Below are 55,759 nucleotides of genomic sequence, written 5' to 3' on the forward strand. Positions count from 1 at the left end.
CCCGGGCGATATGGAGTCCTTCAGAAATGGAGACGCCGAGAGAGCCGGCGTCCATCTGATGGAGCTGCTCGTCAATGGACTTTTGAAGCGCGGCGCGCGGCGTGAAAGATTGGAAGGCAAGCTCTTCGGAGGCGCTCGAATGATGGAGGGATTGTCCGACATCGGCGCGAAGAACGCGGCTTTTGCAAAAAGGTTTTTGATAAACGAGGGGATCAAGATCGTTGCAGAAGCGCTGGGCGGCACGCGTGGCCGGCGCATCGAATATTTTCCGGTTACCGGACAGGCTCGGCAAATCTTCCTTTCGGGAGGCGACGACGCGAGGATTTTGAGCGAACGAGTCGTCAAGCCGTCTTCGGCGGGCTCTGTCGAGCTGTTTTGAAGAGAGGGCGATGTAGCCATCGATCATGGCGAACGGTGCAGCAACGAGAGTGGACTTTTTTGCGTATCAGAAAGGGGATGATAATGCCTAGCCGCACGCCGCAACCAATTACTGAAATTCTGTCGCGGATATCGGCTGAGCTGACAGACCTTGCTCAATCCGTCGATCGATTGCATTCACTTGCTCAGAGCGTAGACGACTCCGGAAAAAAAGAAAAAGAGGCGTTTCTGCAAGAGGCCCAGTCCATCGATCTTATCGAACAGCGGCTTTCGAGCTTGTCGCATTTTCTGGTGGAGTTGGTAGAGATCGTCCCGCCAGAGTGGGAGGTGATCGGAAGGTCTGCGGCGCAGAAGCTGAAATTATCGGCGCTTGCACACCGTTTGTCGGCGCCCGAAGGCCATGCTCACCCAAGCCATGCAAGTGGGGAGCTGGAGATCTTCTAGTGTTCGTAGTGAGCGTTTGTCATGGTGGATTTTGCGCATATCCTTGGAGAAGTGGAGCGTCGGTCCAACGAGGCCGGAAATTTTGCAAGCCACGAGGATGTTCGTCTGGCGCCTCTATTGGAAGTCACTCAATTCGATAATTCTGTATCGCCTGAGCTAACCGGAGCCCGTTCGCGATTGGCTAATAAGTTTTACGCCTCGTCGGAGCCGATGGACTCGGGTCGATGTCACACGAAGGCCGTAGGACAGAAAAAGTTCAAACTCACTGCATCGGAGCTGCATCAACTGATGGTGCGGTTGAATGATCGAGCTTTGTCGTTAGAGGATTTGCGTGCGTTACGACGAGAGCTCGCTTGGCGCTTTCATCCCGACCGCCTCGCTCTTGAAGATAGCGGGGAAGCTTGCGGCGTGATGGCGCAGCTTAACGCGCGGATCGACGGCCTGATCGAAGGTAAGAAATCGAGCCGGCTCGCGAAAAAACCATAAGGTGAAAAGAGGGGTGTTTATATTCGCTCCCCTTCATGCGGCCGCTATAGTGTTCTCCGGCAGGTGGCGGCTGATCGCTGTAAGTTCCACACAAGCGAGATGCTTCAATTTCCACCTTGCGAGGACGCGGGCGTTGGCGCTGGCCAAGCTTGGCTCGAGTTCTCCCCCAAGCTTGGCAGTATGTATTCGCTGCAGGTGATCACAGAATACGCGCGCTGGTAAAAGGCACAGCCGCTAGGCTTGCGCGCGACATTCTATTTCGCTGGAGGAAATATGCGGCGTTTTCAGGGTTTTGTGATGGCTTCTGCGGCGCTGTGCTTGGCAAGTTGCTCACCTCCAGTATCTGCAATTGGGCCAATTTTTGTTTATCCGCCGCCAGAATTCGGGCGGACGTGTGAAGAACTTGCGATAGCCCGCACTCGCTTGACCCAGCGGCTAATCTTCGTTAATCTTTACCAAGATACACTTTATCGGGCCGATCAAACAACCACTCTCGGCATACCAACTCCTTTGGGCACTCCTTTTGAGGAGAGTCGGGAATTTGAACTAGGCGTTCTGAAAGGCGAGCTTGTTCAAATCGACGGAAGACTCCGCGAGAGCCGTTGCGCGGTTTCCAAGTAATCGGGTTTCGTAGGCAGAACATTTTGTACGTCCAGATAGGAAGTTTTTATCGCGCCATCAGCCGCGGTGGGAGCCCTCAATGAAAAAATCCGCTTTGCAGATCGCCGAACCACGACAAGACGTAAGCTCAGAGTTGGTTTTGCCTTCTCTTTCTGAATGCAGGCAACTGAGCCGCGATCTGAGGGATCAGCTTGAAATCGTCGAGCAGAAAGTTCAGATGGCCCATGATCGACTCATCGCGGACGCTCATCGCGACGGCGTAAACGAAAGTCTGGTTCACGGCGCCTCGGCGACGGTGGTATTGTCGATCGCCGCTTCCATGATGGAGTTTTCGTCCTACCGGATGGGTCGGCCTCTGGATGAAACGGCTTTTATTGCCGCGGCCCGCGTTGCGGCGCAGATCAGCCGCGAGCGTTCCGGCGCAAAGTGCGAGCCGCTTGTGTCGAGCACGGTCGATTCCGTTCTGGCAGCCGCCAAGCGGGATTCGTAAGGAAGATCGCTTCCTTCACATAAGGTGCATAAAAATATTGGTTTTTTAACGAAACCGGTTCAGATCTTCATAAGCAGTTCCCGTCTATGATCCGATCACCGCAGATTGGATCAAGGATCCAAGGCATGAGGCCGGTCTGCCGGTCCCGGTTGTAATCCGGATGTCCCAATAGCTATGTAGATGGGACAATCGTCATGACCTCTCAGATTTGACAGCCCTGCAAACGCACCGCCGCTTCGGCAGCGCTCTTATGCGCGCCGACGCAGGTCTAAGTGTCCATGCTAGCCCATCGATTGGCGCTCGTAGCTTGGATTGGATGTGTTTCAGAGGCGCGCGAATGAGTATAATCGAGAAAGCCGGCGTCAATGACCGTCAATCCAGATGGCTGACGATGGCGGCGACCTTCCTTGCAGGAGGCGTGGCCTTCGGCCTATGGCAGAAACACGCCGCCGAACAGAAATATTCCACCTTCGTAAGGGCCTGTCCTAATCTCTCCACCAGCAATCCGGTCGCGTTGCGCACGCCCGAGGGGCGGGTTGTGATCGTCAGTCTGGTCGACATTCCGGAGCAATATATGTCTGCCTTCTGCCCCGACGCCGGCGAGATTGGCCAGGCCCTAGGGCTTGCGCCGGAGAACCCCACGGGCAAGTGAGCGCTCCAGCTGTAGGCTGTCAGTTCCGGGCAAGCCAAAATTCCTAGTGTGCGCGCTTGGAAGCACACATGAAGGGCGCTGCGCAATGAGCTTTTTGCTCGGTCTCGTTGTGACGATGGGTTGCATGTTAGGCGGCTTTGCAGCCCTCGGCGGACACCTGATCGTCCTGTGGCAGCCCTGGGAATTTGTGATCATTCTCGGTTCGGCGCTCGGGACTTTCATCGTCGCCAATCCAACCAAGGTCATTCTGGACACGGGCAAGTCGATTGCCCAGGCTGTGCTGGACAAGGTTCCAAAGCGGCGCGACTACCTCGACGTCCTCGGACTGCTGCACGCTTTATTGCGTGAAATCCGCAGCAAGGCGCGCAATGAGGTCGAGCTTCACATCGACTCTCCATCGGAGTCCGCGATCTTCAACGCCTTTCCGGGAGTCTTGAAGAATGCGGAGATGACCGCTTTCATCTGCGATTATTGCCGACTTTATATCATCGGCAATGTTCGCACGTTCGAAATCGAAAATCTGATGGACGAGGAGATTTCGGCAATCAAATATGACCGCCTGAAGCCTTATCATGCGCTGACGGCGGTGGGCGACGGCCTTCCGGCGCTCGGCATCGTCGCGGCCGTTCTTGGCGTGATCAAAGCGATGGGCGCGCTCGATCAGTCGCCGGAGCTGCTCGGCGGCCTCATCGGCGCGGCCATGGTTGGAACATTCGCGGGCATTTTCGTCTCTTACGGGATCGTCACGCCCCTCGCCTTCAAGGTGAAAGTGGCGCGGACAAAAGAATGTCATGTCTATCTGATCGTAAAGCAGACGCTGCTTGCCTTCATGAATGGGGCGCTTCCGCAAGTGGCGATCGAGCATGGCCGCAAATCCATTCCCTCTCATGACCGCCCCTCGATCGACGAGGTGGAGAGCGAGGCGATGAACGGCGCAGCCAAGGGGGCCGCTTAATGTCGGTCGATCTTTCGAGGCCGCCTGCGGGCCGCGCGCCGCTGGTCGCAAATGGCGTCGCGACGGTCGGTCGTCTCCCGGTCCTTCGCGCCATCTTCGACGAAGCCGCCACACGTTTCGAAAAAGCGATCTCCGAGACGACCGGCGCCGACGTCGATTTTCAAGTCAAAGACGTGCTCGCCGTTCGGGTCGGCGACGCCAAAGACGCCGGCCCCGCCGTCGCGAGTGTATTCCAGGCGCCTGAGCTTCGGTGCAAGGTGGCGGTCGGCATCAATGTCGATCTCGCGCTGATGCTCGTAGATTTGCTCTTTGGATCAAGCGTTTCCATTCCTTTCAATCGTCGAGATCATGGGCTCACGAAGGTCGAGTCGCGGGCCGTCGAATATGCGATAACCTCCTTGATAGACTCGTTTCAGGCGCCCTTCTCGAATATCGTCAACGTGTCGTACAAATTGGAGTCCACGGAGCCGGAGCTCGATTGGTTTGCGCTTGCCGGCAAAGGCGCGGCGATCGTTGTCTGCAAATTCGTTCTCCAGACGCAGGGCCGTCAGGGCGAAGCCTTTTTGGCAATCCCCCGCATCGCACTGGACCCGTATAACGACGTTCTGTCACGCACTCCTAACGCCAATGGCAACGTCGAAGACGCGGCCTGGGCGCAAAATCTTCGAGACCAGGTCGTCCGGGCGAGCGTGAAAGTCTCAGCTGTAATGGAAAAGCGCGGGCTGACCTTGGGAGATGTCGCGCGTTTCCACGTTGGCCAGCTTATTGCTCTTCCCTTCTCTCCGACGAGCTTGATCCCGCTGAGGAACGGTTCACGTCCGCTCTTCAATTGCGAGCTCGGACAGAAGGAAGGATTCTACACGGTTCGCATCGAGGAAAAGATCGATGGCGAGCAGGAGTTCATCAACAGGATCATCGATCAATCGTGACGCCTGGCAAAGCGGCGCCGTCCCATGGAGAGGCGCGGTCTGGAAAAGTGAGAAACCGATAATGGATCCGCAGAGCATCGAACAATTCGAGCAGTTGGGCATGGAGGACATGGCCGAGCCGGCGCCTGCGGCCGCCAAAGCCCACGAAACGGACATGCGCCCGGGCGCTCCGAAGATCGACACTATCTTGCAGATCCCCGTTGTGCTGCAAGTCGTCGTGGGCTCGACGACCCTTCCTGTGGCCGATCTTCTCAATCTCGGGCGCGGGGCGGTCATACCGCTCGACAGCCGGGTCGGGGATCCCGTCGAAATCATGATCAACGGCCGGGAAATCGCCCGCGGTGAGGTGGTCGTTATCGAGGATGATAACACGAGATTTGGCGTCTCCCTGACGGAAATCCGCGATCCCAATCTTAGTGCTCTGCAACAATAGAACCGGTGAAACGATTTCATGGATAGCTCTCTCGCGAGGCTTCCCTCGAGACCGCTGGCGGGCGCGGAAAAAGTCGCGGCGATTTTGCTCGCGCTCGATCGCGACGTTGCGCAGCGGCTGCTCAAGCATTTCGACCAAGTCGAGCTGAGGCGAATCGCCAAAGTCGCTGCGAGTCTCGGCACCGTGCCCGCGGCGGTAATGGAGCAGCTTATCGAGGATTTGATTGGGCAGCTTTCCATGGATGGGGCGGATCTGATGGGCACGCTGGGGCAGGCCGAGGCCTTGCTGATGGGCGTCGTGCCGGAGGAGCAGGTGGCCGAGATCATGTCGGAGGTGCTCGGCAAGTCGAACGAGCACTTCTGGCGGCGGCTCTCCACAATCCCGGAGACGACTCTCGCAGAGTATTTTTCCAAGGAGCATCCGCAGACCATCGCGGCCGTCGCGTCAAAGGTCGATCCGGCGGTCGCCGCAAAGTTCTTGGCGCTTTTGCCGAGCTCGGTTCGCAACGACGTGATGCGCCGAATGCTCACGTCGGGACCGATCTCCGATTCCGCTCTGCGTTTGCTGGAGGCGGCGCTGCAAGACGATCTGATGGGCGCCGGCGCCTCGAGCTCCTCGACTGGGGCGAGCAGAAAGGTCGCCGCCATCGTCAACCAGATGGACAGCAATCAGATCGAGGAGATATTGCAGGCGGTCGCGGAAACCGAGCCGGCGATCGCCGAAGATCTGAAGGGGATGCTGTTCACCTTCGAGGATATTCCGTCGCTGAGCCCTCGTGCGCGCGCCATTTTGCTGGATCAAGTTCCGACGGATCGTCTGATTATCGCACTACGCGGGGCGAACGAAAGCTTGCGCAGCGCCATACTTCCATCCTTGTCCGCACGCATGCGGCGCATGGTCGAGGCCGAGCTTACAGCCGGCGATCCGCCGCCGCGGCGAGAGATTATCAAGGCGCAGCGCGCCATTGCGGAAACGGTGCTGAAACTGTCCGAGTCTGGGGTCGTCGACTTGCGCGAAAGCGCCGCGTAAAGCGGAAGGCAGTCGGCGATGTCCGAGAGCGAAGACGCAGACTCCAAAACCGAAGAGCCGACAGAGAAGAAAATTGGCGACGCCCTCGAGCGGGGCCAAACGGCGGTTTCAAAGGAGGTTTCAACCTTCGCGGGTTTCCTTGGCCTGTTTCTTTGCCTCGCTTTCATCTACCGAACCTCTACGGGGCATCTCACGCGGTCGCTCGCTCTTTTGTTGGAAAACGCGGGCACTGTCCGAATTTCGACCGGGGAGGACCTCGCAAAGTTTTTCGCCTATGTGGGCGGCGAGGCGCTCAGCTTCCTCGGTCCCTTTCTCGGGCTTATTGCGGGTTTGGGGATCGCAGCTTCCTTCATCCAGGGCGGGCCGCGTGTCGTCTTCGACAGGATTGCGCCTGACCTAGACCGCATTTCGCCTATTCGAGGCTGGAAACGTCTTTTCGGCGTGGGCGGGCTGGTCGAGCTTCTCAAATCGACCGCCAAGATAGTGATTCTTTCCGGCAGCCTCGGCTTTTCTTTGATGGTCGACCGTGTGACGCTCGTGAATGCGATGCGCACCGACCCGAGATTGGCGCCGGAGCTGATACTGACCATCCTGTTGCACCTCACAAGCGTGGTTTGCATCGTCGGCGGATTGCTCGCGGGCGCCGATTGGGCGTGGACGCGCTTCAAATGGCGTCGCGATCTGCGCATGAGCCGTCATGAGCTCAAGGAGGAAATCAAACAGGCGGAAGGCGGCGGGCTCGTGAAGGCGCGCATGCGCTCGCTTGCGCAAAGCCGCGCGAGAAAACGGATGATGAACGCCGTGCCGCGCGCCACCCTCGTGATCGCCAACCCCACGCATTTTGCGATCGCATTACGATATGTCAGGGAAGAGGGCGGCGCGCCGCTTGTCCTGGCGAAAGGCAAGGATCTTATCGCCCTGAAGATCCGTCAGGTGGCGGAGGAGAATCAGATCCCGGTGTTTGAAAAGAAAGAGCTGGTTCGAGCGATGTACGACTTTGTCGAGGTCGATCGGATGATCCCCCCGGAATTCTTCCGTCCGATCGCCGAGCTCATCCACTTCCTATCGACCCGCGGCGGTGCGCAGGGGCGGAGCGGCGATTTGCGCATGAGATGAGCGCAGCAAGTCGATGAACGTCTGACCTGCGAAGCGCTCGAGCAAGATCAAAGACAACCGCGTCCGGCGAGCTTCAGCCCGCCGGCGCCAGCCAAGCAGGGCTTGGCGCCGAGGGGCGTCTGCTAACCCTCTCCCGCGACACTATAGCGAAGCCGACGCGTCTTAGCCCATCCAATCGCATCTTGCGCCCCTAGGACAAAACACTGCTCGGTGTTCTGGGCGTCGTCGCAGTCCGTCGCTCTTTGGAAGATGCGCGCCGCGATGGAAAGGAGGACAGTGACAGAGGCGTTCATAAACAGGATATCGTCCTTGCCATTCGCCTCTATATCGCTCAGACCGCGCGCAACGGCGTTCCGAATATCGTAATCAAGTAATTCCAGCTGGCCACGAAGTGGATCGCGCAGCCGCTGACACTCTTCAATCGTCGGCATAGCAGGAGTATTTGGCGCTGTGCCGACCTGATTCGCTCTACCCATCGTTGGACTGGCCTCATTACCCTCGGATGTATTGATTATGTCTGACTTTAGTGAAGAATAACTTAAACAGTTCGATTTTTACATTGTAAAACAAGCGGTAGTGTTATGTCGAGTCGCGGGTGACCGTTCCCGAAGCTGTGCGTCGAGCTTACACTCGGCGCGTTGCCGGATGCAATCTGTCGCACCGTCGTAATACTCGACGTATCTGGCATCAAGCTGTGCATGCCTAAAACCCCGCGCTTGCGGGTAGCTCGGTGGAGATCGCGCCATTCGCGGCGGGGGCATTTGGAAAGCGAGGCCGCGTTCAGTGATCCCAAGGAAGGGGCGTCTGGCATCGGCCTCAGAGCGACGCCGACCATCGGGGGCGTAAATATGCGCCGCGGCGTGGTGCGTGCTGTTCATGACCCGCTGATTTCGGGCGAATTTCCCGATTGCATTGGAAGAGCTAGGGAATAACCGCCTTTTCTTCGCGGGGGAGAAAGGCTCCTAAAATCCTGTTTCTTCGCCGAGAAGTGGTGCTGCAAGAGAGGATTGAACTCTCGACCTCTCCCTTACCAAGGGAGTGCTCTACCACTGAGCTACTGCAGCGCTGGGTTCCGCAATCCGCCTTCGGCGACCGGAACGAGGGCCTTTTGCCACAGTGCGGCGCGAGTCGCAAGAGTGGGGAGAATGCTACTTAGGGACCCGAGCCGGGTTAACGGACGTCAGCCGAACACGGTAGCGAAATGGCCGAGGTTTCGTCTGTCGGCACTCACTCCCAGCTTGACGGTTTCCCTGTCTCAGCAGCGTGCATGAGCTTGAAAGTGGTGGACGACCGCAATTTTCTTGAGTTCCGCGGAAATGCGTAGGCGCGACGGGTCGTCCTTGGAGACGACGTCTCCAGCGCGAAATTCAGCCGGTTTTTTATCCCCAACGCCCACGCACCGCCTCGGCCGCCCGCTGGGCCCAAGGAACCTCCGAGGAGATGGAGTAGCGCGTCTCGCCCGCAGCGTAGGCTGGTTCGCTTGCGGCCTTCGCATTGGCTTTGATCGTTGATGGAGATCAAAGCGCCTTTCAGGTTCGCCTTCGAACTCGACGGGCGGACGCGATGTTTCACCGTCTATCACCCAAACACAAGGCGTTCTGGTCAGGTCTCGCGCACCCAGGAAGTTAAGACGACCGAAAACAAGGCTGGGTCGATTCTGTTCATGCGTAGGTGCGGCGCTGTTTCCTGATTGCTGTGGTCTTGATTTAGATTTCGAATCCTTTAAGAGGGCGTTGGATTTATAGTTTGAGAGGTGCCGAATGCGCGTGCTCATTACCGGCGGCGCCGGTTTTATTGGATCGGCGGTGGCCCGAGGATTTATTTCACAAACCTCCGATGAAATCCTTGTTTTTGACAAATTGACCTATGCCGGCAACCTCGATTCTCTTGCGCTGATCGCTCAGAATCCGAGATATTCTTTCCGACGCGCTGATATTTGTGACCGTGCACAAGTTATGCGCGCCCTCACCGAATTCGAGCCCGACGTCGTGATGCATCTTGCCGCCGAGAGCCACGTCGATCGTTCGATCGACGGACCGGCCGCTTTCATCGAGACCAATCTCGTCGGCACCTTCACAATGCTCGACGCGGCGCTCGAATATTGGCGCGGGCTGCCTAAAGGGAAGGCCGAGGCTTTCCGCTTCATGCATATTTCGACGGACGAGGTCTTCGGCACATTGGGCGACGAAGGCTTTTTCCGGGAGGATACGCCCTACGCGCCCAATTCCCCCTATTCCGCTTCAAAAGCGGGCTCGGACCATCTCGTGCGCGCCTGGCGCGAGACCTACGGCCTTCCCACCATCGTCACCAACTGTTCGAATAACTACGGGCCTTATCATTTCCCCGAAAAGCTCATCCCTTTGATGATCCTGAACGCGCTCGAGGGGAAGCCGCTTCCCGTCTATGGGCGGGGCGAAAATATCCGCGATTGGCTCTTTGTGGAGGACCACGCCGCAGCGTTGATGCTCGTCGCGCGCCGAGGCATTGTCGGGCAGTCGTATAATGTCGGCGGCCGCAACGAGAAAAAGAACATCGATGTCGTGAACACGATCTGCGACATTCTCGACGAGCTGCGCCCAAAGGAGAGCGGCTCCTATCGCAATCTCATCACATTTGTCACAGATCGTCCCGGCCACGATCTACGCTATGCGATCGATTGCTCCAAAATCGAGCGCGAACTCGGCTGGCGGCCAAAGGAGACATTCGAGACTGGCTTGCGCAGGACTGTGCAGTGGTATCTCGACAATCCGGCTTGGTGGCAGGCCATTCGTTCGGGCAATTATCGCGGCGAGCGCCTCGGACAAATTGCCTGATCTTTTTCTTTTGACCCTTGATTCGAGGCCCTTATGCAGTTCGAAGACACCGAGATCCCTGCGGTCAAGATTGTCAAGCCGAAGAAGCACGGTGACGCGCGCGGCTTCTTCTCCGAGGTCTACAAGGAATCCGACTGGAAGAACGCAGGGCTCGACTACACCTTCGTCCAGGACAATCATTCCTTTTCGTCGCCGGTCGGCACGCTGCGCGGCCTGCATTTCCAGACCGCCCCCTTCGCGCAGGACAAGCTCATTCGCGTGATTCGGGGGCGAATCCTCGATGTCGCCGTGGATATCCGTCGCTCGTCTCCGACCTTCGGCAAGCATGTCGCCGTCGAACTCTCGGCCGAAAATTGGCGTCAGCTTCTCGTGCCGATCGGCTTTGCGCATGGCTTCGTAACGCTGGAGTCCGATACGGAGGTGCTCTACAAGGTCACGGCGCTTTATTCCGCGCCGAATGATCGCGGGTTGGCCTTCGACGATCCAGATTTGGGCATCGATTGGCCCCTGCCGCCGGGCGGGGCCATTCTCTCCGAGAAAGACAAGCATTGGCCGCGCCTGCGCGATCTCGCGGATGCCTTCGCGTGAGCCTTACGCTCCCGCGCCTCTCTGATTGATTGCCTGTAGTCTCGAGGAAATATTATGCGTGGCATCGTTCTGGCCGGCGGCTCCGGCACCAGGCTTCATCCCATGACGCTGGCGGCCTCGAAGCAGTTGCTGCCGGTCTACGACAAGCCGATGGTCTATTATCCGCTGTCGGCGCTGATGCTCGCGGGCGCCCGAGAAATCCTGATCATCTCGACGCCTGAAGATCTCCCCGCCTTCAAGCGCCTGCTCGGCTCAGGCGCGCAATGGGGCGTTTCTCTGACTTATGCCGAACAGCCCCGCCCGGAAGGTCTCGCCCAAGCCTATACGATCGGCGCGCCCTTCGTTGAAGGGCACAATTCCGCGCTCGTTCTCGGCGACAATATCTTCTATGGCCACGGCCTGACGACGGCCCTGAACGCCGCCTCGGCGCGATCGGAAGGCGCGACGGTCTTCGCCTATCATGTCAAGGATCCCGAGCGTTATGGCGTCGTCGAGTTCGGTCCGGACGGAAGGGCTCTATCGCTCGAAGAAAAGCCCGCTGCGCCGAAATCCAATTGGGCGGTGACCGGGCTCTATTTTTACGATTCGAGGGCGCCGGAATATGCCGCCTCGCTGAAGCCCTCGCCACGCGGCGAGCTGGAAATTACCGATCTCAACCGAATCTACCTCGAATCCGGCGCGCTGAACGTCGAACGTCTCGGCCGCGGTTTCGCCTGGCTGGATACCGGCACGCCGGCGTCCCTGCTGGAAGCGGCGCAATACGTGCAAGCGATCGAACAGCGGCAGGGCCAACGCGTCGCCTGCCTTGAAGAGATTGCCTTCATGCAGGGTTGGATCGACGCGCAGGCAATGCGCGAGGCTGCCGCGCGCTTGGCGAAAAGCGGATACGGCGGCTATCTGCTCCAAGTCTTGAAGGAAGCCGAGGACTCCCGTCGACCCAGTTAAACCGGCTTCTCTTGAAAGAGGCGTGTGGCCAACGGCTGCGAGGACGTTTGCGCATTCCTGTAAATTGAACCCTCTTGGCGGCTTTTCGCAGCGGCGCCTTGAGGCTTTCTCGTTTCGGTTGCTATAGGGCGACCGTTTAGATCGCCTCCCCTGGGCGGCTCAGATCGCCCTGCGCACGCCCGCGCCCGAGATTGTCCATCACCACAATGCCATTCGGCGCGAGCGGCAGGACGAGAACCTCTCTGACGTGGTCGTTGCGAGACGATCACTCGCGAGGTTTGCCGTCGATCTGCCAAGCGCGCACCCTTACGGTGAAGAGTAAAGGGCCGGCCTGCCCTCGATATGCGGCCTGCGTTCTCAGAGAGAGGCCGTGCGAGCAGGGTCTTTTTGGGCCACGCGCAAATGCTAGTTGATCACAAATACAACCTAGAGTAGTATTCAGGCAGTTGCAATTGTGCCGGCGCCGTTTGGGCTCCGCGTACACCGGATAGCTTGGAGCCTTTTCGGCAGGCTTCGGACCAGACAGGTCCTTATTTTTATGATGCGATAGGAGGCTGGGGTGGCTGAAAGAGTATTATCAAACGAGGCTTGGGAGGCTGTCGCCAGTGTTTTACCTGGAAAAGAGGGCGATCCAGGGTGCCATGGGCGCGACAACCGTCTCTTTCTGGAGGCTGTTTTTTGGATTGCCCGCACCGGGGCTCCGTGGCGCGACCTGCCGCCTGAATTTGGCAAGTGGTATACGACTTATACGCGATATCACCGCTGGGCAAAGAAGCGCGTGTGGCCACGCGTTTTCGAAGCGCTGCAGAAGGCCGGCGCGGTTGATTTGCTCCTTTACGCCGACAGGCTTAGCTGGGCCGAGCAGGCGCCGCCGCCGGCTGCGGAGAACGCGCCGCCACAGCAATTTGCCGCCTAGCGCGCCGCCGCTACTGCGACTGCGACTGGGTCTGTGTCAGCGTGGCCCGGAGCCTGACCTCCGTCATTTCCCCAACGCTTCCTGCGTGAGCGGCGCGGATTGGGGCGGCGCTCAGAAAGTCCAGCGCGATCGCCAAGCGAATGTGTCTTTCGCTGGGCGAGACGCGATAGACTGGATCAAATCCTACCCACCCGAGATTTTCGACATAGGCCTCCGCCCAGGCGTGGCCGACAATCTCCTGATCGCCGTCGTCGCGGAGATAATAACCGCTGACGTAGCGCGCGGGTGCGCCAATCGCGCGGGCGCCGGCGATGAAAAGATGCGCGAAGTCCTGATGCACACCCTTCCGGCGGTCGAAGGCGTCCGCGGCGGTCGTCGCGACGCTGGCCGCATCCAAATCGACTGCCATTCGCTCGTGGATGGCTGAAAGCAACGCGTGGAGAGAACCCAGCCTCTCGCCTTTTTTGGCCGCTGCTGTGCGGGCGAAGTCGATGACCGCAGGATTGGGGGCGGTGAGTGGCGTCTGGCGCAGATAGAGCGTGGGCGGAAAGCGCTCTGGGGCGCCTGAGGCGACGCCGGCTGTGTCGAAGGTCGTAACATCGCCCTCGACCATGACCGTGATCGACTCAAAGGGGCCGTCGGCCGTGAAGCGATGCACGACATTGCCAAAGGCGTCCTCCGACGCGATCAGGCGGCAATCGCGGTCGACGTCGATGCGCCAGCTTTTGATATGCTGGCCGTCGTAATTGCGAGGCGTCAGCCGCAAATGCTGGATCGCGGCTTTCACGGGCTCGAGGTAGCGGTAAGTCGTTTCGTGGCGGATGCGGATACGCATAGGAGGCTCGTCGAAAAGGCGCGGCTCGGCGTGTCACATCGACCCGTCGCGTCGGTTTCATCTCGTCATCTAGCCAGCAAAGCGGCGAAACTAGAAGAGATATTGCTCCGAGATCAGCGTTCCGAGGCGGTTGTTTTCGCTGATGAAGCTTTGAATGAACTCGTGCAGCCCGCCCTGGAAGGCCTGCTCCATGGTCAGTGTTTCGAGCTTGCCGTACATATTGCGCGCCTGACGCTGCGCTGCGCCCTGCCGGCCGTGAGCGCGCGCGAGATTGTCGAGATTGCGCACGATGCTCTCATAGCAGGAGATGAGCGAGCGCGGCATCTCCGGGCGCAAGATGAGCAGGTCGGCGACCAGCCAGGGCTGCATGCTCGTGCGATAAACCCAGTGATAGGCGGTGTGCGCCGAGACGGCGCGCAGGATTGCCGCCCATTGGAAGTAATCGAGCGATCCGCCGATCACCTCCTTATCGGGCAGCAAAACGTGATATTTCACGTCCAGAAGCCGAGCCGTGTTGTCGGCGCGCTCGATAAATAGTCCGACGCGCGAGAACCAATAGGCGTCGTTGCGCAGCATGGTGCGATAGGCGCCGCCGTCATAGATGAGCGAAGTTTGCTTGACGAATTCGAGGAAGCGCCCGAGCTCGTCAGCCGAATAGGCGCCGCGGCGGGCCTCCATCGCCTTTAGTTCGAGATAGGCGCCGTTGATCGCCTCCCACATCTCCACCGTTAAAGCCGTGCGCACAGCGCGGGCGTTGGTGCGGGCGGATTCGATGCAGTTTCGGATCGAGCCCGGATTGTCGCGCGAGAAGGTCAGGAACTCGATTACATTGCTTTCGGTGATCGGCTTGCCTGTCTGCTCGAAGGCCTGCGCGGCTCCAGAGGAGAGAAGCACGCTTTCCCATTCGGTCTCCGCGCCGCCATAGGCTTTCGGCAATGTCGCAAGGCGCCGGGACGCCTCGATGGCGCGAGCGAGGAAATCGGCGCGCTCCATATAGCGCGCGAGCCAATAAAGATTGTCGGCGGTGCTTGAAAGCATAGGGCGTTCCGTTTGCGCGCGCTCGCGGCTGATGTCCCGTCTAATGGTCTCGAGTGGGGCAGGGAGATGGGAGGCGGCCTCGCCGATTTCGTGGCTGCGCCGCTCGAATTCATCGAAGGAGGGGCGGGCGTCCAACATCATGCTTGCCCCAAAATCGCGTCGTCGATCACCCAGGTGTCTTTGGTGCCGCCACCCTGACTGGAATTCACGACGAGCGATCCTTCCGTCATCGCGACGCGGGTGAGGCCTCCCGGCACGACGCGGACGCCATTCGCTCCCTGCAGCACGAAGGGTCGCAGATCGACATGGCGCGGCGCGATGCCCTCGGCGACAGAGATCGGGCAAGTCGAAAGCGCAAGTGTCGGCTGCGCGATGAAATTATCGGGTTGCGCTTGCAGCTTCGCCCGGAATTCTTCGATCTGCGCCTTAGAGGCATGCGGACCAACGAGCATGCCGTAGCCGCCGGAGCCATTGACCTCTTTGACCACAAGCTCGTCGAGATGGTCGAGCACATAGGAAAGCGCCTCCGGCTCTCGGCAGCGCCAAGTGGGGACGTTCTGCAGCAGCGGCTCCTGCTCGAGATAGAAGCGGATAATGTCCGGCATGTAAGTATACATCGCCTTGTCATCAGCGACGCCGGTGCCAACTGCATTCGCGAGCGTCACATTGCCTGCGTGATAGGCGCCGATCAGCCCGGGGACGCCCAGAGCCGAATCCGGGCGGAAGGTAAGCGGATCGAGGAAATCGTCGTCGATTCGGCGGTAAATGACGTCGACGCGACGTGGCCCCTCGGTCGTGCGCATATAGACGACGTCGTCCTTGACGAAGAGATCACGCCCTTCGACGAGCTCCACGCCGAGCTTGTCGGCCAGGAAGGAGTGCTCGTAATAAGCGGAATTATATTGTCCCGGCGTCATCAGCGCGATGGTCGGCTCGTGTGACGCGCGGGGCGGCGCGACGGAGCGCAGCGTCGCGAGCAGCTCATCGGGATAATCCTCGATCGGCGCGACGCGATGCATGCCGAAGAGATCGGGGAAAAGCCGCATCATCACTTCGCGGTTTTCGAGCATATAGGAGACGCCGGACGGCGTGCGGGCGTTATCTTCCAGCACATAGAACCCATGGTCGTCGGTGCGCACGATGTCGACGCCGGCGATTTGCACATAGACGTCATGCGGGACGCGACGGCCCGCCATCTCGGGGCAATAGCCGGGATTACGATAGACGAGCTCAACCGGGATTTTGCCGGCTTTGAGGATTTCGCCTTTGCCGTAAATATCCTTGAGGAAAAGGTTGAGCGCCGTGACGCGCTGCACGAGCCCCTTTTCCAGCGCCGCCCATTCGCTTCGGGCGATGATCCGCGGAAGAATGTCGAAGGGAATGAGGCGCTCCGTGGCCTCTTGCGCGCCGTAGACGGCGAAAGTGATGCCGATGCGCCGGAAAAGGAACTCGGCTTGTTCGCGGCGGGAGGCGAGGAGTTCTGGTGGCGTGCCGGCGAGCCATTGGGAGAGTTTTTGATAAGGAGCGCGGGTAAGGCCGTCGTTGCCACCCATCTCATCGAATTGCGTCACGCGTTGATCCACTTGTCGACGCTCCTCTCTCTACCGCGCGCCCTTTTTTCCAGGCGGTTCGGTCTCTTGCTGCTAGGCTGAGAGACAAGAAGCATGCCAGCCGGGCGGCTTCCGCCGGTCAGAGGATCCATATGGGCGCGGAAAGCAGGGCAATCTTCGCTCTCGGGTAGTCGCTTTTCGCGCTAAGCCGAGTTCATGAATACTTCGCGACGCGCGGGTCACAACCGTACGCCCGGCGAACGGTCGCATCCCCGTTTGCGTTGAGCAATTGAGCAACGCGTCTCTGGAAAGGCAGGTTCGTCTCTCTTCGTTCTCGGCGCTCGCTCAAGCCAGCGATTTGGGAATGCAGAAGATCGACGCTTTTTGGGTTCCTGATCGCGCCTTCGGCCAGTCGGGGAAGATAACTCCCAGCCCGAGCCGCGCAGGCCGGTCCTAGCCGGACAGAAGATAGGCGTGGATTTCTTTTTCGAACTCCGGAAAATAGCGCGAGATCACGCTCACGTCGAAGCGCGAGAGTATCGCCTCCTTGGGCTCTCGGTCGAGGAGGAAACGGAAGGCCGCTTCGATAAATTCCTCGGCCGTCACGCCAGCGCCGAGCCGCTCGAAATCACCCTGCGACAGAGTCACGCGATGGCGCGTTTCGCGCTTGGCGTCGCTTACCGAGACGTCGAAGGCAAAGCGTTCGTCCGCGCGCGTGACTGTGATCGTCGCGCTCACAGCGTCGCCTCGATCTCCCTTTCGAGCGATTGGGGCGTATCGGTCGGCGCGTAGCGCCTGACGACCTTTCCGGTTTTATCGACGAGAAACTTGGTGAAGTTCCACTTGATCGCCTCGGAGCCGAGAATCCCCGGCGCCTCGCGCTTCAGGAATCTATAAAGCGGATGCGCATTCTCCCCGTTCACCTCGATCTTTGCGAACATGGGAAAGCTCACGCCGTAGGTCGTCGAGCAGAAGGACTCGATGTCGCTCTCCGAGGCCGGCTCCTGCGCGCCGAACTGATTGCAGGGAAAGCCGAGCACCACGAGACCCTTGTCGGCGTATTTCTTGTAAAGCGCTTCCAGCCCCGCATATTGGGGCGTAAATCCGCACTTGCTCGCCACATTGACGATGAGAAGCGTCTTGCCCTCAAAATCACGCAAGGACTTCGTGGCGCCATCGATCGTTTTCGCCTCGATATCGTAAAGCGTCATGCGCGCCTCCTTTGAAAAAGAGGCTCGCATAAAATCGCCCCTCACGCCACCAGGCTGTCGGCGGGGGCTTCCGCTCCCTCTTCTTCGAGGCCGTATTCCTTCATCTTACGATAGAGCGTCGAGCGTCCAATCCCGAGTCGTCGGGCAATCTCCGACATTTGCCCGCGATAATGGGTGAGCGCGAAGCGGATCGTCTCTTTCTCCAAATCATTGAGTTTGCGCATCTCGCCATTGGGCGCGAGAAGCGGCAGCACATTCGGGTCGCGGATTTCGACGCGCACGATCTCGCGCTCGCGTGGCGCATCGACAGGCGGCGCAAATACGGGTGCTGGCGGAACGCGCACGTCGTAGCCTTCGACATGCGCCGCAATCTGCGGAAACTCGGCGACGGTCAGCTCGTCGCCTTCGGAAAGCACGACGGCGCGGAAGACCGTATTCTCGAGCTGCCGCACATTGCCGGGCCACTCATAGCTTGTGAGCAGCGACAGGGCCTCCGCGGTCATGCCGCGGATGTTGCGTCCTTCCTCCGCCGCAAAGCGCGCCGCGAAGCGTCGCGCCAGATCGGCGATGTCCTCGCGCCGCGAGCGCAGCGGCGGAATGCCGATCGGAAAGACATTCAGGCGGTAGAAAAGGTCTTCGCGGAACTCCCCGCGTTTGACCTGTTCGATGAGATTACGATTCGTTGCCGAGATCAGGCGGATATCGACGCGCAGAGGACGTTTGGCGCCGATGGGGTCGATCTCCCCTTCCTGCAGCGCGCGCAGCAGCTTGACCTGAATGTCGAGGGGCAATTCGCCGATTTCATCGAGGAAAAGCGTCCCGCCGTTCGCCTCCAGGAACTTGCCGGCGTGCTTTTCCGTTGCGCCGGTGAAGGCGCCCTTCTCGTGCCCAAAGAGGATCGATTCGACGAGATTAGCCGGCAAGGCGCCGCAGTTGACGGTGACGAAGGGCTTGCCCTTGCGGTCCGAGCCGCCCTGGATGGCGCGCGCGACCAGCTCCTTGCCGACTCCCGATTCGCCCTCGATCAGCACCGGAATATTGGAATGCGCGGCGCGCTCGCCGAGCCGGATCACGCGCTGCATCTCCGCGCTGCGCGACACCAGATCCTTGAACGTCAAAGCCCCTTGCGCGCGGCGGCTGATGTGGCGGACCTCGCCTGCGAGCGCGTCGGCCGAAAGCGCGTTCTTGATCGAGATTTGAAGCCGCTCCGCGCCGACCGGCTTCACCACGAAATCATGCGCGCCGGCGCGCATGGCGGAAATCACCGCCTCGATTGATCCATGGGCTGTCTGCACGATCACTGGCGTCGTGATCTTGGCGTCGCGCATGCGCGTCAACACGCCCATGCCGTCGAGATCGGGCATGACGAGGTCAAGAATCAAGAGCGCAATAGGGTCGGCTCCGGCCCGCGTGAGCCGCGCCAGCGCCTCCTCGCCGCCGTCGACCGCCTCGGCTGCGTAGCCAAACCGCTTGACCATGGCCTCGAGCAGGCGGCGCTGCACCGGATCGTCGTCGGCGATGAGAATTATGGAGGTCATTATTATTCCTGGCGCCCGGCTTTCGCCGCCGCGGCGATTTGTGGCCCGGGGCGCATCGTTGCGAAACAGGGTAAAGTTCTGGTTAATCCAAGCCTTGGATTGCGTCATCATGGGACGCGAAAGGGGTGACAGTGCCCGTTTCTTGGAGCGTTCGCCCCTGGCGACCGCGCTTGCCCTTAGTCATTGCTTTTGGTATCGCCCTGGCGACGACAGCTAAGCTTCGCCGTCAATTTCTAGTGCAAAATTCGAGGTTCTATCTAATGCGCAGTCGGCCCCTTCTCGGCTTTGCTTTTGCTCTCTGGTCTTCTGGCTGCGCTACCGAATATAGCCGCGATGGCATAGGGCTGGCCGGTGGGGCCGAGGCCCAAATGATCACCAACGACACTGCAAGAATATCTGCACGCGGAAACGGTTTTACCGACAAGGCGAGAGTCCAGGATTTTATCCTGCTGAAAGCTGCGGAGACCGCCTCGGCGCGAGGGTTTACGCACTTCGCTGTTGTTAGCTCAGAAGACGCCTCGACCGAATCCTCATACACGACGCCAAGCACAGTGCAGACAAGGGTTTCTGGCAACACTGCCTACACCACCTATAGGCCAGGGACGCGCAACACCGTGGTTGAGCCGGGCGAGGATGCGATGGTCAAGTTCTGTAAGCAGGGCAAGGCTGACGCCTGTTCGGGCATGCTGCCCGCGAATGAAATCATTCAGAACCTCGGGTCGAAATACTTCGCTAAGAATTAGACCTGACGCCCAGCTCTGCGTTTTGTCGCCGCGGCGATTTTTGCCTGGGGCGCAGCGTTGCGAAATAGGGTAAAGTTCGGGTCAGTCAGAGCCTTGCGCTGCGTCATGCTGGGACGCAAAGCACCGATTGCCTCAGTCCCGCGCGCCGGAATCCCGTGATTTTGCAGGCATGAGCGCAAATGCGGGCGCATTCCTTTTCACGTGCAAAGTTTGAAACCCCGGCGGTTCGAGGGCGTTAAGTGCCTTCGAGCGCGGGAGAGCAATCATGAGCTTCACGAAATCGATCCAAAAAGACTTGGCCAAGTCTGGCGCCGCCGTCGGAACCGGCGTGTCGCAGTGGCTCGACGGACGCGGACCTGTCGAAAAAGCTGCAACGCGCGCCGGGTCCGCGCTCACCAAGGCAGCCAGACCGGGCCGAAGCGTTTCGGCTATCGTCGGTTCGGCAGCGGTTGGGCTCGCGGCTGCGATGGGAGCGCTCGCCTATTACAACATCCGCAAGACGCGCCAGGACGAAAGCAAGCATCCCCCGATTGGTCGGTTCATCGACGTCGACGGCGTACGCCTGCACTACATCGACAAGGGGAAGGGCGAGGTCGTGACGCTCATACACGGCAACCTCACGCTTGCCGAGGATTTCCTTTTGAGCGGCATCGTCGACAAGCTCGCGGAGCGCTACAGGGTTATTGTCTTCGATCGCCCCGGCTTCGGATATAGCGACAGACCCCATCGCGTATGGACGCCTGGCGCCTACGCCGAATTGTTGCAGAAGGCATTTTCGCAGCTCGGCGTCGAGCGCGTGACAATCGTCTCCCACTCCTTCGCTTCGCTGGTCGCCTTGGACCTCGCGCTCCAACACCCAGCGCTGGTCGAAGGGCTGGTGCTGATCGCAGGCTATTTCTATCCGACAGCGCGAGCGGACGTGTTTTTCATGTCCTTCACAGCAATCCCCGGCTTCGGCGATGTTATGCGCTACACGATCTCGCCGCCTCTCACGCGGCTTTTCCTGCCTGGCGTTCTGCGGTGGCTATTCTCGCCTGCCCCGGTCACGGAGAGATTCGAGAAAGGGTTCCCGAATTCCTTTGCGGCGCGGCCCGTCCAAATCGGCGCGGAAGCGGATGATAGCGTGCTGATGGTGGCCTCGGCGATGCAGCTGCAAGCGCGCTATGCCGAGCTAAAGCTCCCGATCGTCCTACTAGCGGGCGACGGCGACAAAATGGTTGACTTGGATCGCCAGTCGAGGCGCTTCCACGAGGAGACGCCGCAAAGCGAACTCATCGTGATCCCAGGCGCTGGCCACATGGCGCACCACACTGCGCCAGACCAAATCGTGGCGGCGGTTGATCGTGTGGCGAGCCCGGAGACGAAGCCGGTTCAGAGCAAGAAGATGCAGGAGCCAGTTACTTCCTGGTCCAACAGGAGCTAAAGCGGCGGTCGTTGAGACTGCCGCCCTAAGCAAGACTTACTGGTCGTCGCGCGGCAGCAGGGGCTCGCCGCGCGGCCGTGGGCCGATCGCCTGCGGCGCCGCGGCTTGCGTCACCGGAGTCTGCGAATAATCCGGCGCGTCGGCGACCCGCGCGTTCAGCCCGTCGCGCTGATAGATGTCCTCGCGGAACTGGGTGATCCCATCCGGCGTGCCCCAGGCGGTGATATACACCCAATAGACCGGCACGGCGGGGTTGATCTTCACGTCGATGCGCTCGCCCGAGGCAATGGCGCGGTCGATGGCGTCGCGGTCCCAGCCCGGCGTTTCGCGCAGCAGGAAGGCGACGTAATCGCGCACATTCTGCAGGCGGATGCAGCCCGAGGAGACGAAGCGATAGTCGTCGCCGAACACGCCCTTGGCCGGCGTGTCATGCATATAGACGCCGTAAGGGTTGGCGATGTCGATGCGCACCACGCCGAGCGAGTTGAAGTCGCCGCCAATGTCCTGGCGGAACTTGTAATTGAGCGCGTCGAGCGAGCGCCAGTTGATCTGCTCGGGCTGCAGCTCCTGGCCTTCCTTGTTGTAGACGCGGATATGGTTGTCGTGCAGGTAGTTGGGGTCCGCCTGCATCTTGGGGATCAAATCCTTGCGTATGACCGAGGCGGGCACCGTCCAGAACGGGTTGAAATTGACCTGATAGGCCTTGGTCTGCATCACCGGCGACTGGCGGTCGATCTTGCCCACGCCCGCGATATGATGCGAGACGACCTGACCCGCCTCCACCGTCTCGACCTGCGCCGCCGGAATATTGGCGGTGACGTAGCGATTGCCGAGATCATGCGAGAAGCTGCGCAGGCGCACGAGATTGGTCTCGAGCTGGCGCAGACGCGTCTCGGCGGGGACATTCAGCGCAGTGAGCGTCTGCTGGTTGACGACGCCGGTTTCGATAATGCCGTGGCGGGCCTGGAAGCGGCGCACTGCGGCCTCGACATAGGAATCGAAAACCGGGCTCGTGCCGGTTTCGGCGCCGATGTCGCCCGAGACGATGAGGCGGCGGCGCAGCGCCGACACCGCCGGGCCGTTGGAGCCGAGCCGCAATTGCTGGTTCGGCACCGCCGCCCAGCCACCATTGGCGACGATTTCACGGTAACGTTCGATCGCGGCTTCGGTCGCGGCGACAGTCGCTTCGGAAAGGATCGGGGTGGTCGAGCGCGACACGGTCAGACGCGCGTCGGCGTCGTAGCGCTGAGCCCATTCGGCCTGCCCGGTCTCCGCGCGCGCGGAGAAGGCCGCGCCGAGCGCGAGGCAGAGGGAAAGGGGAAGTATCGCCGATTTATGCACTGTTCGCTCCAGTCGCAGTCGGTTCCGCGGCCGCGGAGGGAAAAGGAAATGCGGCGCCGCCCAAGGCTGCGCGGGCTGAGGTCCATATGATCTGCAGCTTCGGAGTTAACAAGGCCCGAATAGGCGGCGATTTTGTGGCCCCGCCCCGGCGGCGCCGTGCGTCGCTCAGGCCGGCGTTTCCTCCGCCAGGACGTTGTCAACGGCGATATCGTAGAAGGCGCGCGGCGTTAGGCGCAGGCGCCCGGCAAACAGGCATTCAGGAAAGCGCGTCAGAGCGTGGTTGTAATCAGCGGTCGCCGTCGCGAGCCGCCGGCGCGCGGCGGCGAGACGGCGTTCGGTTTCTTCGAGCGCGGCCTGCAACTCATGGAAATCGCCGAGCCTTTGAAGTTGCGGGGTCGCCTGCGCCCGGGCGATGAGATTATGGACGCCGTCGCCGAGCCGGGCCTCGGCCAGGAGCCGCGCCTGAGGAGACGGCGCGCGCCGCCCCGAGGCGTGAAGCCGCGCGACCATATCGACGGCCAAGCGCTCCTGCGGCGCGAAGGCGCGCATCACGCCGGCAAGCGCCGGAAGCATCGCGTGCCAATTGGCGAGCTCGGCGTCGACTTCCTCGGCGGCGGCCTTGCATTGCGCGTCCAGAGACCGGAGGCGCAGATAGCTGCCCGCCAACACGGCCGTAGCGATGCAAAGGCAAATAAAAGCGATCAGAAACGGCGCCATAGCGAGCCCTCCGCGCGCAGCTTCATCCGCCGGGCTTTGAGGGACCGTTACCGTGTGTGTACCTTTGGGAATATGCTTATTCTGGCGTAAATGCGGCAGGCGAGATGTCGAACGCCTTCAAATAAGGCGGGGGGGGTCAATCCACCCGCACCCAGCCGTCCGTCCCCAGTCTCTCCTGCGGGAGGAAGCGCGCCTTATAGGCCATCTTGCGCGAGCCCTCGACCCAATAGCCGAGGTAAAGATTTTTCAGACCCGCCACGCGGGCGCGCCTCATATGGTCGAGGATCATGAAGGTGCCGAGCGAACGGTCCTCGAGCTGCGGTTCGTAGAAAGAATAGACCATCGACAGGCCGTCGGCGAGCCGATCGGTGAGGCAGCAGGCGATGAGGCGGTCGGCGTTGCCGTCCTGTGCGTCCGGCAAGACGCGATACTCGATCAGCCGCGTGTCGACATGGCTATCCTCGATCATCATTTGGTAATCGACCATGCTCATGTCGGCCATGCCGCCGTCCGAGTGGCGGGTCGCGACGTAACGACGGAAAAGCGCATATTGCTCCGGCGTCGCCCGCGCCGGGCGGGCCTCTCCGACAATGTCGGCGTTGCAGCGCATTCCGCGGCGCTGCGTGCGCGAGGGAACGAATTCCTCGATCTTGACCCGCACCGACACGCAGGCCCGGCAATGTTCGCAGGCCGGACGATAGGCGATGGTCTGCGAGCGGCGGAAGCCGGATTGGGTCAGCGTGTCGTTGAGCGCCGGCGCCCGAAGGCCGATAAGATGCGTGAACACCTTGCGCTCCGCCCGCCCCGGCAGATAGGGGCACGGCGCCGGCGAGGTGAGATAGAACTGTGGCGCGTCGCGAGGTTCTCTGGTCACGCTCGTCTCGATTCCTGTCTGACGACCGCAAGAATAGGGCGACAAACGCCTCCGCGCTATGGCGACCTCACGCCGATCGCCGCAGCACGATCACATCCGCCAGAATGTCGTGCAGGCATCGTTTGTCGCTGGTGATGAAGGACACCAGGAACAGCGGCGGGAACATCCAGGTCACGTAGAAGAGCACCGCATGGACGGCCGCCTGCAGGAAAGGCACGGGCATGCCCTGCATGGTCCGTATTTCGAGATCCATGAAGGCCATGCCAGGCGTCGCCCTGCGCCAGCCGGAGACCGTCAGCCCGTTGTAGAAGAAGGCTACGATCGGAAAAATCGGCGGCAGCAGCAGCGCCGACATGCCGAAGCTCAAGATGAAAAGCCCGAGAAAGAGCGCCACCGCCAGGCCCGAGACCAGGATGAGGTCGAGCCCCACCGCCATGATCCGCCGGGTGCGCACGCCTTCGAGCGCCGGGGCCGGAATATAGGGGCCCTGCGCCCGCGCATAGGGCGGCGGTGCGCCCCTGGAATAGCCGCCAAAGTCGCCGTCGCCGGCCATGTCATTCTCCAAAGTGCTGATCGCGCGTCAGGCAAATGTCGGACGCAATAGATCGGCTTTCAAGTCGCCCCGACCCGAGGATCAGATATTGGGGGATTAACGGCGCCTGCGCCTTGACGAGGTCACGAAGCTGTCGCAAGCCTCGCCGGAATCCGTCGGCGGGCAAAAACCCAAGCCGGCCAACTCTCGCGGGAAAGCACCATGGACACCAATGCGGTGGACGCCAGCGCCGTCGACGGCGGCCATTTGCGCGCCTTTGTCGAGCGAATCGAAAAGCTCGAAGAGGAAAAGCGCGCTATCGCCGACGACATCAAGGATGTCTACGCCGAAGCCAAGGGAACCGGTTTCGATCCGAAGATCATCCGTAAGATCGTCTCCCTGCGCCGCCAGGACAAGCATAAGCGCCAGGAAGAGGAAGAGATTTTAGAGCTTTACCTCTCTGCGCTCGGCATGGAATAGACCCCGATAAGCTCGCGTTAACCATAAAGCCCTAACCCTTGCCATGCGCCCCCGCGTCGACTCGCGGGCTGTTGAGGCGCGCAGGCGAGGGATCAGGTGCCGCCGGGAAGCTCGAGGAGCCGCGTTGCGTTGGCTGCGCTCTGCGCCGCATTGGCCATGGCTGTTGCGGCGCCTGCCCGCGGCCAGGCCTTGACGCAACCTAAGGCGAGCTCGCCCCTCTCGGCGCTTGCGGGGCAGGACAAGCCGCCGCTACGCCGCCTGGATTCCGCCGGCGCCTCCTCCGTTCCCCAAGAGGGGAGCCTGGCCTTGGGGCAGGACCCCGGCGTTCCCAAGGCGGCCAATTACGGCGCGCCGGTGAAACGGCAAAAGCTGCCCAAGCCTTACCCGCCGCGGCGCGCGCCCTATCCGCCGCCTTTCTTGCCGAAAACGCCGCTGCCGGCGCTGGAGCCATACAAATCCTCCTATGTCGCCAAGCGGCAGGCTTTGCGGCTGCGGTCGACCTATGCGCCGCCCGGTCAGCAGCTTCTCGCGCCTGCGCCCCCCGTGACGGTCGCCGCCGAGCCGACGATCAAGACCAAGCCAAAGCCAAAGGTCGAGCCGAACCCCTATGATCCGCTCGGCGTCGCTGTCGGCTCGACGCTGCTGTTTCCTTACGTCCAGGCGTCCGGCGGCTATGATGACAACCCCAACCGCCTGGCTCCGAGCTACAATCCGCGCGGCTCGATGCTGTTTCGGGGCGAAGGCGGGCTGCAGGTTAAATCCAACTGGTCGCGCCACAGCCTCGAAGGCGAATTGCGCGGGGGCTATTCGGAATATTTCGACTATCCGGCCGCGAGCCGCCCGGACGCCCAAGGCGCGATGGCCGCGCGCTACGACCTGACGCGCGACACCACGCTCGATCTGCGCGGACGTCTGCAGCTCGATACGCAGCGGCCCGGCGCGCCGGCGATCTCCGCCGATCAGTCGAGCGTCTATGTCGTCAACCGGCCGATCATACTTGGGGTCGGAACCCAGGGCGGCGTCACGCAGAAATTCGGGCGGATCGAGGTTTCGCTACGCGGCACTTATGATCGCGTCTGGTATCAGAACGCGCAATATTCGAACGGCACGACGCTCAATCTTGCATCGACGAGCTACAACGACTTTGGCGCGCTTCTGCGAACCTCCTATGAGGTAACGCCGGATCTGAAGCCTTTCGTGGAAGGGACCGTCGACAGGCGCATTCACGACTCGCCGATCGACTTCAACGGCTTCTATCGCGATAGCACCGGCTACATCATCCGCGGCGGCGCCACCTTCAACGTCACGGAAATGGTGAAGGGCGAGGTTTCCGGCGGATATGGCCAAAGAAATTACGCCGACTTCCGTCTGGCGGAGCTGCGCGGGCCGGTAATCGACGCCGCGCTCATCTATACGCCCTCTGCGCTCACGACGCTGACGCTGCGCGGCTCGACGACAATGAACGAAACCACGCTCGCCTACGCCAGCGGCGTGCTGACGCGTTCGATCACCGCGACGCTCTCGCATGACCTGATGCGAAACCTCAACGTCACCTTTACGGGCGGTTATTTCACCAACGACTATCAGAGCTCGAACTCGCCCATCGTCGTGGCCGCGGCCGCCGCTTCGGGCGCAACCCTGAACGTCCACGAACGTGGCGGCAGCGCCGCCGTCCGGCTGGAATACAAGCTGACGCGAACGATCACGCTGCGCGGCAGCTTCACCCATGAGCAACTCAGCAGCTCGTTCCGCAACGCCGGTTATTCGGCCAATGTTTATCTCCTGGGCTTGAGGTTCCAGCTTTGAAACCGCGCCCGCAGGCCATCGAGGAGAGGGTGGCGCAATGTGGATGATGATTCCCTTCATCCTCAACAGCCTGCTGAATTTCGTCGTCGGGCTGCTCGTCGCCAAATTTCTGGGGCCGGCGGAATATGGACGTTTCGTCCTTGCGCTTTCCGTCGCCGTCGTCGCCCAGACCTTCGTCTTCGATTGGCTCCGCCTCGCGGCGACGCGCTATTACTCGGAACAAGACCGGAAGGACCATCCGGAAATCCGCTCGACGCTCGATGCAGCCTTTGCTGCGCTCGCAGCGCTCGCCATTGTGGCGGCGCTCCTCCTCTATGCGTTGCGGCTGGATCTCCCGCTCGATCACGACCTCGCCGCGCTTGCTGTCGGGGTCTCGCTCTCCAACGCGCTTTTCGACACAGCGACCGCGCTCGTTCGCGCGCGTTTCCACGACAAGGCCTATAGCGCTTTGGTGATCGCCAAGAACGTGCTCGCATTCTCGCTGACGGTTGGCGGCGCTTTCGTGTTCGGCTCCGCCAATGTGGCGCTTGTCGGCATGATGATTTCGGTCGGCGGCTGCCTCATTGTGGCGCGGGGCGAGCTTGCCGATCCGAAGACGAGCTTTCGCCTGGCGCAGCGCCGGCTTGCGGCGCGCTTTCTGGCCTATGGCGCGCCGATCGTCCTTGCCGCCGTGCTTTATCAGATCGTGCCGCTCATCAACCGCACGCTGCTGGCGCGGGATCACGGTTTCGCGGAGGTGGGGCAGATTTCGCTCGCCTTCGAGACCGGAGTGCGCATCGTCGGCGCGATTGGCTCGGCGATCGACGTCATTCTCTTCCAGCTTGCCGTGCATACGGAGCGGACGGCGGGAGCCGACGCGGCGCGGGCGCAGATTTCCCGCAATTTAGGCGTTGTCTTTGCGATCGTCGCGCCCGCGGTTGCTGGCTCTTGGCTCATTCTCCCGAGCTTCGAGGCGCTCTTCGCGCCCGAGAATTTCCGAGGCCAGTTCGCGCATTACTTCGCGCTGATGACGCCCGCGCTCTTCGCCTTCGCCATGACGAATTACGGCGTGAACACCGCCTTTCAGCTCGCGCATCGATTGACGCCGTTGATCGCAGCGGCGTTGATCGCCTTGCTCGCCGATCTCCTGGCCGTCATGCTGCTGCCGGCGACTGCGGACGCCACGCGCTTTGCTTATGCGCAATCCATTTCTTCTGTGGCTGGTTTTGCGACGCTTGCCGCCATGCTTTTCTTGCTGGAGCCAATGTGGCCCCGCGCCCGTGATGTCGTCGGAGCCGTGGTTGCGACAGTGGCCATGCTTCTCCTGGGCGCGCCGATGCGCGCCATGACGCCGGGCGTCGTTACGCTCGCAATGCAAATTCTTGCTGGCGCCGCTGTTTATGGCGTCGTCACTTATGCCTTCGACGTCGCGGATCTGCGTGGGATGATCTTGCCGAGTGTCATGAGGCGGCTGCGACGGACAAAAGCCGAGGCGCGCTCATAATTCCAGCACCCGGCGCGGGTCGCAGCGACCGCGCGCCAGGTCGAGCAAGGCAAGCAGATTGCCGCGCAATCTGCCATAGCGGTCGATCCCGGGCTCGGGGACGAGCGATTTGATGAGATTGGCCAGGAAATTCCTGCTCGCGAGATTCATGACGAAGCGAGCAGAAACGGTTCCTTTGCGCAAGAGGTACAGCGGGTTGGCGATCTGCGAATAGCCCAGCCGCACGCCGGACGTCCGGCCGGAACGAACGCCGAGATGCACCCCAGCGAATGAATTCGTGCGGACGACGCGGCCCACCCGCGCGTAAAGCGCCGAGAAGTCGGTATCCTCCAGCCATCCGTAGAGCGACAGATTTTCATCGAACCGCGCCTGCGGCGCCGCGGCCAAGCGAAAGGCCATGTTGCAGCCATATGTGCCCGTCTCGTCGCTCATTCGGATATCGTTAGGGGGCGAATAGGCGGCGACGAGGGCGTCGGCCTGGGCGAAATCGAGCGGCTCGCGATCGTGAATGCCGTCGGCGATCAGATGGCCCGAGGCGGCCACAATGTCTGGATGCTCGGTGAACAAACGCCTGACGCCATCGATGAAGCCTTTGCCGGGCACATAATCGTCGTCGACGAAGATGAGGATATCCGCATCCTCCCCCACAAGGTCCAAGGCGTGATTGCGTTGGATTGTGAGTCCGCGCGCGCGCGCGACATGGAACTCCGCTTCGCCGGCCGGGATCGGCGCGTCTTCGGGAGACGCGCCTATCACCAGCAGGCGATGCAGTTCACCAGTGAATTTCGCGAAACGCTGCAGGCACTGCCCGACGATATGCGGCCGCCCGGTGGTGGCGATTGCGACGACGATCTTCATGCCGCTAAGCCGGGCTCTGCGCCGCGCGCCAATGCCGCTGCACTTTCTCGTAGACGGCGGCGACGGAATCGAGGTGGCGATCGAGCGTCAGCGGCGCCGCCCAATAGCGCGCATAGGCCGCCTCCGCCATCCGCCGCGCAAGGCCGTCGTCCTTGAGACGTGTGATGGCCGCCGCGAGCGATTGGGCGTCGGATGATTTGAACCAGATGCCAGTTTCGCCGTCGACGACGGCCTCGCGACCGGCGCAAAGTTCGCTGACGATCACGGGCGTGCCGAGCGCCAGCGACTCATAGACGGTGAGCGGCTGGCCCTCATACCAAACGGAAGGGAAGACGAGGGCCCGCGCGGCGCGCAGCGCCTCGCGCACTTCCGAAGGGGTCCGCCAACCCAGAAATTTCGCTTCCGGGAATTCTTTTTCGAGCCCTTCGCGCTCGGGGCCATCGCCGATGAAGACGGGCGTGACGCCTGCAAGGCGCGCGCCTTGGGCGAAATAACGCGGTCCCTTTTCCGCCGAGAGGCGGCCCACGAAGACGAAATCCGCCGGCGCATGGTCGCCCTTCGGTCCCAGGTCCGAGACATCGATCGGATTGCCGACCTCATAGAAGACGGCGTCCTTCGGCATATAGGGCGCAATAACCTCGCGCTGCAGCTTCGAGATGGAAATGATGTGGCGCGCCGTCTCATAGAGGCCGCTCGCATAGAGCATCAGCGCATGGCGCCCGATGCGCATCAGCTTGCGATGGTATCCGCGTGAGTCGCAGTTATGCGCGATGCATCCGAGCGACATGGCTTTGTAGTCGCAGTTGCGCGCCGCGCCGTAGTCGTAAAAACCGCCATTGGGGCAGGCGAGATAAAATTCATGCAGCGTATGAACCACCGGCAGCCCCGAGCGCCTCAGCGCCCGGCCGATCGAGGGCGAGAGCGCCTTGGCCCAGCCATGCACATGGACGATCGTCTGGGCGGGATCGCAAGAGGCGAGAAGACCGGCGAGCCCATGCTCCGCCGCCGCGTTCCAGAGCCATTGGGCGCCAAAACGCGCCAGGGAAGGTGCAGACATCACGTCCGCTTGATCGAGCAGCGTCACCGAGACGCCGGCCTCGACGAGGCTTGGCTCAACCGGGCCGACTGCGGAAAAATAATCGACGCGATAACCGCGCCGCGCAAAGCCCTTGGCGCTGTCTATGGCGACCTTGGCGAGGCCGCCGTTGATATGCGCGTGATCGGTCACGACAATGATGCGCATGGTCACTTGATCACGAGCTTTCTGGCGACGGCGGAATGGGCAAGGGCCGAGGAGGCCGCAGCTTACGGCTCCGCTCTTGCGCAAGCGTTAATCGGCCGCTCGAGCGCCGCGCAATAGGGATACAGACTTAACCAAAATCTGGTTCAATGGGCGCGGGGCGCAGATCGCGCCGCCGCCATACAGCCGAGATCCTGCAGATGATTGCTCGCGCCGATGTTGATCAGGCTCTTCGCATGACCCTCGGAAAGGCCGCGTCGAGCGATCCGGCGGCGGCTTTTGAAGCGTTTGGCGTTTCGGAAAAGGGGCTTTCCGAGGACGAAGCGGCGCGCCGCCTCAGGCGGCATGGACCCAACCGCGTCGCCAGCGAGGCTGGCGGCGGCGTCTTTCGGGAATTGGCGCGCCACGTCTTCAACCCGCTGAATGGCCTTCTGCTGACGCTCGCCGTGGCCTCGTGGGCCTTGAGCGACCATCGGGCGGCGATCGTCATCTCGGCGATGGTGGTCCTCAGCGTGCTTCTCGCCTTCGTGCAGGAGCATCGCTCCAACGCCGCCGCCGCGAAGCTGCGCGCCATGGTGCGCACCCACGCCTCGGTTCGCCGTCCCCAGCGCGCCGATGGAGACGATCCATTCGTCGAAATCTCGCTCGAAGAGTTGGTTCCCGGCGATATTGTGCGGCTTGCCGCTGGCGACATGATACCCGCCGACGTTCGCTTGCTGACGACGAAGGATCTCTTCGTCAATCAGTCCCCCTTGACCGGCGAGTCGATGCCTGTCGAAAAATTCGCCCACACCGTCCCAGCGACGATAGACGTTTTGGAAGCCGACAATATCGCCTTCATGGGCTCGAATGTCGTGAGCGGCTATGGAGAGGCAATTGTTGTCGTAACTGGGGGTCACACTTATTTCGGCGCTATCGCGGACCGGATTGCGGAAGCCGACGCTTCGACGGCGTTCGACGAGAGCGTTCGCAAATTTACCTGGCTGATGATCAGCTTTATGGCTGTCATGGCGCCATTGGTATTTTTCGTTAACGGCTATTTGAAGGGCGATTGGCTCGGCGCCTTTCTCTTCGCGATTTCAGTCGCCGTCGGCCTGACGCCCGAAATGCTACCGATGATCGTCACCGTCAATCTCGCCAAAGGCGCAATCGCGATCTCCCGCGAAAAGGTGATCGTGAAGCGTCTCAACGCCATTCAGAATTTCGGCGCGATGGATGTGTTGTGCACCGATAAGACCGGCACGCTGACGCAGGACCGCATCATCCTCAAGCGCCACCTCGACATCTATGGCGAAAACTCCGACCGCGTCTTGGAGTTTGCTTATCTCAACAGCCATTTCCAGTCTGGCCTGCGCAATCTTCTCGACATCGCCGTCCTTCAACACGCCGAGATCGAGGCGCGCCTCGCGCCACAGCATAGTTTCAAAAAGATCGACGAGATTCCGTTCGACTTCGAGCGCCGACGTCTCTCTGTCGTGGTGGAGCGCGACGATGGCGAGCGGCTATTGATCTGCAAGGGCGCCGTCGAGGAAATCTTCGCCGTCGCGACCCGTTTCGAAACCGTCGAGACAGAAGGCGCGCTCGATTCCTCGCATATTGAAGCCGCCAAGCGCGAAACGGCGAGCCTCAACGCCGATGGCTTCCGGGTCATCGCGGTCGCCTATAAGCCGGCCTCACGCGAGCAGAGCGTTTTCACGCCCGCCGACGAAAAGGAGCTGACGCTCCTCGGCTATATCGCCTTTCTCGATCCGCCGAAAGACAGCGCCGCACAGGCAATCGCCGATCTGCACAGCGCCGGCGTCGCAGTGAAGATCCTGACCGGTGACAACGACATTGTGACGCGCAAGATCTGCCATGATGTCGGGTTGGAAATCGAACGCCTCGCGCTCGGCGCCGAGATCGAGGCGATGGATGACGCGACGCTCGCAGCTTGCGTCTCCGATATCACGGTCTTCGCCAAATTGTCGCCGCCGCAGAAAGCGCGCGTCGTGGCCGCGCTACGCGCCAACGGCCACGTCGTCGGCTATCTCGGCGACGGCATAAATGACGGGCCGGCGTTGAAAGCGGGCGACGTCGGAATTTCGGTCGATTCCGCGGTCGATATCGCCCGCGAGTCGGCGGATATCATCCTGCTCGAAAAGAGCCTTGCTGTGCTCAACGACGGCGTCGTCGAAGGTCGGAAAGTCTTCGCCAATATTCTCAAATATGTCCGCATGGGCGCGAGCTCCAATTTCGGAAATATGTTCAGCGTGCTCGGCGCAAGCGTCTTTCTCCCTTTTCTGCCGATGACGCCGATCCAGATTCTCACCAACAATCTTCTTTATGACTTGTCGCAAACCACAATCCCCACCGACAATGTTGACGAGGATTTCATCGCGCAGCCGCGCAAATGGGACATCGGCGGAATTGCGAGATTCATGCTCTACGTCGGCCCCGTCAGCTCCATCTTCGATTACGCCACCTTCATTTTAATGACTACGGCCTTTGACGGCTGGGAGAATCCTTCGCTCTTTCAGACAGGATGGTTCATCGAATCTCTCTTTACCCAGACGCTCATCATCCATGTCATCCGCACGAAGAAGATCCCGTTTATCGAAAGCCGGGCGAGCACGGCGCTGCTGCTGACGACGATTCTGGTCTGTCTCATTGGCGCGGCGCTACCTTATTCGCCCTTCGCGCCTGCCTTCGGCTTTGTGCCCTTGCCGGCGTCCTATTGGCCGGCGATCGGCTTCTTCCTCATCAGCTACGCCATTCTCGCCCATATCGCCAAGACGGCCTTCTTCGAGCGCTTCGAAGATTAGTCCACGCAAGCGCAGCGGGAGGCAAAGAGGCGCCCGCCTGCTTGGCCGGGAACAAAAGCGCGATCGAGGAAATTTAAAAGCTTCCTAGACGTCTTTCCACTCGGAGGACGCCGATGCGGCGCATGCTCCTTATCGCTTTCGTCTTCGCCGGCGCGCTTGCCCTTGCTGGCGCGCTCGCGCTCACGCAGCATCCGCGCGAGCCGCAGCGCGCCAGAAGCGCGGCCGAAATAGAAGCGATCCTGAAGGATCTGCGGGCGCCGGAAGATTTCTCCATTTTTCTTTATGCGCGCGCGCCAGGGGCGCGCACTCTTGCCGTGGGCCCCAGAGGCAAAGCGATTTTCATCGGCACCGGCGTCGAGAACGTCGTCTACGTGCTGACGTCCGGCGCCGGCCGCGCGGCCAATGTCGAGCGCCTCGAACTGGCCTTCACATTCGATCTGCCGCACGGCTTGTGCTTTTCGCCGGAGGGAACGCTCTTCATCGTAGAACGCAACCGTGTTTTGAGTATCCCGAAGGCCGAAGAGGAATGGCGCCGGCCACATGCACGCATTGTCGTCGCGAAGGGCGAGCTCATACCGCGCCAGGAGGAAAGCGACGGCCATACGTTGCGCGTCTGCCGCGTGGGGCCGGATGGCAAGCTTTATATATCGCTCGGCCAGCCCTATGACGTCGCGCCGAAGGAAAAGCTCACTTTCTACGAGCGCACGGGCGTCGGCGGAATCATCCGCATGAATCCCGACGGCTCGCGACGAGAAGTTTTCGCACGCGGCGTGCGCAATTCGGTGGGCATGGATTTCAACCCCGCCGATGGGGCGCTTTGGTTCACTGACAATCAGACGAACGAGATGGGAGACGACAAGCCGCCCGGCGAATTGAACCGCGCGCCGATCCCCTGGCTGCACTTTGGCTTCCCCTGGTATGGGGGCGGGCATGTGCGCACGGTGGAATATGCGTCGGACGAGCCGCCGCCCGGCGTCGTCTTTCCGGAGGTGGAGGAAGAAGCCCACGCCGCCGACCTCGGCATGGTTTTTTACACGGGCGAGACTTTCCCGAAAAAATACCGGGGCGGCATTTTCTCGGCGCAGCACGGCTCAGGCGCCCGGACGCAGCCGGTCGGCGCGCGGCTGATGTTCACGCGCCTCGGCCCGGACGGAACCGGCGGCGTCAGCGAACCCTTCGTCGAAGGCTGGAACAAGGGCGTCATGCCCTATAGGGGCACGCCGGTCGACGTGGCGCAGACGCCGGGCGGCGATCTTCTTGTCACGGATGACGAGAATGGCGCCATTTACCGGATCAGCTACCAGCGCTCTATCATCGCGGGGCAATGAGGCGCGGGATTGCCGAACGGCAGGCGCGGGGCCATTTGCTTGCTAAAGCAATCGGAGCAGAACGATGCAAGTGGCGATCAGAAAGGCCGACGAGCGAGGGATGGCCGACTTCGGCTGGCTCGACAGCCGTCACAGTTTTTCCTTCGGGCAATATTTCGATCCGGAGCACATGGGATTCGGCCCGCTACGGGTCATCAATGAGGATCGCGTCGCGCCCGGCGGCGGCTTTCCCACCCATCCGCACAAGGACATGGAGATCATTTCCTATGTGCTCGACGGCGCGCTGGCGCATAAGGACAGCACGGGCGTCGGCTCCATCGTCCGCGCCGGAGACGTCCAGCGCATGAGCGCAGGGACCGGCGTGCGTCACAGCGAATACAACGCCTCGGATCGCGCCCCCGCACATTTCCTGCAGATCTGGATTCTGCCGGAGCGCGACGGTCTCGCGCCGGGCTATGAGCAGAAGCGTTTCGGGCCGCAGGAAAAGCGCGGCCGCCTGCGCCTCATCGCATCACGCGACGGACGCGACGGCTCCCTCACGATCCATCAGGACGTCGACCTTTACGCGACGATGCTGGCCGCTGGCCAAAGCGTGTCTCACCAAGTGGAGCCCGGCCGGGCCGCCTGGGTGCAGGTCGCGCGCGGCAGGGTCTCGGTGAATGGCGCGCGCCTCGAGGCTGGCGACGGGATCGCGGTGAGCGAGACGGACGCCATTTGCCTCGAAGGAAGCGACGACGCTGAGGCGCTGGTCTTCGATATGGCAATGTGAGGCGGGCTTGCGGGCCTCACTCCAAATGCGCCGGCGCCTCGAAGGTCTCCTTATCGGTGACGATCGTCAGCGTGACGTTCGCGCTCTTGGGCTTGGGGCCGGTCGAGAACAGCGTCAGCGCAAAATCGGCCCCTTCGCGCTTGCTCTCGATGAAGAGCGGCTCGGGGACTTCGGCGAAAATGTCCTGGACCTTGCCAGGCCCAGCGACGCTCAACCGCCAGGACTCGCCATCCTTCTTCAACGCCAACCGTTTGGCGGCTTCGGCGCCGCTGATCTTCACGGGAACGCGCTTCTCGGCGGCGGCGATCGCGGCTGCGAAGGGCGAGGCGCCCGACTGCGGCAGGGCGAGGGTAAGCGAGGCCTTTGCTGGCAGGCAAATCTTGCCGCAGGCCGCGTAGTCGAGGTCGAGGGAGAGCGTCGCTGGCGCCTTCGGGTTCTTCGGCGTGATTTTGAGCGGGAAAATCACGGTCTCGTCATAGCCGGCGACGACCGTGCCGGCTTCGTCCAAATGCTTGGGCGTCGGGAAGGCCGTTTCGACCTTGGCGACATTGGCCGACTTCGAGAAATCGAAGACGGGGGGCGAGCCCGCTTCGCCGGGCTGGCGCCAATAGGTGGCGGTCTTGGGAGCGAGGCTGATTTCGACGCCCGCGCGATAGGCGCCGCCTTCCAGCGGGCCAGCGGAGAGCAGCCTGACCGCGGAGACAGTTCCCGTGGCCGGCGCTGTCGCAAAAGCCGGCTCCGCGGCCTGCGCCGGCGCCAATGCGAGCGCGGCGGCGAGCGTGGCCGTGAAGGGGAAAAAGGCGCGCATCTTCAGCTTTGGCGTTATCATCAGCTCTGGCTTCCGGTCGGTCGAGGCGATTTATCCACGCCGCTTGTTAAGGGGGCGTTGCGGGCGTAGCATGAAGCTATGAGTAGGTTGCGACCCAAGCAAGTTTCCGAAGAGTATCCCGCTGGCGACGTTCGAACCCCCGGCCGCCGATATCTGGACGGGCAGCTCCTCGTCGCAATGCCCGGCATGACGGACGAGCGTTTCGCACGCTCGGTGATCTATCTGTGCGCGCATTCGGAAGAAGGCGCGATGGGCATCGTCGTCAACCAGCCGGCGCGGGTGAAGAATTTTCCCGATCTCCTCGTGCAACTGCAAGTGATCGCGCCCGAAGAGCGCATCAGCCTGCCGCGCGGCGCCGAGGAGATTCAGGTGCTTTCCGGCGGGCCGGTGCAAACCGACCGCGGCTTCGTGCTGCATTCGCCGGATTTCTTCCTCGATAACTCAACTTTGCCGATTGATGACGGCGTCTCCCTCACGGCGACGATCGACATTCTGCGCGCAATCGCAGCGGGCGAGGGGCCCGACCACGCGCTGCTCGCGCTCGGCTATGCCGGGTGGGACGCGGGGCAGCTCGAGGAGGAAATCCAGAAGAACGGCTGGCTGCACTGCCCGGCCGATCCGGCGCTGCTGTTCGACCGGGATCTGGGCGGCAAATATGTGCGCGCGCTGCGCTCCATGGGGGTCGATCTGGAGCGGCTGTCGTCCAGCGCGGGGCATGCGTAGCGTTTAGATGCGCGCCGAACAGCGCGCATCATCCTCCTTACGGCGCCGGATTGCTGTGGAGCTGGTGGATCGCGTCGATCCGCGCCTCGATCTCCGTCGTGATGTCGATGTCCTCCGAATCCAGGTCGGTTTTGAGCTGCGCCATTGTGGTGGCGCCGATGATATTCGAGGTCACGAAGGGGCGCGACGTGACATAAGCCAGGGCAAGCTGCGCCGGGTCGACGCCGATCTCCTTGGCGAGCGCAAGATAGGCGTCGATCGCCGCCTCGACCCCGGGCGTCTCGTAGCGTTGGCCGCGTTCGAAGAGCGTCGTACGGGCGCCCGGCGGTCTTGCCCCGCCCCGATATTTGCCGGTGAGATAGCCCTGCGCCAGAGGCGAATAGGCGAGGAGGCCGACGACCTCGCGCTCGGCAAATTCGGCGAGGCCCATCTCGAAGGTGCGATTGATCAGATTATAGGCATTCTGAATCGAGACGACCCTCGGGCCATGGCCGAGCTCCGCCGCCCGCAGGAACCGCGAGACGCCCCAGGGCGTCTCGTTGGATAGACCGATATGGCGGACCTTGCCGGCCGTCACCAGCTCGTTCAGCGCATCCAGCGTCTCTTCAATCGGGACTTCGGGGCGCTTGGAGGGGCGGCGATAGGTCGTCCCGCCTGCGCCCCAGAGGGGCAGAGAGCGATCGGGCCAGTGTAGCTGGTAGAGATCGACGTAATCGGTCTGCAGGCGCTTCAGCGAGCTCTCGATCGCAAAATGGATATTCTTGCGGTCGAGAACCGTGCCCCCGCCCGCTTCGCGCAGCCAATGCGCCTCCCCGCGCCCGGCGACCTTGGTGGCTATGATCACCTTGTCGCGGTTTTTGCGCGAGGCGAGCCAAGAGCCGATGATGCGCTCGGTCGAGCCTTGCGTCTCCGGACGCGGGGGGATCGAGTAGATTTCCGCCGTGTCGATGAAGTTGACGCCGCGCGATAAGGCATAGTCGAGCTGCGCGTGACCCTCAGCCTCGGTGTTCTGCTGGCCCCAGGTCATGGAGCCCAGACAGATGGCTGAGACGGAGAGATCGGTCGCCCCAAGTTTCCTGTATTCCATGTCGGCGCGCCTAACGGAGAAATTCGCTCGATTGCAGATTCATGCGCATTTCGAAGCTTTGGAATTGCGTGAAGATCGGAAGAAGCCAGGCCTTCAGAGCCGCACGCACGACGATGGATATATGGGATGGCGGCGCGCACAAAAAGGTCGACAGCGAGACATCGACGTCGTCCAGGGCCGCGGCGATGGCGCTCTCGAGCTTTGGGATCACCAGCTTCCCGCGCGCCGGATAGTGGGCGAGAATGTCCAGGGCTTCGGCGCGAAGGGGCGCGGCCCCCTCGTTATGGATGACCGTGAGCCACAAATTGGGCCAGGTGGTGTTCAGCAGCCGCGCATTGCTCGCGGCGGTCTGGGAACTGTCGGATTGGAAGAGAATGATCGGCTCGACGCCAGCGTTGCGCGCCTCTTCCAAAAAGCCGATTTCGGCGATAGTGGCGAAGAGCTGGTCGTAGGAGCGGCTCCAAACGTCGACAATCTTGGGAGCGTCGTCGGCGACCAGCAGGCGGTCGAATAGAGAAATCTGACCTTTGACGTCGCCTATATCGACCACGCGGGCGACGCCCGGAAAGCGCAGAGCGTAGTTGGGCTCGCGCGAATCCGTGTCGAAACCTTCGACAGGGACCCCGCGCGAGAGATAGTAGTCGGTCAGCAGCCGCGCCGCGGTTGTCACGCCAGTGCGCGAATGCGGCGAGCAGACAAAGTAGATGAGGGTGCGGCGACTCATTTCATCCTCTTGACGAGGGCGGCGCCGCCTTCGTCTCAACGTCCCTTGGCCACGCCCGTCGTGATGAGATCGAGAAGCCCGACTCGCTCGAATTCGTCCGCGACTCTCGCGAGCCAGGTGCGCACGTAACCGCGCAGGACGAAGGAGTGATCCGCAGGTTCGCCTTCCGCCGTCTGGTTGGCGATAAAGGTCGAATAAGGCGTCCCCGCGATCTCGACCTGTTCATAGGCCAATTCGCCGAGCTTCGGGATGGTGATCTCGCCCGTGGTGTTCACGTCCTCGAAATATTTCGAATGGGTCTGAGGGTTCCATTCGAAGAAGGTCGTGTCGTTCACATGGTTCTTCACCATGAAGTAATTGGCGTCCGACATATAGGGCGCGATCTCGGCGATTTCGTCGAGCGAGGCGATCGAGGGGCCAATCACGTGGAGCAGGATGAAGCGGAATTCGCCCGCCTTCACCGCGTCGAAGAAGCCGATCTCGTCGAGCGCTTCGAGCGCGGGGCTCAAGCCGCCCGCGCGCACGTCGATGATGCTGACCTTCGCCTCCGACGAATTGAGCGTGTCGATGATCTTCATCTGATCGGCGGTCGACGTCAGATCGACGATCATCGTCTCTTCCGGATGGAAGCGATATAGAGTCCCGCGCGGCGTCTCCGTGTCGAAGGCGCGGGCGTCTAGGCTGTTGAGGGAAAGGAAGTCGAGAACGGCGCGCGCGATCGTCGTCTTCCCGACGCCCCCCTTGTCGGCGCCGACGACTATGACCGTTGGTCTCATAATCGCTCCTGCAGATTGCTGAGGCGGCGTGATCTCCCGCACGTCGCGACGCGGCTCCGGCTCCTTTTTCGGAGGCGGCGTTTCTTTGACGGTCTTTATCGGCCTTTTTACCATGAGGTCTCCTTGGCGATGAGCGCAGCCCGTTCGTCCACCGCTCCGATTGGTCACCTGATCCTTAACAAACATAGATTCTGGCCGCTTGTCATGTCCCAGCTGTGAAATTTGGCGGCTCCATATTTAACTGAAAATAAATGTTATTTATCTCTATATGGCAATTTTTAGAAGTGAATTGACTTACGTGCGATTTAGAGTATCTAACCGTTCGAAATACAGAACGCCACAGCCGCGGCGACCCCATTCCGCCTCAACGAAAAGCCCATGAGCATTGCCTTGGATATTGCCGTCGACCCGTCCCCTGTTCCGCTGGAGCCCGAGGCGCCGATCTTGCGCGTCGAGGACCGAAACGGCGTCGTTCACGAGCTCGCGGCCGTGGAAGGCTGGCGGCTGATGGAGATATTGCGCGATTACGGCATTGGCATGGAAAACACTTGCGGGGGCGCGCTGGCCTGCGCCGAATGTCACGTGGTGCTCGACGCCGAGTCGGCCGCTCGCGTGCCGCCGCCGCGTGACGACGAGCTGGAAAAGCTCGACGAGCTGCCGATGCTCTACGAAAATTCGCGGCTCGCCTGCCAGATCATCTGGTCGGACGAGATGAGCGGCCTTTCCCTCAAGCTGGCGCAGGAGACGTGATGTCGGCGCTCAAACATCCGCAGATTCTCCTTGCCTCCGACCTTGCCGACGGCGAGGTCTTGTTTCTGGGCGCCGAGGGCTGGGAGCGCGATCATCGGCGCGCCCGCGTCGCGCGCGACAAGGAAGAGGCCGCCGTGTTGGAGGGCGTTGGCAAGGCGGAGATCGCTAAAAATCGCGTCGTCGACGTCTATCTCGCCGACGTGGACGTCGGCGCGGATGGCGCTCCGACCCCGTTGCATTATCGCGAGAAGATGCGCCTCAAGGGACCGAGCGTGCGCCCCGATCTCGGCAAGCAGGCCAAAGGAGCCGCTTAGATGACCGCTCACGATCCCAGTCTCGCGCGGCCGAACACGCCGGTCACGACCTATCGCTACGATGAGTTCGACGCCGCCTTCGTGCGCGAGCGCGTCGCGGAGTTTCGCGAGCAGGTCCGCCGGCGTCTGGAAGGCTCGCTGACGGAGGACGAGTTCCGTCCCTTCCGCCTGATGAACGGGCTTTATCTGCAGCTCCACGCCTATATGCTGCGTGTCGCCATTCCCTATGGCACGCTGACGGCGCGGCAGATGCGCCGCCTTGCCGACATCGCCGACAAATATGATCGCGGCTACGGCCATTTCACCACGCGTCAGAACCTCCAGTACAACTGGCCGAAGCTGATCGACACGCCGGATATTCTGGAGGCGCTCGCGGAAGTCGAGATGCACGCCATCCAGACCTCCGGCAATTGCATCCGCAACGTGACCGCCGACCATTTCTCCGGCGTCGCGCCGGACGAGATCGAGGATCCCCGCGCGACGGCCGAATTCCTGCGCCAGTGGTCGAGCGCCCATCCCGAGTTCTCTTTCCTGCCGCGCAAGTTCAAAATCGCGGTGACGGGCTCCGAGCATGATCGCGCGGCGATCATGGTTCATGATGTCGGTCTGCGGATCATGACGAATGCGGCGGGCGATGTCGGCTATCAGGTGGTGGTCGGCGGCGGGCTCGGGCGCACGCCTTTCGTAGGCAAGGTTCTCCGCGACTATCTGCCGCGGGCCGATCTCCTCGCTTATCTCGAGGCGGTCATGCGGGTCTATAACCGCTTCGGCCGTCGCGACAATAAATACAAGGCGCGCATCAAGATCCTCGTTCACGAGAAGGGGATCGAGGAGGTGCGCGCCGCCATCGAGGCGGAATTCGTCGCGATGGATCGCGGCGTGTTCTCCTACGATCCCACCGAATTCGAGCGCATCGCCGCCTTCTTCACGCCGCCGCCTTACGAGGCGCTGCCCGCGGAGTCGGCCAAGTTGCGGGCCGAACGCGTCGCCCATCCGGCCTTCGGCAATTTCGTCGAAGTCAACGCCGCGCCGCACCGGGTTCCGGGCTACGCCATCGTCACCGTGTCGCTGAAGCCGATCGGCGGCATTCCCGGCGACGCCACCTCGCAGCAGATGCGCGTCCTGGCGGAGGCGAGCGAACGCTTCGGCTTCGGCGAGCTGCGGATTTCCCATGAGCAGAACGTCATTCTGCCGCATGTGAAGCAGGACGATCTTTTCGATCTGTGGAAGCTGCTCGATGGCGCGGGGCTGGCGACGGCGAACGCCGGTCTCGTCTCGGACATCATCTCCTGCCCGGGCCTCGATTACTGCGCGCTCGCGACGGCGCGCTCGATCCCGATCGCGCAGGCGATTTCCAAGCGGTTCTCCGATCTCTCGCGCCAGCGCCGGATCGGCAAATTGGGCATCAAGATTTCCGGCTGCATCAACGCCTGCGGCCACCACCATGTCGGCGCGATCGGCATTCTGGGGCTCGAAAAGAAGGGTCAGGAATCCTACCAGATCACACTCGGCGGCGATCCGACCTTCTCGGCGTCGATCGGCGAAATTCTCGGCCCCGGCGTCACGGCGGAGCAAGTGCCCGACGTGATCGAGCATATTGTCGATTTCTATCTGGCCGAGCGCCAGGAGGGCGAGACATTCATCGAAACATGGCGGCGCATTGGTCACGCCCGCTTCAAGGACGTGCTGCGGCGGGAGGGCGAAGATGGCGCTGATATCTGAAGGCCGCTTTATCGAAGACGCCTGGCGCCGCCTCGCCGATGAAGAGGCTCTGCCCAGGAGCGGCAAGGTAATCGTGTCGCTTGCGCGTCTCGAACATGCGGTCGCGCACCTCGAGGCGGGCGTGGCGCTCGGCGTCCTCGCGCCGAACACCACAGAGCCCGAGGCGCTCGCGGCCGCGCTGCCGCGCCTCTCGCTCATCTCCATCGTCTTTCCCGCCTTCGCCGATGGACGCGGCTTCTCGCTGGCGCGGCTCATCCGCAGGGCTGGCTTTACGGGCGAGCTGCGCGCGAGCGGGCGGCTGCTTGCCGACCAGTACCGCCATGCGCTCGGCTGCGGCTTCGACACGATCGAAATTCCCGACGATCTCGCCGAGCGGCAGGATGAATCGCAGTGGCAGGCAGAGCGCGCGGCGCATGCGCGCACCTATCAGCGTGGATTTGTCGCGCCGGGCTCCATCCTCGAAGCGCGGCGCAAGGCGGCGGCGAAATGAAGGCTTGGTTGCTTCGCCGGGGCTCCCTTTGGGCGCTCGATTCCCAATCGGGCCTTCGGTCCGCCGACACTTTGGGCGCGCTCAGATCATGAATCCTTCCATCCCGGAAATACTCGGCCCGCGCCTCGCGCCGCTCGATCTCGATCTCCGACTCAAGCTCGTCCGGGAGTTCATCCCCGGCCGCATTGTTTTCACGACGAGCTTCGGCGTCGAAGATCAGCTCGTCACACATTCGATCTTCACGCAGGGTCTCGATATCGATGTCGTGACGATCGACACCGGACGTCTGTTTCCCGAAACCTATACGCTCTGGGAGGAGACCGAAGCCCGCTACGCGCGGCGCATCCGCTCCGCCTATCCTCAGGCGGCGGCGCTCGAAGCGCTTGTTGAAGAACAGGGCGTCAACGGCTTTTACAAATCCGCCGAAGCGCGCAAGGCCTGCTGCCATGTGCGCAAGGTCGAGCCGCTTTCTCGCCTGCTGGCCGGCGTCTCCGGCTGGATCACGGGCCTGCGCGCCGATCAGTCCGCCGCGCGCGCGGAGGTTCCGCTGGTTGCTTTCGACGCCAATTACCGGGTGATCAAGATCAATCCTATTCTCGACTACAAGCGCGACGACATCGTCGCCGCGACCCAGGCGTTCTCAGTCCCCGTGAACGAACTCCACGCCAAGGGTTTCCTCTCCATCGGCTGCGCGCCCTGCACGCGGGCCATCGAGCCCGGCGAAGACGAGCGCGCCGGCCGCTGGTGGTGGGAGCAGGACGACAAGAAAGAGTGCGGCCTGCATGTGGGCGAGGATGGCGTCCTGCGTCGCGGCGCGGCGCCCGACTCCGCATCGCCGGAGGTCTTCGAATGAGCGCGCTTCCGACCCGTTCGCTCGGCCATCTGGATCGTTTGGAAGCCGAAAGCATTCACATCATGCGCGAGGCCGTCGCCGAATGCGAGCGGCCCGTGATGCTGTTTTCGATCGGCAAGGACTCTATGGCGATGTTGCATGTCGCCAGGAAAGCCTTCTATCCGTCGAAGCTCCCGTTCCCGTTGCTCCATGTCAACACGATGTGGAAGTTCCGGGAGATGATCGAGTTTCGCGATAAGATCGTCAAGGAATGGGGCCTGGAGCTCGTCGAATATATCAATCCCAAAGGGATTGAGATGAACATCAGCCCCTTCGTCCATGGCTCGAAGCTCCATACCGAGATCATGAAGACCGAGGGCCTTAAGCAGGCGCTCGACAAATATAAATTCGACGCGGCCTTCGGCGGCGCGCGTCGCGACGAGGAGAAGTCGCGCGCCAAGGAGCGCGTGCTTTCCTTCCGGACGGCGCAGCATCGTTGGGACCCGAAGAACCAGCGGCCAGAATTCTGGCGCCTCTACAATACCCGCAAGGCGCCGGGCGAGAGCCTGCGCATCTTCCCCATGTCCAATTGGACCGAAGCCGACATCTGGGACTATATCGCGCGCGAGAACATCCCGGTGGTGCCGCTCTATTTTGCCAAGGAGCGACCGGTGGTGCGCCGCAGCGGCACGCTGATCATGGTCGACGACGCGCGCATGACGCTCGAAGCCGGCGAGACGATCGAGCGCAAGATGGTGCGGTTTCGCACGCTCGGTTGCTATCCGCTGACCGGCGCCATCGAGAGCGAGGCGGCGACGCTCGACGAGATCATCACGGAGATGCGCGAAAGCCGCACCTCCGAACGGCAGGGCCGCCTGATCGACCAGGACGGCTCCAGCTCCATGGAGCAGAAGAAGCAGGAAGGATATTTCTGAGATGCAGGGCGTCGAGGTCATGGAAGCCCCCGCGCCGACGGTTGCGCGCATCCCCGCCGATAAACCGCTCCTGCGTTTCATCACCTGCGGCTCGGTCGACGACGGCAAGTCGACGCTGATTGGTCGCCTGCTTTACGACGCCAATCTCGCGCTGGACGACCTCATCGCGGCGCTCGAAGCCGACTCCAAGAAGCATGGCACGCAGGGCGACGATCTCGATTTCGCGCTGCTCGTCGACGGCCTCGCGGCGGAGCGCGAGCAGGGCATCACCATCGACGTCGCCTATCGCTATTTCGCGACCGACAAGCGCAAGTTCATCGTCGCCGACACGCCCGGCCACGAGCAATATACCCGCAATATGGCGGTCGGCTCCTCGGTCGCCGATCTCGCCATTCTGCTCGTCGACGCCCGCAAGGGCATTCTGCCGCAGACACGCCGCCACAGCGTCATTAACTCCATGTTCGGCGTGCGCCATGTGGTCGTCGCCGTCAACAAGATGGACCTCGTCGACTACAGCGAGGACGTATTTCGCGGGATCGTGGCGGATTTCCACGAATTCGCGAAGAATCTCCACTTCGCCTCGATCTATGTCGTGCCGCTTGTCGCCAAGGACGGCGACAATCTCGTTTGTGCGAGCAAAAATATGCCCTGGCACGACGGGCCGCCGCTCCTGACCTATCTCGAAGGCGTCGCGGTCGAAGACGTTATGCGCATCGCGCCCTTCCGCATGCCGGTGCAATGGGTCAATCGCCCGAATCTCGATTTCCGCGGCTTTTCTGGCTTCATCAGCGGCGGCAATATCCGCCCCGGCGACATTGTGCGCATCCTCCCCTCCGGGCGGGACACGCGCGTCTCGCGCGTCGTCACCTATGACGGCGATCTCGAGAGCGGCGTATCGGGCCAGTCGGTGACGATCACACTCGCGGAGGAAATCGACTGCTCGCGCGGCGATCTGTTGAGCTCGCCGGTCTCCCCGGCGCGGGTTGGCGACAGGCTGGAGGCGAAGCTCCTTTGGCTTGTGCGTGAGCCGCTGACAGCCGGCAAGAGCTATCTGCTCAAGATCGGGACGAAGGCGACGCCCGCGGTCATCAACGTCGTGCAGTCGCGCATCGAGATCGAGACCGGGCTCGCGACGCCGCTTGGCGGGGGCGAGACTCTCGCCTTCAACGAGATTGGAGAAGCGCAACTTTCGCTCGAGACGGTCGTCGCTTGCGATCCCTATGTGGAAAACCGCGAGACCGGCGGTTTTATCCTCATCGACCGCGTCACCAATGAGACGGTCGCGGTCGGAATGGTGAAGGATGTTTCGGCCTCCAGCCGCCGTGTGGCGGCGCCTTTGACGGACGTCAGCTATGCGTCAATGGAGGGCGTCGCGCTCGATCAAGAGACCTTGCTGTCGACCCCCAAGCGCAGTCTGCTGAAGGCGGCCTCCTGGCTGGTTCCGGTGAGCTTGGTGAGCTTCGTCGTCGCCAACGCCTTTTTGGGCGACGCCGTTCTGTCGCTCGAGATCGCCGGCACACAAACGATAGCGGTCTTTGCGCTGTCGTATTTACATGACCGCTTTTGGACGCGCTCGACCTTCGGTCTGGAGAGCCAAGAGCGTCCGAGCCGGGTGGACGATCCGGGGATTTGAGTCGGGGCGCTACGCGCCATGCCGGCTTTGCCTTCTTATGAGGGCTGGGGACGGTCGCGCAGCCAAAGCTCGAAGCAGGAGTGCGCCCTCTCGGCCCAAAACTCGGGCGATCCCTCCCGCGTGACGCGCACATGGTAATGTTGCGGGGGCACGAAAACGCGATTGGTGTCCGCAAAGCGCCCTTCGTCGATGCGGTCGACCCACACCACGAATGCCGGCCCAAAAGCCTTGCGAGTTTGCGGCGTCGGGCACACGAAGTCCGCAACGGCGATATGTCCCGCCTCGGTCACTCGATCACACAGCCAGCCCATGCGCCGGGCCTGCTCGAGACGGTCTTCGAGAGAAAATCCGAGTTCCTTGTTCAGGTTTTGGCGGACAGCATCGGCGTTGAAATGGACCGCCTTGAGCCTCGGGACGAGGACTTGCGCCAATGTGGTTTTGCCGGCGCCGGGAAGCCCCATGATGAGGATCTTTCCGGCGAAAAACGACTGGCTTCCTTGGCGAGTCTCGATGCGCTCTCCGGCGCTTTTGAGGTTCTTAAGCTTATCAAGTGGATTGGAATCGGTTTTCATCCAAGCGGTCTCTCTTTGACCGCGGCTTAGCAATCCTTTGACGCGCCGCAAGTCATGATTCACCCCCCGAGCGCTCCAAGACAGACCTTCAAAGCTTCGTCCAATAGGCGGCTTATTGTCAATCAATCCGGCGCGGGGCGCCGGATTTGCCGCAGCAGGGAAAAGGCGGCCGCCTTGTCCTGCCGTCGCATCCGGCATGATCCGCGCCTCTCGCTCACCGGGCTATTTTCTTGCAGCCGAGCGCCTTAATCCGTATCTGAGCGCAAAACCGCCGCTTTACCCGTCGAGAGGCGGGCTCCTTATCCCGCTTCGGAGCCGCTCGGAATGGGGTATAAGACCGGCGCATCTTTCCGAGATCTCTCCGTCCCCCGACGCCAAGGCGGCATTCGCGCAGTATCGATAGCGCCGAGCCGAGGGACAGCGTAGGAGCCATTATGAACAAGCCCGTAAGCCCGGATCATTTCGACGCGCCCGCCGCGGCCATGTTCGAGCGCTATCGCCGCGCCGATTCGCCGAAGCTGGCGATCTGGAACGACACGCTCGAACTCCTTCTCGCGCATCGCTCGCATCGCAATTATCTCGATCAGCCGCTGCCGCCCGGTGCGCTCGAAACCATCGCTGCGGCGGCGCAGTCCGCGTCGACCTCCTCCAACCTGCAGGTCTGGAGCGTCGTCGCCGTCGAGGACGAGGAACGCAAGAATCGCCTCGCCGACCTCGCAGGCGGCCAGCAGCATATTCGCGACTGCAAGCTCCTGTTGATCTGGCTTTGCGACCTCGCGCGGCTCGAAAATCTCGGCAAGGAGAGAGGCCGCGACGCGGCGGCGCTCCACTATCTCGAAATCTTCATGACCGGCGTGGTGGACGCCGCGCTCGCCGCGCAAAATGCGGTGGTCGCGCTCGAATCCATCGGGCTTGGCTGCTGCTATATCGGCGCCATGCGCAACAAGCCGGAGGAGGTTGCGAAAGAGCTGAACCTGCCGCCCAACGTCTTCGCGGTCTTCGGCATGACCGTCGGCGTCCCTGACCCGGCCGCAAACGCCGGCGTCAAGCCGCGTCTGGGTCAGGCGGCGGTGCTGCACCGCGAGCAATATCAGTGGGGCGACGCGCAACGCGAGGCGATCGAGACGCTCGATACGGTCTTCAAGGACTTCCAGAAGGAGCAGGGACTGCCTGAGCAGGGCTGGATTCGGCAGGTGCTTTCGCGCGTGCGCGGGACCGATGCGATGAGCGGGCGAGATCGTCTCCGCGAGGCTCTGAAGGCGCTCGGCTTCGAATTGCGTTAAACCGACCACGACATTGGCGAGGGCGGCTTCTCGCTTCCTCCAGCGACAGGCGCTCTTGTGACCCTTACCCTCGACAGACCCGCGGCAATTTCAGTCGACGGCGACCGCGTGGTCGCCAAAGTGGCCTGGCGGCTGGTGCCGCTTCTCGCCGCGGGTTTCTTCGTCTCCTATCTCGATCGGGTAAACGTCGGCTTCGCCGCGCTCACCATGAACAAGGAATTGGGCTTCACGCCCGAGTTCTACGGTTGGGCGGCGGGCGTCTTTTTCATCGGCTATTGCCTCCTTGAGGCGCCGAGCAATTACGTCCTGCACCGCGTCGGCGCGCGGCTATGGCTCGCGCGCATCATGGTGAGCTGGGGCGTCATCGCCGCCGCCACAGCTTTCATCTGGAACGAGGACAGCTTCGTTGTTCTCCGCTTGCTCTTGGGCGCGGCGGAGGCCGGCTTTCCGCCAGGCGTCATTCTTTATCTCACTTATTGGGTTCCCGCCGCGCAGCGCGCGCGCATTCTGGCGGGCTTCCTGATCGCCGTGCCGCTCGGTAGCGCGATCGGTTCGCCGATCTCGGGCGTGATCCTCTCGACCATGGACGGCGTCGCGGGCATGTCTGGTTGGCGCTGGCTCTATTTTCTGGAGGCGTTGCCGTCGATCGCGCTCGGCTTTGTCTGCCTCTTTTATCTTCCCGATCGTATCGCCGACGCCAAATGGCTCGCCCCGAACGAGCGCCGCTGGTTAGAGGCCGCGCTGGCGCGCGAGGCGCCGGCGCATGAAGAGAATTACTGGCGGGCGCTGGTCGACCCTCGCATTCTGATTATGGGGGTCGCCTATTTCGGGCTGGTTCTCGCGCTTTATGGGCTGAGCTTCTGGCTGCCGCAGATCATCAAGGGCTTCGGCGCGAGCATCCTCGCCGCGGGCTTCCTCGTCGCCATTCCCCATGGCTGCGCCGCCGTGGCGATGCTGCTTTGGAGCCGCTGGTCGGATCGGCGAGGCGAGACGATCGCCCACACGGCGATCGCCGCGATCCTGGCGAGCGTCGGCCTTGCATGCGCGGCCTATGCGCCGACGCCTGTTTTGGCGATGGTCGCGCTGACTGTCGCGGCTGTGGGGTCCGTCGCGACGCTGCCGACCTTCTGGAGCTTCTGCACATTGGCGATGGGCGCGACCGATGCGGTTGTGGGCGTCGCGCTGATCAACTCCATCGGCAATCTCTCGGGGCTGGCGGGGCCTTATTTCATGGGTGTCGTCAAAAGCGCCACGGGTGAATTCTCAGACGCCCTGCTGGCCCTTGCTATGGGCCCGCTGCTCGGGGCGGCGATAATCTGGCGGATTGGGCGAGCTTCGTATCGCGGCGGCGCCACCGATACGTAATTCCTCCCTGGGAGGGGCTAAGGGAGTCACATACCTTGGGGGCGTCATGGCCGGGCTTGTCCTGGACAAGCCCGGCCATGACGGGACGCGATCAAGGTAAGGCCTACCCCTCGATCTCCTCGCGTTTGATTTCGAGCTCCAGCCATTGCTCCTCGGCTGCGGTGAGCTCGTTCTCCACCGCAGCAAACATCTCGCTCGCCTTCGCAAATCTCCCCGGGTCCTTCGCATAAAGCTCAGGATCGTCGAGCAGCGCCTGCAACTTTGTGCGCTTGACCTTCAGCTCCTCCATTTTGGCGGGCAAGGTCGCCAGCGCATGCTGCTCCTTGAAGGAGAGTTTCGCTTTTGCGGGCTGCCTTTCGGTGGGCTTTTCTTTAACCGCCCTCTCTTTCGGCGCCTCGCGCATTTCGGCGCCGCGGGCCTCGACGCCCTTGCCGCGCTGCGCAACCATATCGCTGTAGCCGCCGGCGTATTCGACCCAGCGGCCGGCTCCGTCGCTCATCAACACGCTCGTCGCAATGCGGTCGAGAAAGTCGCGGTCGTGCGAGACGACGATCAGCGTGCCGGGGTAATCGGCGAGCATCTCTTCCAGAAGATCGAGCGTCTCCAGGTCGAGATCGTTGGTAGGTTCGTCGAGCACGAGAAGGTTGGAGGGCTTCGTAAGGGCGCGCGCAAGCATGAGGCGGCCGCGTTCGCCGCCGGAGAGCTTGCCGATCGGCGTCCTCGCCTGCTCGGGCTTGAAGAGGAAGTCCTTCATATAGCCGACGACATGGCGCCGTTCGCCATTGATCTCGACCATGTCTGAGCCGCCGCCGGTAAGCGCGTCCTGCAGGGTGGTGTCCGGCTTGAGGCTGGCGCGGCTCTGGTCGAGCGTCGCCATTTCCAGTCCGGCGCCGAGCCGCACCTTGCCGCTGTCAGGCGGCAGACCCCCGGTCAACAGGTTGATGAGCGTCGTCTTGCCCGCGCCATTGGCGCCGACGACGCCGAGCCGGTCGCCGCGCAGGATGCGCGTCGTGAAATTCTCGACGATCACGCGCTCGCCGTAGCTCTTGCTGATCTTGACCGCCTCGATGACGAGCTTGCCGGAGACATTGGCCTCGCTCGCCTCAAGCTTCACCTCGCCCGTTGGCATGACGCGGTTTCGGTGCTCGGCGCGCAGCGTATGCAGCCCCGCGAGACGCTTGACGTTGCGCTTGCGCCGTCCTGAGACGCCATGGCGCAGCCAATGTTCCTCATTGGCGATCTTACGCTCGAGCTTATGAGCCTGCTTTTCTTCCTCCTCCAGCTCGCGGTCGCGCCAGGCCTCGAATTCCTTGAAGCCGCGCGCGAGATGTCGCGCCTGGCCGCGGTCGATCCACAAGGTCTCGCGCGTCAAATCCTGCAGGAAGCGGCGGTCGTGGCTGATGATGACCATCGCCGAGCGCAGGGAGCCGAGCTTTTCTTCGAGCCAGAGGATCGTCGGCAGGTCGAGATGGTTCGTCGGCTCGTCGAGCAGGAGAATGTCTGGCTCGGGCGCGAGCACGCGGGCGAGCGCGGCGCGGCGCGCTTCGCCGCCCGAAAGTTTTGACGGGTCTTCCTCGCCCGTGAGGCCAAGCTCGAGGAGGAGCGCGCTTGCGACATGCGGATCGTCGAGCGGCCCGAGCCCCGCCTCGACATAGGCGGCGGTGGTTTTGAACCTGGAGAAGTCCGGCTCCTGCGGCAAATAGCGCAGCGAGGCGCCCGGCTGCAGGAAGCGCGTTCCCGCGTCTGCTTCCAATTCGCCGGCCGCGATCTTCAGAAGCGTCGATTTGCCCGAGCCGTTGCGCCCGACGAGGCAGATGCGCGCGCCCGCCGCGACCGACAATTCGACCCCTTCCAGAAGCGGCTTGCCGCCGAGGGTGAGCATGACGCCCTGAAGGGCGAGAAGGGGAGGGGGAGCCATTGCGCGAACCGGATGTTGCCTCTGCGGGAGAGGCTTTTTCCACCGGCGCGCGGCATTTGTCACGAATTTACTCAGGCGTAGGTGCGGGGCCCAGCGTCATTGGCAGGTTTTTTGCGCAAAAGCGTCGTGCTGTTTGGCGGGGAATTCCCGAAGAACCTAATCAACCATTCTGGCAAGCCAACGAATGGTTGATCAGGCCCGAGTGTTGGGGAACTTAAGCTCAGCGCGTCGCTTGCTCTTCAAGCCGCCATCTTGAGCGTTTGGGGAGGTTCTTCGGCGTCTGGCGTCGAGGAGCCGTTCTCCTCGGATGGCTTCCTCCAGGTGCAAATCAGCCGACCCGTCGCCGGATCACGCGACCAGACGCTGATAAGCCGCTCGCGGCGGAAGACGGGAATGTGCTCCTCGCGGAAGCCCAGGACAACAGCGCCCTTTGCAACTGGGCGCGACGAAAAGATTTTAATGAGCTTGTTCATTGCTCATCTCCTTGGCCGTTTTGAAGGGCACGGCCCGGAGCATGAGCGGCAGGCAGGAGCTTTAGGCTCTTACAACGCCTCTCACGCGGCCCCCGAGACCGCGCCGATGGATGTCGATTTTCCATGGCGTCGTTCGCGCAGACGAGGCTGCGGGCGCGTCGCCGAAGCTGCTACTGCCCATTTGTCTTTCTTGGGTTGTGGAAGAGGCGACGGGCATGCGCCCGCCGTCTTCGCGCGATATGGTTCTAACTGGCGGAGCTGTCAAGCGGAAAGCAGATTGCCGCAAGCTCTGACGTGATGCGGTCTCTAGCCTCCGAGGCCCAGCGCTTTCCGCACCCGCGCCGAGTAGCCGTATAGATCCGGCCGCTGCACCAGCCGTCCCATATCGTCCACATAGGCGGTGAAATAGACGATATGCACCGGCAGGGGCTTGGAGAGGTTGATGTAGCGCTCGCTGGGGCCGACGAGCTTCTTCACCCGCTCCTCCGACCAGCCCGGCCCAAGTACGGCTTCCGCCAGAGCGAAGGGCTGATCGACGCGCATGCAGCCATGGCTAAAGGCGCGGTGGGACGCCGCAAAAAGCCCGCGCGACGGCGTGTCGTGCATGTAGACAGCGAAATCATTGGGGAAGACGAATTTGATGCGGCCGAGCGCGTTCTTCTCGCCCGGCGGCTGGCGCACCACCATCTGGCCGTTGCGATAGGAAACCTGATAGCCGTCGCCGACCCCGCCGTGCCATTCCTTCTGGATGATCGACTGCGGCACATACCAGGATGGGTTGACGATGATCTCCACCATCTCGTCGGAGAAGATGGGCGTCGGCGTTTGCTCCTTGCCCACGATCACGCGCGCGCGATGGGTCACCGCGCCATTGCGGATGACCGCCAGCTCGAAATCGGGGATGTTGACCTCGATGCGGTCGTCGCCCATGTCGCGCGGCAGCCAGCGCCAGCGCTCCATATTGGCGATAATCTCGTTCTCCAGCGCCGAGGTGGAGGGGCCGCCGAGCGTCTCCATGCGGCGGCGCTTCGATTTCACGGGCGGCAGCGCGTCGGTCTGCGCGAGGCCCTCCTCGACGGCGGCGAAGAGCGAATCGAGCGGCGGCGCACTGGCGCCGCGCGTCTTGAGCTCGACCAATTTCTCCCGCAGCTGCTGATAGCCGTAATGGGGCGGGTTGAAGCCCTGCAACGTCTCGCCCGCGCGATAGCCGGCGTCGGCGACGTCGGCCACGGCCTGCGCCGGATCGGGAAGCGCCGTTTTCGCGCCGATGAGACGGGAGAGCCGCTCGGGCTGCAGCCGCCCGCCGCGCGCCTGGAAGGCGTAGGTCGCGACAGCTTCGGAGAGCGCAAGCTCGGAGGCGGCGCCGGGCGCGCCCTTGTCGGCTTCGGGGATCGTTACGCCGCGAAGGTCCAGCCCGTCTTCATTCGCGGCGCGCAGGCGCGAGACCGCCGAAGCCGCGCCCTCGCGCCAGCCATTGGCGTCGGTCCAGAAGGGTTCGAATTTGCGCGTGACATAGGCCGCCGCGATCTTGGCGCGCATCGCCCGCCGCGCCGGGTTGCGGGTGGCCTCGGGACCAGAGGTCCAGTCCTGAAGCGCGAGCGCGAGCCCGCGCTGATGGTCGGGCAGCAGGCTCCAGGCGAGGTCGAGGCTGTCCGGCTCCGCGGGCTCGGCTTGCAGCTTCGCCGCCGTGACGGCCACGACCGGCGGCGCCTCCGGGGCTTCGAGTGGATCGAGCGCCGCCGCCGAGGGCTGCTTGGCGAGACCGGTCAGCGCGACGGAGGCGGGCGGCGCGAAAATATCGGCGCGGCGCGGCGTGGCCTCAGCCGGCGCAGCCGCGAGAACCGCGGCGATCGCCGCGGCGGAAAGGAAGAATCGGGCAATAGATATGCGAGCCTGCATGGGCTGCCCCTTAGAAACCGGGTGCGCGGCGCTGGTTTCATAAACCTGAATTATTAAGGATGTGGACGCGTCGCCGCCGGAGCGCCGCGCCAGGCTCCGTCACAATATCTAGCGCGAGGGCGGCAGGCTGTTAATCAGCGCACATGACGGCGGGCGGCCAGAATGTCGCAAAAAGAGACACTGTGGCGGGAGGGCAACATGAGGGAAGGGACGGGGTCGAGCGGAGGTGACGAAGGGGCGGCGTCCGCAATGCGCCATTTTGCGCCGCCTTAGGTTGTGGCGACACGTCATTTGACCCGCGGCGCGCCGTCGCCTTACTCATAAGTTATGGAAGGATACGGAACCTTCGAGAATTTCTCGTTGTTCGGCGGTCCGCTTCACCGTTTGGCGGGGCGCTTGGGTCTCGTCCACAAGGGGAGGAGCGCGTTTGCGCTGGGACTGGCGCTGGGCTTGCTGTCCTGGTCGATCCTGTTCGCGTTGGCGTTGATCGAGGGGGTAGGTTCCAAGTTTTTTTCGCTCTCGGTGATTGCCGCGCATGTTCGCCTGCTGATCGTCATCCCCTTGTTGTTCCTTTGCGAATCTTTGCTCGACGTTCGGTTGAGGGAGTTCGTCAGCCTGATCGTGCGTTCGGGCGTCGTTCCCAAGAATGCGCTGCCGGAGCTGGCGACTAAGATCGCGCGGACCAATCGGTGGCGAGACCATTGGCTTCCGGAAGCAATTTGCCTGCTGGCGACTGTGCTGTTGACTGTGATCGCGGCGCAGATGCGCCTCTCTGGAAGGACAACGGGATCGGAGCTCGGCTACGCCATCAGCGAATTTCGGCTGGCCGGCCTATGGTATTGGATGGTCTGCCTGCCGCTCGTTCGTTTCCTGTTGTTTCGGTGGCTCTGGCGGATCGCGCTTTGGTGGTGCTTCCTCTGGCGGCTGTCGAGACTGAAACTCCACCTCGCGCCAGCTCATCCAGATGGAGCCGCCGGGCTTGGATATCTGGAAGTCGCGCAGACCTACTTCACCCCATTGGTCCTCGCGATCTCGGCGCTTATGTCCGCATCGTTTGCGGAAGAGATTTCGTCTGGAATATCGGTTTTCGAGGCAATCTACCCCGCGCTCGCGATCACTCTGATCCTGGACCTTGTGCTGGTGTTGTTTCCCCCGTGTTTTTTCGCATTCAAACTCAGGGCTTGCCAAGAGAGGGGCTTAAGCGACTATTCGGTGTTGGCGGCGCGTTATGTCGGCGACTTCGACAGGAAATGGCTGAGCGCGCCCGACCAGGCGGAGCCTTTGCTTGGCACGGCCGATTTGCAGTCGCTGGCTGATTTGTCGAACAGCGTAGCAATCGTGCGCAATATGCGCCTGGTTCCAGTAAGCACGCGGCTACTAATAACCGTCCTGGTCGCTGCGTCGCTGCCGATGGTCCCGTTACTTCTATTCAAATACCCCGTCGCGGAGCTGGTCCAAAGGATTGTTAGCAAATTGGCTGGCCTATGAGAGCCTAAAGCTTAGTTTGCAAACGCAACGCCATGTAAGTCTCTCGTTGTTTGGCCGGGTTCCAGGGATCGATCAATTGCAGGTCGGCAGACAGGCGGAGCCAAGGCGTGATGGCAAAATTATAGAAAGCTTCCACGCCCCCCTCGCTGCGTCTCCTCAGATCAAGCGCCTCCAACGCACTCAGCAACGGCTTGGTCAGCCCATAGTGAAAGAAGCCGACGCCCCAACGGTCGTTCTCGCGCCCCTCGAGCAGGTTATTTCCCGCAAGGCCCACAAGAACGCTCCATTTGACCGGGTTGGGGTTTCCGTCAGAAAGGGTCCCGAGCGTAAACAGCCCCCAACCGACCGCCGGTTTATCTTTACTTTGAAAGAGGTTTTGCTGGAACGCGTAAGAACCGAACCAATATCCTTTCTTGGTAATCACGGAACCGCCTGCCGCCGCCAATAGGCGCTCCTGCGGGATGTCATTCAGGTCTATGCCACGCGCGTTGCTATAGGCGGCGCGGAGTGTATGAAACCCGCGAAGACCGAAAATCTCTATTGGAATGGTCGCCGAACCGCCAACCGCAACGCCTTTTTCGAAA

The 55,759-nt window shown here is 61.9% G+C and carries 55 protein-coding genes, 1 tRNA gene and 1 pseudogene (2 of these 57 cut by a window edge); 34 read left to right on the forward strand and 23 right to left on the reverse strand.

The annotated features are described in order from the left end of the window. From OGR47_RS01680 to OGR47_RS01725, 10 genes are all read left to right on the forward strand, one after another. On the forward strand, window positions 1-379 hold the 3' portion of the coding sequence (locus OGR47_RS01680; protein ID WP_165052705.1) for a chemotaxis protein CheD. 167 nt of this gene lie to the left of the window's left edge; the window shows 379 of its 546 coding nt (coding positions 168-546); its start codon lies off the left edge, out of view; its stop codon occupies window positions 377-379. Window positions 380-462: 83 nt separating this feature from the next. Then, the gene (locus OGR47_RS01685; RefSeq protein WP_165052702.1) at window positions 463-822 is read left to right on the forward strand and encodes a hypothetical protein; all 360 of its coding nucleotides are present in this window, start codon (window positions 463-465) and stop codon (window positions 820-822) included. Between the two features lie 21 nt (window positions 823-843). Further along, complete coding sequence (locus OGR47_RS01690; RefSeq protein WP_165052699.1) at window positions 844-1,308, forward strand: hypothetical protein; 465 nt, start codon at window positions 844-846, stop codon at window positions 1,306-1,308. A gap of 700 nt (window positions 1,309-2,008) precedes the next feature. Next, window positions 2,009-2,419 (forward strand): hypothetical protein, encoded by a 411-nt coding sequence (locus OGR47_RS01695; RefSeq protein ID WP_165052696.1) that lies wholly within the window; start codon window positions 2,009-2,011, stop codon window positions 2,417-2,419. Between the two features lie 337 nt (window positions 2,420-2,756). Further along, window positions 2,757-3,071, forward strand: coding sequence for a hypothetical protein (locus tag OGR47_RS01700; RefSeq protein ID WP_165052693.1), 315 nt, complete (start codon window positions 2,757-2,759; stop codon window positions 3,069-3,071). An 85-nt stretch (window positions 3,072-3,156) separates the two neighbouring features. Beyond that, a complete protein-coding gene (gene motA / locus OGR47_RS01705; protein ID WP_165052690.1) occupies window positions 3,157-4,026 on the forward strand; it encodes a flagellar motor stator protein MotA in 870 nt (289 codons plus the stop codon). After that, window positions 4,026-4,955, forward strand: coding sequence for a FliM/FliN family flagellar motor switch protein (locus OGR47_RS01710; protein WP_165052687.1), 930 nt, complete (start codon window positions 4,026-4,028; stop codon window positions 4,953-4,955). Before motA ends, OGR47_RS01710 begins: the two co-directional genes overlap by 1 nt. Before the next feature lie 154 nt (window positions 4,956-5,109). Continuing rightward, window positions 5,110-5,388, forward strand: a complete 279-nt coding sequence (gene fliN, locus OGR47_RS01715; protein ID WP_246729713.1) for a flagellar motor switch protein FliN — start codon at window positions 5,110-5,112, stop codon at window positions 5,386-5,388. A gap of 18 nt (window positions 5,389-5,406) precedes the next feature. Further along, window positions 5,407-6,417 (forward strand): flagellar motor switch protein FliG, encoded by a 1,011-nt coding sequence (locus OGR47_RS01720; RefSeq protein WP_165052681.1) that lies wholly within the window; start codon window positions 5,407-5,409, stop codon window positions 6,415-6,417. 18 nt (window positions 6,418-6,435) lie between these two features. Beyond that, complete coding sequence (locus OGR47_RS01725; RefSeq protein WP_165052677.1) at window positions 6,436-7,533, forward strand: EscU/YscU/HrcU family type III secretion system export apparatus switch protein; 1,098 nt, start codon at window positions 6,436-6,438, stop codon at window positions 7,531-7,533. Between the two features lie 122 nt (window positions 7,534-7,655). Here OGR47_RS01725 and OGR47_RS01730 read toward each other — a convergent pair whose 3' ends face one another. Continuing rightward, on the reverse strand, window positions 7,656-7,964 hold the full coding sequence (locus OGR47_RS01730; RefSeq protein ID WP_165052673.1) for a hypothetical protein: 309 nt from the start codon (window positions 7,962-7,964) through the stop codon (window positions 7,656-7,658). Window positions 7,965-8,522: 558 nt separating this feature from the next. Beyond that, a tRNA-Thr gene (locus tag OGR47_RS01735) sits at window positions 8,523-8,597 on the reverse strand. A 696-nt stretch (window positions 8,598-9,293) separates the two neighbouring features. Between OGR47_RS01735 and rfbB the strand changes: the two genes are divergently transcribed. From rfbB to OGR47_RS01760, 5 genes and pseudogenes are all read left to right on the forward strand, one after another. Beyond that, window positions 9,294-10,346: a dTDP-glucose 4,6-dehydratase gene (gene rfbB / locus OGR47_RS01740; RefSeq protein ID WP_165052671.1), complete on the forward strand. Its 1,053-nt coding sequence runs from the start codon at window positions 9,294-9,296 to the stop codon at window positions 10,344-10,346. A gap of 33 nt (window positions 10,347-10,379) precedes the next feature. After that, window positions 10,380-10,934 (forward strand): dTDP-4-dehydrorhamnose 3,5-epimerase, encoded by a 555-nt coding sequence (rfbC, locus tag OGR47_RS01745; RefSeq protein WP_165052669.1) that lies wholly within the window; start codon window positions 10,380-10,382, stop codon window positions 10,932-10,934. A gap of 54 nt (window positions 10,935-10,988) precedes the next feature. Then, a complete protein-coding gene (gene rfbA, locus OGR47_RS01750) occupies window positions 10,989-11,879 on the forward strand; it encodes a glucose-1-phosphate thymidylyltransferase RfbA (RefSeq protein WP_165052667.1) in 891 nt (296 codons plus the stop codon). A 559-nt stretch (window positions 11,880-12,438) separates the two neighbouring features. Continuing rightward, a pseudogene (locus OGR47_RS01755) lies at window positions 12,439-12,684 on the forward strand (transposase); the annotation flags it as partial. After that, complete coding sequence (locus OGR47_RS01760; RefSeq protein ID WP_246729714.1) at window positions 12,658-12,795, forward strand: hypothetical protein; 138 nt, start codon at window positions 12,658-12,660, stop codon at window positions 12,793-12,795. The pseudogene OGR47_RS01755 and the gene OGR47_RS01760, both read left to right, overlap by 27 nt. A 10-nt stretch (window positions 12,796-12,805) precedes the next feature. On the opposite strand, the gene OGR47_RS01765 is transcribed toward OGR47_RS01760, so the two are convergent. The 6 genes from OGR47_RS01765 to OGR47_RS01790 form a co-directional block, all read right to left on the reverse strand. After that, the gene (locus OGR47_RS01765) at window positions 12,806-13,630 is read right to left on the reverse strand and encodes a transglutaminase family protein (protein ID WP_165052663.1); all 825 of its coding nucleotides are present in this window, start codon (window positions 13,628-13,630) and stop codon (window positions 12,806-12,808) included. Window positions 13,631-13,720: 90 nt separating this feature from the next. Further along, on the reverse strand, window positions 13,721-14,668 hold the full coding sequence (locus tag OGR47_RS01770; RefSeq protein WP_165052864.1) for an alpha-E domain-containing protein: 948 nt from the start codon (window positions 14,666-14,668) through the stop codon (window positions 13,721-13,723). Window positions 14,669-14,805: 137 nt separating this feature from the next. Continuing rightward, window positions 14,806-16,251 (reverse strand): circularly permuted type 2 ATP-grasp protein, encoded by a 1,446-nt coding sequence (locus OGR47_RS01775; RefSeq protein ID WP_165052661.1) that lies wholly within the window; start codon window positions 16,249-16,251, stop codon window positions 14,806-14,808. 420 nt (window positions 16,252-16,671) lie between these two features. Beyond that, the gene (locus OGR47_RS01780) at window positions 16,672-16,956 is read right to left on the reverse strand and encodes a hypothetical protein (protein ID WP_206527451.1); all 285 of its coding nucleotides are present in this window, start codon (window positions 16,954-16,956) and stop codon (window positions 16,672-16,674) included. Next, a complete protein-coding gene (locus OGR47_RS01785; protein WP_165052660.1) occupies window positions 16,953-17,429 on the reverse strand; it encodes a glutathione peroxidase in 477 nt (158 codons plus the stop codon). Before OGR47_RS01785 ends, OGR47_RS01780 begins: the two co-directional genes overlap by 4 nt. Window positions 17,430-17,470: 41 nt before the next feature. Then, entirely contained in the window at window positions 17,471-18,967 is a 1,497-nt protein-coding gene (locus OGR47_RS01790) for a sigma-54-dependent transcriptional regulator (RefSeq protein WP_165052657.1), read from the reverse strand. A 170-nt stretch (window positions 18,968-19,137) separates the two neighbouring features. On the opposite strand from OGR47_RS01790, the gene OGR47_RS01795 reads away from it, so the two are divergent. Continuing rightward, window positions 19,138-19,710, forward strand: coding sequence for a CC0125/CC1285 family lipoprotein (locus OGR47_RS01795; RefSeq protein ID WP_165052653.1), 573 nt, complete (start codon window positions 19,138-19,140; stop codon window positions 19,708-19,710). A gap of 265 nt (window positions 19,711-19,975) precedes the next feature. Then, window positions 19,976-21,133, forward strand: a complete 1,158-nt coding sequence (locus OGR47_RS01800; protein WP_246729712.1) for an alpha/beta fold hydrolase — start codon at window positions 19,976-19,978, stop codon at window positions 21,131-21,133. 36 nt (window positions 21,134-21,169) lie between these two features. Here OGR47_RS01800 and OGR47_RS01805 read toward each other — a convergent pair whose 3' ends face one another. The 4 genes from OGR47_RS01805 to OGR47_RS01820 form a co-directional block, all read right to left on the reverse strand. Next, complete coding sequence (locus OGR47_RS01805; protein ID WP_246729711.1) at window positions 21,170-22,474, reverse strand: L,D-transpeptidase family protein; 1,305 nt, start codon at window positions 22,472-22,474, stop codon at window positions 21,170-21,172. Between the two features lie 165 nt (window positions 22,475-22,639). Continuing rightward, the gene (locus tag OGR47_RS01810; RefSeq protein ID WP_165052649.1) at window positions 22,640-23,191 is read right to left on the reverse strand and encodes a LemA family protein; all 552 of its coding nucleotides are present in this window, start codon (window positions 23,189-23,191) and stop codon (window positions 22,640-22,642) included. A gap of 136 nt (window positions 23,192-23,327) precedes the next feature. After that, entirely contained in the window at window positions 23,328-24,065 is a 738-nt protein-coding gene (locus OGR47_RS01815) for an arginyltransferase (protein WP_165052646.1), read from the reverse strand. A gap of 67 nt (window positions 24,066-24,132) precedes the next feature. Then, window positions 24,133-24,618: an RDD family protein gene (locus tag OGR47_RS01820; RefSeq protein WP_165052643.1), complete on the reverse strand. Its 486-nt coding sequence runs from the start codon at window positions 24,616-24,618 to the stop codon at window positions 24,133-24,135. A gap of 201 nt (window positions 24,619-24,819) precedes the next feature. On the opposite strand from OGR47_RS01820, the gene OGR47_RS01825 reads away from it, so the two are divergent. From OGR47_RS01825 to OGR47_RS01835, 3 genes are all read left to right on the forward strand, one after another. Then, window positions 24,820-25,077, forward strand: coding sequence for a DUF2312 domain-containing protein (locus OGR47_RS01825; protein WP_165052639.1), 258 nt, complete (start codon window positions 24,820-24,822; stop codon window positions 25,075-25,077). Between the two features lie 129 nt (window positions 25,078-25,206). Continuing rightward, a complete protein-coding gene (locus OGR47_RS01830) occupies window positions 25,207-26,883 on the forward strand; it encodes an outer membrane beta-barrel protein (protein WP_165052635.1) in 1,677 nt (558 codons plus the stop codon). Window positions 26,884-26,920: 37 nt separating this feature from the next. After that, window positions 26,921-28,366 carry a lipopolysaccharide biosynthesis protein gene (locus OGR47_RS01835; RefSeq protein ID WP_165052632.1) on the forward strand — a complete coding sequence of 482 codons (1,446 nt, stop codon included), beginning with the start codon at window positions 26,921-26,923 and terminating at the stop codon, window positions 28,364-28,366. Here OGR47_RS01835 and OGR47_RS01840 read toward each other — a convergent pair. Then, window positions 28,361-29,224, reverse strand: a complete 864-nt coding sequence (locus tag OGR47_RS01840) for a glycosyltransferase family 2 protein (RefSeq protein WP_165052628.1) — start codon at window positions 29,222-29,224, stop codon at window positions 28,361-28,363. The genes OGR47_RS01835 and OGR47_RS01840 overlap by 6 nt on opposite strands. A gap of 4 nt (window positions 29,225-29,228) precedes the next feature. Then, on the reverse strand, window positions 29,229-30,467 hold the full coding sequence (locus tag OGR47_RS01845) for a glycosyltransferase family 4 protein (protein ID WP_165052854.1): 1,239 nt from the start codon (window positions 30,465-30,467) through the stop codon (window positions 29,229-29,231). Between the two features lie 233 nt (window positions 30,468-30,700). On the opposite strand from OGR47_RS01845, the gene mgtA reads away from it, so the two are divergent. The 3 genes from mgtA to OGR47_RS01860 all read left to right on the forward strand — a co-directional run bounded on the left by mgtA (window position 30,701) and on the right by OGR47_RS01860 (window position 35,362). Further along, complete coding sequence (mgtA, locus tag OGR47_RS01850) at window positions 30,701-33,265, forward strand: magnesium-translocating P-type ATPase (RefSeq protein ID WP_246729710.1); 2,565 nt, start codon at window positions 30,701-30,703, stop codon at window positions 33,263-33,265. Window positions 33,266-33,378: 113 nt separating this feature from the next. Continuing rightward, window positions 33,379-34,593, forward strand: coding sequence for a PQQ-dependent sugar dehydrogenase (locus OGR47_RS01855; RefSeq protein WP_165052624.1), 1,215 nt, complete (start codon window positions 33,379-33,381; stop codon window positions 34,591-34,593). 64 nt (window positions 34,594-34,657) lie between these two features. Next, window positions 34,658-35,362 carry a pirin family protein gene (locus tag OGR47_RS01860; protein ID WP_165052622.1) on the forward strand — a complete coding sequence of 235 codons (705 nt, stop codon included), beginning with the start codon at window positions 34,658-34,660 and terminating at the stop codon, window positions 35,360-35,362. Window positions 35,363-35,378: 16 nt separating this feature from the next. Here OGR47_RS01860 and OGR47_RS01865 read toward each other — a convergent pair whose 3' ends face one another. Then, window positions 35,379-36,191 carry a protein-disulfide reductase DsbD domain-containing protein gene (locus OGR47_RS01865; RefSeq protein WP_165052619.1) on the reverse strand — a complete coding sequence of 271 codons (813 nt, stop codon included), beginning with the start codon at window positions 36,189-36,191 and terminating at the stop codon, window positions 35,379-35,381. Window positions 36,192-36,269: 78 nt separating this feature from the next. On the opposite strand from OGR47_RS01865, the gene OGR47_RS01870 reads away from it, so the two are divergent. Next, complete coding sequence (locus OGR47_RS01870) at window positions 36,270-36,914, forward strand: YqgE/AlgH family protein (protein WP_206527450.1); 645 nt, start codon at window positions 36,270-36,272, stop codon at window positions 36,912-36,914. A 37-nt stretch (window positions 36,915-36,951) separates the two neighbouring features. Here the strand turns inward: OGR47_RS01870 and OGR47_RS01875 are convergent, their stop codons facing one another. Genes OGR47_RS01875 through OGR47_RS01885 form a run of 3 tightly spaced genes read right to left on the reverse strand, consistent with a single transcriptional unit; the run spans window position 36,952 to window position 39,504 of the window. After that, on the reverse strand, window positions 36,952-38,001 hold the full coding sequence (locus tag OGR47_RS01875; protein WP_165052617.1) for an NADP(H)-dependent aldo-keto reductase: 1,050 nt from the start codon (window positions 37,999-38,001) through the stop codon (window positions 36,952-36,954). 10 nt (window positions 38,002-38,011) lie between these two features. Then, entirely contained in the window at window positions 38,012-38,725 is a 714-nt protein-coding gene (locus OGR47_RS01880) for a hypothetical protein (RefSeq protein ID WP_165052615.1), read from the reverse strand. A gap of 35 nt (window positions 38,726-38,760) precedes the next feature. Further along, a complete protein-coding gene (locus tag OGR47_RS01885) occupies window positions 38,761-39,504 on the reverse strand; it encodes a hypothetical protein (RefSeq protein WP_165052849.1) in 744 nt (247 codons plus the stop codon). 375 nt (window positions 39,505-39,879) lie between these two features. On the opposite strand from OGR47_RS01885, the gene OGR47_RS01890 reads away from it, so the two are divergent. The 7 genes from OGR47_RS01890 (at window position 39,880) to cysN (ending at window position 46,177) form a co-directional block, all read left to right on the forward strand. Next, entirely contained in the window at window positions 39,880-40,251 is a 372-nt protein-coding gene (locus OGR47_RS01890) for a 2Fe-2S iron-sulfur cluster-binding protein (protein WP_246729709.1), read from the forward strand. After that, window positions 40,251-40,565, forward strand: coding sequence for a DUF2849 domain-containing protein (locus tag OGR47_RS01895; RefSeq protein ID WP_165052612.1), 315 nt, complete (start codon window positions 40,251-40,253; stop codon window positions 40,563-40,565). Before OGR47_RS01890 ends, OGR47_RS01895 begins: the two co-directional genes overlap by 1 nt. Further along, window positions 40,566-42,287, forward strand: coding sequence for a nitrite/sulfite reductase (locus OGR47_RS01900; RefSeq protein ID WP_165052609.1), 1,722 nt, complete (start codon window positions 40,566-40,568; stop codon window positions 42,285-42,287). Then, complete coding sequence (locus OGR47_RS01905; protein WP_165052606.1) at window positions 42,271-42,777, forward strand: DUF934 domain-containing protein; 507 nt, start codon at window positions 42,271-42,273, stop codon at window positions 42,775-42,777. Before OGR47_RS01900 ends, OGR47_RS01905 begins: the two co-directional genes overlap by 17 nt. An 88-nt stretch (window positions 42,778-42,865) precedes the next feature. Continuing rightward, window positions 42,866-43,630 (forward strand): phosphoadenylyl-sulfate reductase, encoded by a 765-nt coding sequence (locus OGR47_RS01910; RefSeq protein WP_165052603.1) that lies wholly within the window; start codon window positions 42,866-42,868, stop codon window positions 43,628-43,630. Then, window positions 43,627-44,544: a sulfate adenylyltransferase subunit CysD gene (gene cysD / locus OGR47_RS01915; protein ID WP_165052600.1), complete on the forward strand. Its 918-nt coding sequence runs from the start codon at window positions 43,627-43,629 to the stop codon at window positions 44,542-44,544. The genes OGR47_RS01910 and cysD overlap by 4 nt, the downstream gene beginning before the upstream one ends. Window position 44,545: 1 nt before the next feature. Beyond that, complete coding sequence (cysN, locus tag OGR47_RS01920; protein WP_165052598.1) at window positions 44,546-46,177, forward strand: sulfate adenylyltransferase subunit CysN; 1,632 nt, start codon at window positions 44,546-44,548, stop codon at window positions 46,175-46,177. A gap of 35 nt (window positions 46,178-46,212) precedes the next feature. Here cysN and OGR47_RS01925 read toward each other — a convergent pair whose 3' ends face one another. Then, complete coding sequence (locus OGR47_RS01925; protein WP_246729708.1) at window positions 46,213-46,749, reverse strand: adenylyl-sulfate kinase; 537 nt, start codon at window positions 46,747-46,749, stop codon at window positions 46,213-46,215. Window positions 46,750-47,183: 434 nt separating this feature from the next. Between OGR47_RS01925 and OGR47_RS01930 the strand changes: the two genes are divergently transcribed. Continuing rightward, entirely contained in the window at window positions 47,184-48,032 is an 849-nt protein-coding gene (locus OGR47_RS01930; RefSeq protein ID WP_165052595.1) for an NADPH-dependent oxidoreductase, read from the forward strand. Between the two features lie 57 nt (window positions 48,033-48,089). Next, complete coding sequence (locus OGR47_RS01935) at window positions 48,090-49,397, forward strand: MFS transporter (RefSeq protein ID WP_165052592.1); 1,308 nt, start codon at window positions 48,090-48,092, stop codon at window positions 49,395-49,397. Window positions 49,398-49,500: 103 nt separating this feature from the next. Here OGR47_RS01935 and OGR47_RS01940 read toward each other — a convergent pair whose 3' ends face one another. The 3 genes from OGR47_RS01940 to OGR47_RS01950 form a co-directional block, all read right to left on the reverse strand. Beyond that, the gene (locus tag OGR47_RS01940) at window positions 49,501-51,315 is read right to left on the reverse strand and encodes an ABC-F family ATP-binding cassette domain-containing protein (RefSeq protein WP_165052589.1); all 1,815 of its coding nucleotides are present in this window, start codon (window positions 51,313-51,315) and stop codon (window positions 49,501-49,503) included. 239 nt (window positions 51,316-51,554) lie between these two features. Beyond that, window positions 51,555-51,788 carry a hypothetical protein gene (locus OGR47_RS01945; protein WP_165052586.1) on the reverse strand — a complete coding sequence of 78 codons (234 nt, stop codon included), beginning with the start codon at window positions 51,786-51,788 and terminating at the stop codon, window positions 51,555-51,557. Between the two features lie 306 nt (window positions 51,789-52,094). Continuing rightward, window positions 52,095-53,687 carry a L,D-transpeptidase family protein gene (locus tag OGR47_RS01950; protein WP_165052583.1) on the reverse strand — a complete coding sequence of 531 codons (1,593 nt, stop codon included), beginning with the start codon at window positions 53,685-53,687 and terminating at the stop codon, window positions 52,095-52,097. Window positions 53,688-54,083: 396 nt separating this feature from the next. Between OGR47_RS01950 and OGR47_RS01955 the strand changes: the two genes are divergently transcribed. Continuing rightward, on the forward strand, window positions 54,084-55,175 hold the full coding sequence (locus OGR47_RS01955) for a hypothetical protein (RefSeq protein ID WP_246729707.1): 1,092 nt from the start codon (window positions 54,084-54,086) through the stop codon (window positions 55,173-55,175). A gap of 4 nt (window positions 55,176-55,179) precedes the next feature. Here the strand turns inward: OGR47_RS01955 and OGR47_RS01960 are convergent, their stop codons facing one another. Beyond that, window positions 55,180-55,759, reverse strand: the 3' portion of a protein-coding gene (locus OGR47_RS01960) for a carbohydrate porin (protein ID WP_246729706.1). It continues 731 nt past the right edge of the window; 580 of the gene's 1,311 nt are visible here — the last part of the coding sequence; its start codon lies off the right edge, out of view — the gene reads right to left on this strand; the stop codon is at window positions 55,180-55,182.

This window comes from Methylocystis sp. MJC1 (genome assembly GCF_026427715.1).
Classification (GTDB): domain Bacteria; phylum Pseudomonadota; class Alphaproteobacteria; order Rhizobiales; family Beijerinckiaceae; genus Methylocystis.

Excerpts from the sequence above, each read along its gene's own strand:
- OGR47_RS01685 (WP_165052702.1), top strand. The coding sequence starts at position 463 with ATGCCTAGCCGCACGCCGCAACCAATTACTGAAATTCTGTCGCGGATA.
- OGR47_RS01690 (WP_165052699.1), top strand. The coding sequence starts at position 844 with ATGGTGGATTTTGCGCATATCCTTGGAGAAGTGGAGCGTCGGTCCAAC.
- OGR47_RS01695 (WP_165052696.1), top strand. The coding sequence starts at position 2,009 with ATGAAAAAATCCGCTTTGCAGATCGCCGAACCACGACAAGACGTAAGC.
- OGR47_RS01700 (WP_165052693.1), top strand. The coding sequence starts at position 2,757 with ATGAGTATAATCGAGAAAGCCGGCGTCAATGACCGTCAATCCAGATGG.
- motA (WP_165052690.1), top strand. The coding sequence starts at position 3,157 with ATGAGCTTTTTGCTCGGTCTCGTTGTGACGATGGGTTGCATGTTAGGC.
- OGR47_RS01710 (WP_165052687.1), top strand. The coding sequence starts at position 4,026 with ATGTCGGTCGATCTTTCGAGGCCGCCTGCGGGCCGCGCGCCGCTGGTC.
- fliN (WP_246729713.1), top strand. The coding sequence starts at position 5,110 with ATGCGCCCGGGCGCTCCGAAGATCGACACTATCTTGCAGATCCCCGTT.
- OGR47_RS01720 (WP_165052681.1), top strand. The coding sequence starts at position 5,407 with ATGGATAGCTCTCTCGCGAGGCTTCCCTCGAGACCGCTGGCGGGCGCG.
- OGR47_RS01725 (WP_165052677.1), top strand. The coding sequence starts at position 6,436 with ATGTCCGAGAGCGAAGACGCAGACTCCAAAACCGAAGAGCCGACAGAG.
- OGR47_RS01730 (WP_165052673.1), bottom strand. The coding sequence starts at position 7,964 with ATGCCGACGATTGAAGAGTGTCAGCGGCTGCGCGATCCACTTCGTGGC.
- rfbB (WP_165052671.1), top strand. The coding sequence starts at position 9,294 with ATGCGCGTGCTCATTACCGGCGGCGCCGGTTTTATTGGATCGGCGGTG.
- rfbC (WP_165052669.1), top strand. The coding sequence starts at position 10,380 with ATGCAGTTCGAAGACACCGAGATCCCTGCGGTCAAGATTGTCAAGCCG.
- rfbA (WP_165052667.1), top strand. The coding sequence starts at position 10,989 with ATGCGTGGCATCGTTCTGGCCGGCGGCTCCGGCACCAGGCTTCATCCC.
- OGR47_RS01765 (WP_165052663.1), bottom strand. The coding sequence starts at position 13,630 with ATGCGTATCCGCATCCGCCACGAAACGACTTACCGCTACCTCGAGCCC.
- OGR47_RS01770 (WP_165052864.1), bottom strand. The coding sequence starts at position 14,668 with ATGCTTTCAAGCACCGCCGACAATCTTTATTGGCTCGCGCGCTATATG.
- OGR47_RS01785 (WP_165052660.1), bottom strand. The coding sequence starts at position 17,429 with ATGACGCTTTACGATATCGAGGCGAAAACGATCGATGGCGCCACGAAG.
- OGR47_RS01790 (WP_165052657.1), bottom strand. The coding sequence starts at position 18,967 with ATGACCTCCATAATTCTCATCGCCGACGACGATCCGGTGCAGCGCCGC.
- OGR47_RS01800 (WP_246729712.1), top strand. The coding sequence starts at position 19,976 with ATGAGCTTCACGAAATCGATCCAAAAAGACTTGGCCAAGTCTGGCGCC.
- OGR47_RS01810 (WP_165052649.1), bottom strand. The coding sequence starts at position 23,191 with ATGGCGCCGTTTCTGATCGCTTTTATTTGCCTTTGCATCGCTACGGCC.
- OGR47_RS01820 (WP_165052643.1), bottom strand. The coding sequence starts at position 24,618 with ATGGCCGGCGACGGCGACTTTGGCGGCTATTCCAGGGGCGCACCGCCG.
- OGR47_RS01825 (WP_165052639.1), top strand. The coding sequence starts at position 24,820 with ATGGACACCAATGCGGTGGACGCCAGCGCCGTCGACGGCGGCCATTTG.
- OGR47_RS01835 (WP_165052632.1), top strand. The coding sequence starts at position 26,921 with ATGTGGATGATGATTCCCTTCATCCTCAACAGCCTGCTGAATTTCGTC.
- OGR47_RS01840 (WP_165052628.1), bottom strand. The coding sequence starts at position 29,224 with ATGAAGATCGTCGTCGCAATCGCCACCACCGGGCGGCCGCATATCGTC.
- OGR47_RS01845 (WP_165052854.1), bottom strand. The coding sequence starts at position 30,467 with ATGCGCATCATTGTCGTGACCGATCACGCGCATATCAACGGCGGCCTC.
- mgtA (WP_246729710.1), top strand. The coding sequence starts at position 30,701 with ATGACCCTCGGAAAGGCCGCGTCGAGCGATCCGGCGGCGGCTTTTGAA.
- OGR47_RS01855 (WP_165052624.1), top strand. The coding sequence starts at position 33,379 with ATGCGGCGCATGCTCCTTATCGCTTTCGTCTTCGCCGGCGCGCTTGCC.
- OGR47_RS01860 (WP_165052622.1), top strand. The coding sequence starts at position 34,658 with ATGCAAGTGGCGATCAGAAAGGCCGACGAGCGAGGGATGGCCGACTTC.
- OGR47_RS01865 (WP_165052619.1), bottom strand. The coding sequence starts at position 36,191 with ATGATAACGCCAAAGCTGAAGATGCGCGCCTTTTTCCCCTTCACGGCC.
- OGR47_RS01870 (WP_206527450.1), top strand. The coding sequence starts at position 36,270 with ATGAGTAGGTTGCGACCCAAGCAAGTTTCCGAAGAGTATCCCGCTGGC.
- OGR47_RS01875 (WP_165052617.1), bottom strand. The coding sequence starts at position 38,001 with ATGGAATACAGGAAACTTGGGGCGACCGATCTCTCCGTCTCAGCCATC.
- OGR47_RS01880 (WP_165052615.1), bottom strand. The coding sequence starts at position 38,725 with ATGAGTCGCCGCACCCTCATCTACTTTGTCTGCTCGCCGCATTCGCGC.
- OGR47_RS01890 (WP_246729709.1), top strand. The coding sequence starts at position 39,880 with ATGAGCATTGCCTTGGATATTGCCGTCGACCCGTCCCCTGTTCCGCTG.
- OGR47_RS01895 (WP_165052612.1), top strand. The coding sequence starts at position 40,251 with ATGTCGGCGCTCAAACATCCGCAGATTCTCCTTGCCTCCGACCTTGCC.
- OGR47_RS01900 (WP_165052609.1), top strand. The coding sequence starts at position 40,566 with ATGACCGCTCACGATCCCAGTCTCGCGCGGCCGAACACGCCGGTCACG.
- OGR47_RS01905 (WP_165052606.1), top strand. The coding sequence starts at position 42,271 with ATGGCGCTGATATCTGAAGGCCGCTTTATCGAAGACGCCTGGCGCCGC.
- OGR47_RS01910 (WP_165052603.1), top strand. The coding sequence starts at position 42,866 with ATGAATCCTTCCATCCCGGAAATACTCGGCCCGCGCCTCGCGCCGCTC.
- cysD (WP_165052600.1), top strand. The coding sequence starts at position 43,627 with ATGAGCGCGCTTCCGACCCGTTCGCTCGGCCATCTGGATCGTTTGGAA.
- cysN (WP_165052598.1), top strand. The coding sequence starts at position 44,546 with ATGCAGGGCGTCGAGGTCATGGAAGCCCCCGCGCCGACGGTTGCGCGC.
- OGR47_RS01925 (WP_246729708.1), bottom strand. The coding sequence starts at position 46,749 with ATGAAAACCGATTCCAATCCACTTGATAAGCTTAAGAACCTCAAAAGC.
- OGR47_RS01930 (WP_165052595.1), top strand. The coding sequence starts at position 47,184 with ATGAACAAGCCCGTAAGCCCGGATCATTTCGACGCGCCCGCCGCGGCC.
- OGR47_RS01940 (WP_165052589.1), bottom strand. The coding sequence starts at position 51,315 with ATGGCTCCCCCTCCCCTTCTCGCCCTTCAGGGCGTCATGCTCACCCTC.
- OGR47_RS01945 (WP_165052586.1), bottom strand. The coding sequence starts at position 51,788 with ATGAACAAGCTCATTAAAATCTTTTCGTCGCGCCCAGTTGCAAAGGGC.
- OGR47_RS01950 (WP_165052583.1), bottom strand. The coding sequence starts at position 53,687 with ATGCAGGCTCGCATATCTATTGCCCGATTCTTCCTTTCCGCCGCGGCG.